Source organism: Corallococcus sp. CA054B, from assembly GCF_003611625.1.
GTDB lineage: Bacteria > Myxococcota > Myxococcia > Myxococcales > Myxococcaceae > Corallococcus > Corallococcus coralloides.
Window position 1 is genome coordinate 1 of sequence record NZ_RAVY01000052.1, and the last position, 50,085, is coordinate 50,085.

At 71.5% G+C, this 50,085-nt stretch carries 22 protein-coding genes; 15 read left to right on the forward strand and 7 right to left on the reverse strand.

What is annotated here, in order from left to right; all coding sequences use genetic code 11:
- The 6 genes from xdhB to D7V80_RS15355 form a co-directional block, all read left to right on the forward strand.
- Positions 1-3,274: xanthine dehydrogenase molybdopterin binding subunit (xdhB, locus tag D7V80_RS15330; RefSeq protein WP_120588867.1), on the forward strand; the 3,274-nt coding region annotated here is incomplete at its 5' end.
- Between the two features lie 84 nt (positions 3,275-3,358).
- Complete coding sequence (locus D7V80_RS15335; RefSeq protein WP_120588868.1) at positions 3,359-4,216, forward strand: MbnP family copper-binding protein; 858 nt, start codon at positions 3,359-3,361, stop codon at positions 4,214-4,216.
- Positions 4,217-4,228: 12 nt separating this feature from the next.
- Positions 4,229-5,377 (forward strand): methanobactin export MATE transporter MbnM, encoded by a 1,149-nt coding sequence (locus D7V80_RS15340; RefSeq protein ID WP_120588869.1) that lies wholly within the window; start codon positions 4,229-4,231, stop codon positions 5,375-5,377.
- Between the two features lie 141 nt (positions 5,378-5,518).
- Positions 5,519-5,956, forward strand: coding sequence for a hypothetical protein (locus D7V80_RS15345; RefSeq protein WP_120588870.1), 438 nt, complete (start codon positions 5,519-5,521; stop codon positions 5,954-5,956).
- Positions 5,957-6,307: 351 nt separating this feature from the next.
- Positions 6,308-8,014: a hypothetical protein gene (locus D7V80_RS15350; RefSeq protein ID WP_120588886.1), complete on the forward strand. Its 1,707-nt coding sequence runs from the start codon at positions 6,308-6,310 to the stop codon at positions 8,012-8,014.
- Positions 8,015-8,340: 326 nt separating this feature from the next.
- Positions 8,341-9,354: a hypothetical protein gene (locus tag D7V80_RS15355; protein ID WP_370452495.1), complete on the forward strand. Its 1,014-nt coding sequence runs from the start codon at positions 8,341-8,343 to the stop codon at positions 9,352-9,354.
- Between the two features lie 6 nt (positions 9,355-9,360).
- On the opposite strand, the gene D7V80_RS15360 is transcribed toward D7V80_RS15355, so the two are convergent.
- The 3 genes from D7V80_RS15360 to D7V80_RS15370 all read right to left on the reverse strand — a co-directional run bounded on the left by D7V80_RS15360 (position 9,361) and on the right by D7V80_RS15370 (position 10,932).
- Positions 9,361-9,540, reverse strand: a complete 180-nt coding sequence (locus D7V80_RS15360; protein WP_120588872.1) for a hypothetical protein — start codon at positions 9,538-9,540, stop codon at positions 9,361-9,363.
- Positions 9,541-9,548: 8 nt separating this feature from the next.
- Positions 9,549-10,268, reverse strand: a complete 720-nt coding sequence (locus tag D7V80_RS15365) for a YcnI family protein (RefSeq protein ID WP_120588873.1) — start codon at positions 10,266-10,268, stop codon at positions 9,549-9,551.
- Positions 10,269-10,362: 94 nt separating this feature from the next.
- Entirely contained in the window at positions 10,363-10,932 is a 570-nt protein-coding gene (locus D7V80_RS15370; protein ID WP_147447112.1) for a hypothetical protein, read from the reverse strand.
- Between the two features lie 653 nt (positions 10,933-11,585).
- Here D7V80_RS15370 and D7V80_RS15375 point away from each other — a divergent pair.
- The 8 genes from D7V80_RS15375 (at position 11,586) to D7V80_RS15410 (ending at position 40,642) form a co-directional block, all read left to right on the forward strand.
- A complete protein-coding gene (locus tag D7V80_RS15375; RefSeq protein WP_120588875.1) occupies positions 11,586-17,033 on the forward strand; it encodes a non-ribosomal peptide synthetase in 5,448 nt (1,815 codons plus the stop codon).
- 45 nt (positions 17,034-17,078) lie between these two features.
- The gene (locus D7V80_RS15380; RefSeq protein WP_120588876.1) at positions 17,079-21,737 is read left to right on the forward strand and encodes a type I polyketide synthase; all 4,659 of its coding nucleotides are present in this window, start codon (positions 17,079-17,081) and stop codon (positions 21,735-21,737) included.
- 39 nt (positions 21,738-21,776) lie between these two features.
- Positions 21,777-27,746, forward strand: coding sequence for a type I polyketide synthase (locus D7V80_RS15385; RefSeq protein ID WP_120588877.1), 5,970 nt, complete (start codon positions 21,777-21,779; stop codon positions 27,744-27,746).
- Between the two features lie 2 nt (positions 27,747-27,748).
- Positions 27,749-31,072, forward strand: a complete 3,324-nt coding sequence (locus D7V80_RS15390) for a non-ribosomal peptide synthetase (protein WP_120588887.1) — start codon at positions 27,749-27,751, stop codon at positions 31,070-31,072.
- A complete protein-coding gene (locus D7V80_RS15395) occupies positions 31,065-35,612 on the forward strand; it encodes a type I polyketide synthase (RefSeq protein WP_158616635.1) in 4,548 nt (1,515 codons plus the stop codon). Before D7V80_RS15390 ends, D7V80_RS15395 begins: the two co-directional genes overlap by 8 nt.
- 92 nt (positions 35,613-35,704) lie before the next feature.
- Positions 35,705-37,108 (forward strand): MFS transporter, encoded by a 1,404-nt coding sequence (locus tag D7V80_RS15400; protein WP_120588879.1) that lies wholly within the window; start codon positions 35,705-35,707, stop codon positions 37,106-37,108.
- Positions 37,105-39,543, forward strand: a complete 2,439-nt coding sequence (locus D7V80_RS15405; protein ID WP_120588880.1) for a penicillin acylase family protein — start codon at positions 37,105-37,107, stop codon at positions 39,541-39,543. The genes D7V80_RS15400 and D7V80_RS15405 overlap by 4 nt, the downstream gene beginning before the upstream one ends.
- 418 nt (positions 39,544-39,961) lie before the next feature.
- Positions 39,962-40,642: a Crp/Fnr family transcriptional regulator gene (locus D7V80_RS15410; protein WP_120588881.1), complete on the forward strand. Its 681-nt coding sequence runs from the start codon at positions 39,962-39,964 to the stop codon at positions 40,640-40,642.
- 3 nt (positions 40,643-40,645) lie between these two features.
- Here D7V80_RS15410 and D7V80_RS15415 read toward each other — a convergent pair whose 3' ends face one another.
- The 4 genes from D7V80_RS15415 to D7V80_RS15430 form a co-directional block, all read right to left on the reverse strand.
- On the reverse strand, positions 40,646-42,187 hold the full coding sequence (locus D7V80_RS15415) for an adenylate/guanylate cyclase domain-containing protein (protein WP_120588882.1): 1,542 nt from the start codon (positions 42,185-42,187) through the stop codon (positions 40,646-40,648).
- 14 nt (positions 42,188-42,201) lie between these two features.
- Entirely contained in the window at positions 42,202-44,220 is a 2,019-nt protein-coding gene (locus tag D7V80_RS15420) for a protein kinase (protein ID WP_120588883.1), read from the reverse strand.
- Between the two features lie 157 nt (positions 44,221-44,377).
- A complete protein-coding gene (locus tag D7V80_RS15425) occupies positions 44,378-45,244 on the reverse strand; it encodes an NAD-dependent protein deacetylase (RefSeq protein WP_120588884.1) in 867 nt (288 codons plus the stop codon).
- Positions 45,245-45,310: 66 nt separating this feature from the next.
- A complete protein-coding gene (locus D7V80_RS15430) occupies positions 45,311-48,439 on the reverse strand; it encodes a tetratricopeptide repeat protein (protein WP_120588885.1) in 3,129 nt (1,042 codons plus the stop codon).
- 180 nt (positions 48,440-48,619) lie between these two features.
- Between D7V80_RS15430 and D7V80_RS42760 the strand changes: the two genes are divergently transcribed.
- A complete protein-coding gene (locus D7V80_RS42760) occupies positions 48,620-49,996 on the forward strand; it encodes a TonB C-terminal domain-containing protein (protein ID WP_370452496.1) in 1,377 nt (458 codons plus the stop codon).
- Positions 49,997-50,085 lie beyond the last annotated feature (89 nt).

Here is a 50,085-nt window from a genome sequence, read left to right on the forward strand (position 1 = left end):
GCGCTACGAGGCGCGTGACGGCCTGTTCCTGCGCCCCACCACCTGGGAGGACCTGCTCGCGCTGCGCGCCCTGCACCCGGAGGCGATGCTCGTGGCCGGCGCCACCGAGCTGGGCGTGGACATCACCAAGAAGTCCCGCCGCTACCCGTTCCTCATCTCCACGGAAGGCGTGGAGGCCCTGCGCGCCATCCGCCGCGAGGAGGACGGCTGGTACGTGGGCGGCGCCGCGTCGCTGGTGGACGTGGAGGACGCGCTGGGCCACGAGGTGCCGGAGCTGGCGAAGATGCTCAACGTCTTCGCCTCGCGGCAGATCCGCCACCGCGCCACGCTCGCGGGCAACCTGGTGACGGCCTCGCCGATTGGCGACACGGCGCCGGTGCTGCTCGCGCTGGACGCCCGGCTGGTGCTCGCGTCCGTGCGCGGCGAGCGGACGGTGGCGCTGTCGGACTTCTTCCTCGCCTACCGCAAGACGGCGCTCCAGCCGGATGAAGTGGTCCGCTTCGTCGTCATCCCGCATGCCCCGGCGAAGGACAGCGGGCTCACGCGCCACTCGGACAGCTTCAAGGTGTCCAAGCGCCGCGAGCTGGACATCAGCATCGTCGCGGCGGGCTTCTGCATCGAGACGGACGCGCTGGGCCTCGTGCGCACCGCGCGGCTGGGCTACGGCGGCGTCGCGGCCACTCCGGCGCGGGCGAAGCAGACGGAGGCCCAGCTCGTGGGGCACCCGTGGAACGCGGAGGCCGTGGCCCGCGTGCGCGCCACGCTGGAGCGCGAGTTCACGCCCCTCACGGACCTGCGCGGCAGCGCGGAGTACCGGCGCGGGCTGGTGGTGTCGCTCCTGGAGAAGTTCGCGTCCGGCGAGCGCAGCCCCGCGCTGGACGGACGCCCCCGCTTCGCCCCGGGCGCTCCCTCCGCCACGGCGGACGCGGGCCGCGAGCTGCGCCATGAGAGCGCGCTGGGCCACGTGACGGGCAGCGCGCAGTACGTGGACGACCTCGCGCAGCGCCGGCCCATGCTGACGGTGTGGCCGGTGCTGTCACCGCACGCGCACGCGCGCATCCTCCGCCGCGACGCCAGCGCCGCGCTGAAGGTGCCCGGCGTGGTGAAGGTGCTGCTCGCGGAGGACATCCCGGGCATGAACGACACGGGCCCCATCCGCCACGACGAGCCGCTGCTCGCGAAGAACGAGGTGCTCTTCCACGCGCAGGTGGTGGCGCTCGTCGTCGGCGAGACGCCCGAGGCCTGCCGCGAGGGCGCCCGCCAGGTGGTGGTGGACTACGAGCCCCTGCCCGCGGTGCTCACGCTGGCCGAGGCCCTGAAGCAGGAGAGCTTCCACACCGACCCGCACATCATCCGCCGGGGCGACGTGGACAGCGCGCTCGCCTCCAGCCCGAACCGGCTGGCCGGAGAGCTGACGATGGGCGGCCAGGAGCACTTCTACCTGGAGACGCACGCGGCCTTCGCGGAGGTGGGCGATGAAGGCGACGTCACGGTGACGTCCTCCACGCAGCACCCGTCGGAGGTGCAGGCCATCATCTCGCACGTGCTGCACGTGCCCCGCAGCCGCGTGGTGGTGAAGGCGCCGCGCATGGGCGGCGGCTTCGGCGGCAAGGAGACGCAAGGCAACGCGCCCGCGGCGCTGGTGGCGCTGGCGGCGGTGCACACGGGCCGGCCGGTGAAGTGGATGCTGGACCGCGACGTGGACATGGTCGTCACCGGCAAGCGCCATCCGTTCCACGCGGCCTGGGAGGTGGGCTTCGACGCCACGGGGCGGCTGCTCGCGCTCAAGGCGGACCTCACGTCCAACGGCGGCTGGTCCCTGGACCTGTCCGAGTCCATCACCGACCGCGCCCTCTTCCACCTGGACAACGGCTACTACGTGCCGTCGGTGCGCTACACCGGCCGCGTGGCGAAGACGCACCTGGTCTCCAACACGGCCTTCCGTGGCTTCGGCGGACCGCAGGGCATGCTGGTGATGGAGGACATCCTGGCGCGCATCGCGAGCACCCTGGGCCTGGCCCCGGAGGCCGTGCGCCAGCGCAACCTCTACGACGGCGTGGGCGAGACCAACACCACGCACTACGGCCAGGAGCTGGAGGACAACCGGCTGCCGAAGCTGTGGGACGACCTGATGGAGTCGTCCGACTTCGTGAAGCGCCGCGCGGAGGTGGAGGCCTTCAACGCGTCCAGCCCCCGCATCAAGCGCGGGCTGGCCATCACGCCGATGAAGTTCGGCATCTCCTTCACCGCCACCTTCCTCAACCAGGCGGGCGCGCTGGTGCACGTGTACCGCGACGGCTCCGTGCTGCTGTCGCACGGCGGCACGGAGATGGGCCAGGGGTTGCACACCAAGATTCAGGGCGTGGCCATGCGCGAGCTGGGCCTGCCCGCGGAGCTGGTGCGCGTGGCGCACACGGCCACGGACAAGGTGCCCAACACGTCCGCGACGGCGGCCTCCAGCGGTTCGGACCTCAACGGCGCGGCGGTGCGCGAGGCCTGCATCCAGGTGCGCGAGCGGCTGGCCCCGGTGGCCGCGCGCATGCTGGTGCAGCTGCACGGCCAGGCGGTGTCTCCGGACGCGCTGGTGTTCGAGGACGGGCGCATCGCCGCGGCGTCGCGGCCGGACCAGGGGCTGTCCTTCGCGGCCGTGGTGGAGGAGGCCTACCGCGACCGCGTGGGCCTGTCCGTCACGGGCTACTACCGCACGCCGGGCATCGGCTACGACCGGACCCTGGGCCGCGGCAAGCCGTTCCTCTACTTCGCCTACGGCGCGGCGGTGAGCGAGGTGGAGGTGGACGGCGACACGGGCATGAAGCGCGTGCTGCGCTCGGACCTGCTGGAGGACGTGGGGGATTCGCTCAACCCCGGCGTGGACCGGGGCCAGGTGGAGGGCGGCTTCGTGCAGGGCATGGGGTGGCTCACCGGCGAGGAGCTGAAGTGGGACGCGAACGGGCGGCTGCTCACGCACTCCGCCAGCACCTACGCGGTGCCCGCCTTCAGCGACGCGCCCATCGACCTGCGCGTGGCCTTGATGGAGCGGGCCGGGCAGAAGGGCACCATCCACGGCAGCAAGGCCGTGGGCGAGCCGCCGCTGATGCTGGCCCTGTCCGTGCGGGAGGCGCTGCGCGACGCGGTGGCGGCCTTCGGAGCGCCGGGCGGCGACGTGGACCTGCCCTCGCCCGCCACGCACGAGGCCCTCTTCCTGGCCATCCAGCGGCGCAAGGCGCGGGGCGCGGGACTTCCGGTTCCGGACGAAACGCGCGAGGTGGCCTGAGCCGGGCGGCGGGTGCGGCAACATGCCACGCCATGGCGGCGAGGCCGGTGCGTTAGACGGGAGCACCTTTCAAGGATGATCCCCATGCGCTCCATGCTCCGCTCCCGCCTCCTCCTGCCGCTGGCCCTCGTGGGCGCGCTCGGCTGTGGAGCGGATGAACCCGAAGCCCTGACGGTGGAGCTCCCCGTCGTCGCCCGCGTGGGCACGGAGGCGTTCGCGTGCGGCAAGACGTACACGAACGTCGGGACGACGGGGACGACGTACGAGCCCATGGACTTCCGCGTGTACGTCCACGCCGTGCGGCTGGTGACGCGGGACGGGCAGGAGGTGCCCGTGACGCTGACCGAGGACAAGACGTGGCAGCACTCGGGCGTGGTGCTGCTGGACTTCGCGAACAAGGACGGGCTGTGCACGCAGGGCACGGAGGGCATGAACGCGTCCATCAAGGGCACGGTGCCCCAGGGTGACTACACGGGCCTGCGCTTCACGCTGGGCATCCCGGAGGAGCTGAACCACGGCGACCCCACGACGCTCGGCAAGCCCATGGATGACACGGGCCTGCACTGGAACTGGCAGAGCGGCTTCCTCTTCACGCGCATCGAGGGCCGCACGCAGGGACTTCCCCAGCACGTCATGCACCTGGGCAGCACGGCCTGCGCGCCGCCGCCCGAGGGCCAGACGCAGGGCACCGCCGGGTGCGCGAACAACAACCGTCCGGAGTTCCAACTGGACGGCTTCGACGTGGCGAAGAACAAGGTGGTGATGGACCTGGGCACGCTCTTCGCGGGCTCCAACCTGGACGTGAACACGCCTGGCACGGCCGCGGGCTGCATGTCGTCCCCCGCCGACGCGGACTGCGGGCCCTTCTTCGAGCGCCTGGGACTGGCCTTCGGCGGCCAGGCGGCGAACCCGGCCGCGCAGACCTTCATCCGGGCCGAGTAGCAGGAGTCCGACGTGGCACGACGACAAGCACAGGCGTGGAAGGCCCTGGCGACGGTGGCGTTGCTGGCCGCGGGCTGCGCGGATCCCTCGGGGCCGACCGAGGAGCCCGCCCCCTACGACTGGAAGCTGCCCGCGGGCTTCCCCAAGCCGCGCGTGCCGGAGGACAACCCCATGTCGGAGGCGAAGGTCCAGCTGGGCCGGCGCCTCTTCTACGACAAGCGCCTGTCGTTGAACGGCACGCAGTCCTGCGGCTCCTGTCATGAGCAGGCGCGGGCCTTCACGGACGGGCGCGTGCACTCGGTGGGCAGCACGGGAGAGGCGCACCGCCGCAACGGGCAGGGGCTGGCGAACGTGGCGTACGCGACCAGCCTGACCTGGGCCAACTCCGCGCTCACCACGCTGGAGGCCCAGTCGCTGGTGCCGCTGTTCGGGCGGGATCCGGTGGAGCTGGGGTTCGCGGATCAGCAGGAGGTGTTGCTGGAGCGGCTGCGCGCGGATCCGGACCTGACGGCCCGTTTCGCGGAGGCATTCCCGAACGAGGCCACGCCGGTGTCGCTGGCCACGCTCACGCGGGCGCTGTCCGCGTTCGAGCGGTCACTCATCTCCGGCACGTCGCCGTATGACCGCTATCTGTACGGCAAGGAGGTGGACGCGCTGAGTCCCGCGGCGAAGCGGGGCCTGCAGTTGTTCCTGTCCGAGCGCCTGGAGTGCGACCACTGCCACAACGGCTTCAACTTCCAGGACGCGACCGTGCACGAGGCCACGGCGGAGCCGGTGCTGCCGTACCACAACACGGGGCTCTACAACGAGGACGGCCAGGGCGCGTATCCCGCCGGGGACACAGGCCTCTTCGAAATCACGTTCCGTCCAGGGGACATGGGGCGCTTCCGCGCGCCGTCGCTGCGCAACGTGGCCGTCACCGGGCCGTACATGCACGACGGCAGCCTGGAGACGCTCTCCGACGTGTTGGACCACTACGCCGCGGGAGGCCGGGCCAGGGCGGCGAACGGCGGACAGCCGAGCCCCCTTCAGAGCGCCTTCGTGCGCGGCTTCGAGCTGACGCCCGAGGAGAAGGCGGACGTCATCGCGTTCCTGGAGTCGCTCACGGACACGGCGTTCCTGACCGACCCGCGCTTCGCGGACCCCGCCACCGTGCCGTGACAGGGCGCCAGGCAAGAACAGACAGACAGCGCGTCCAGCAGGCCGCGAAATTTAAACCACGGCACCGCAAATCCATTGGCCTCGCATTGATTGCCATTGGACCCGTCGCTAGCCTTTGCCTCCCTTCCCAGGAGAGGTGCCATGCGCCGTCTGCTTGCTGGAGTCTCCGCCGTCGCCGCGATGTCGTTGTCCTCCGTTGCATGGGCCGAGGAGTCCCGGCCGTCCGCGCCTGAAGGCCTCCAGTCGTTGGGAGCGAGCGATGCGGTCGCGGCCTGCTACGTGGACACGTTCGCATGGGATGTCTTGTCGGGCGGCTCCTGCTTCGCCATGGGCAGCCCGTTCGCGACGACGGTTGTCTTTGGAGTCCTGGGGATTGATCAATCCGGAGGACGCTATGTCGTGCAGTTCCTGGATGGGACCTGCGAGTCGAACGGGTACACGCTGGATGAGGGTAACATCTGCCTTCGCACCATCGGCCGCAACCAGACGGTGAGCCAGCGGGTGCAGGTCTACGACACGTGGACGGCGGAGTGGTCGGGCATCCTCACCGCGTATGCCTCCTACGAAGGGCTCCACTGAGCCGCGCTCCATGGGGGTGCGTCATCGGTGCTGAATGAGCCCTGCCGCTCCCCCGTGGGGCAGTGGGCCGTGCTGGCCTGCATGGCCCTGCTCCTCGCGGGCTGTGCGTCGTCGCCATCGCACGGGGGGACCTGGAGCTACGGCACTCCGGCGGCGCGCTCCGCCTGGCGTCCGTGGGCGGGAGCGCCTCGAAAGCCTCCCGCGGAAGGCCGCGTGGACGAGGCGAGGGCCTGCGGCGGTCGAGCCGTGCCGAAGGGCTGGCCCGACCTGGAGCGCGGTGAGCAGCGCCTCGCGCCCTTCCTGGCCTGTGCCTCGCCCGCGGCCTTCGTGGCCATGCAGCGAGGGGTGGATATGCCCCGGCTGGTGGAGTCCCTCGATGATTGGGATGCCATCCGGCTGGGTTCGTTGGGGCCGTTGGATGCAAAGGCCTCCGGCATCCTTCAGCGCAAACGCGCGGCCTTTCTCCTCAGCGCGGTCGAGAAGTACGGCCTGCAACGCGCGGAGGTGTTCGCCCTCTTCATCCTCCACGCCACCTTCGATGACGAGCTGCGCGAACTGGTCCAGCACCTGGCCCGCGACAAGCAGCTCGGGGAGACGCTGGGTGGCATGCCGACCGTGCGCGAGGAACTGCTGCGCCGGGGACTGAAGGTCACGGCATATCCGGAGCGGGAAGAGCGAGCTGGTGACGTCCTGCGGGGCCTGGGGCGCGCGGGGCGGGACGCGCTGTCCAGCACCGACGTGAGCGCGGGGGCCCGCTACGTGGAGTTCTCCGCGAAGCGTGCGCAGCTGCCTCCGCCGTACCAGGAAGCGCTCGACGCGGTGGAGCGGGCCCTGATGGCAGGGCACTTCTCCCCGGGCAACGTGGTGCGAGGTGGATTCGATCACCTGACGTTCGGTGTCCCGATGGGCTTCTTCCATCTGCTCGCGGGAACGGCCCAGGGTGCAACGTCCCTGGCGAAGGGCCGGTACGAACAGGCCACGCGAGAGCTGGCCCCCGCCGCGCTCATGGTGGCGCTGTACGCGGGAGGCAAGGGCGCACGGGCCATGCGAGGAGAACGGCCCGCCTTCGACATGGCGGCGCTCAAGGCGGCGGTGGAGCGACTGGAGGACCAGCTCGGAGTGAACGCCACCCGGGAGCTGCTACGTCAGCTCCGAGCGAGCCGGGAAGGCGCCCTCCTCGCCGCCGAGTGGGGAGAAGCCGGAGCGCTGGCGCTGTACGAGGCCCGAGGCAACCCGGCGAAGGCCCAGGCCCTGCTGGCGGAGGCAAGCCGCGAACGCCCGGGCGCCGCGCAGAAGAGCACCGGCAGTGGAGTGCAGTCGAAGGACTTCGCGGGGGTACCACCGGAGGTCCTGGAGGCCCGGCTCGCCCAGGTGGAGTGGGAGGCCACGGGACCCCGGCTGTCCCGCGATGTGTCCTTCCTGAAGGAACATCCACCCGAGCGCAATGCGCCGCCGGGAGCCGAAGGTCACCCACTCTGGACGGAGTACGTGAGTTATCGCGAGGCGAGGCTCGCGGAACTGGAACAGGGCATACCCGCGAAGGGGCCTTTGAAATGGGAAGGCTACCTGGACCTGCGCGGGCAGTTCATCCGCGGGCTGATGTTCGAACGCGACATGGTCGCCCGACTCCGGGCAGACGCGGCTCTGCCCCGAGCGCAGCGTCGGTGGCTCAAGGACTTCGATCAGCCCCGCATCGAAACGCACGTGGGCATGACGAAGGCGGACCTGCGCTTCGCTGACGCGCTGGTCATCGAAACGAAGCCGACATCCGGGCAAACACCACGCATGGAGACCATCAGCTTCAAGAGCCGCGACCTGCGTCACCGCGACGGAGATGCATTGAAGTCCCAAATGAGAACGGACGCGCGTGCGGCTCTTCGGTATTACGGCGAAACCGTGAACGTCCGCAGACCAGGGCTCGAAGGGCCGGTACGAATCCGCCGGGTGCGCCTCATCTACGAGGGAGACGCCCTCAAGTACTGGAACACGACCATGCTGGAGGAAATCCTGGCGGACCTCCAAGACGCGGTCCCCGGTGTGGAGATCCAAATTCAATGACCGCGCAGGAAACCGCCGGGTTCATGGCGAACGACTACCTGTACCTCTCGTTTGATGGAGCCTGCAACACCCCGGGCGACCTCGAAATGGAACTCGCGCCGTTGCTTGAAGCACTTGAATCAGGCGCTGGCGAGTGGATGCCAGACATCGTCAAGGGCGTGCGGCGCCGAAAGTACACACGCCAGGCCGTCACCAAGGGGTTGACTGAGTCACGCCAGGAAAGAACGACATCCGTGGCGCTCTACCGCACGACAACCCCCGATCTGGAAATGTCGCTCCATCTCAGGCTTCCACCACTACGACCCAGCCTGCGACTTTCTCTCACCATGAGGCTGCTCGGCCTCTTCGCGCGGGAGTCGAGTTGCAAGGAACTCGTGGAGATGGTCCGAACCTGGGCCATCCACTACCCCGTCACCCACGCAACGGCCCACAGTCTCGCGGACAAGGATCTGGCGAACTTCCCTCTCTTTGGCCGCGACCGGGAAACGGCCTATCAGGACGGCTTCGACAAGATCTACGAGGTCTGCTGGCTCAACGTCTTCGGCACGAAGCTGGTGGAGAGCGTAGGCCGCGAGCGCATGCGCTCCACTCCCGCCCACCGCGTCGAAGAGCTCCCCGACGGCTCCGTCCTCCTCGTCACCTGGCCCACCGCCGCGGACTTCGCCAGCGAGGCCGCCCGTGTCGCCCAGGCTCGCGCGTGGGTCCACCTCCGGCCGGACCTCGACTTCGACACGGTGATGGCCACCCTCCGCGAACGAAGCGCGACCCTCGCCCCTGTCGAACCCCGCTTCGCTCCGGACGTCGCCGCGCTGCTCTCACGTCTCCCCGAATACGCATCCCTGGCCCAGCGCCAGCGACGCATCGCCGAGCTCAACGCCTACGTCCCGCCAGAGCCGGACGAGTGGCTCCCCCTGGACGCCGCCCTGCCTTCAGACGTGGCCGACCCGAAAGCCGCCCTCGATCAGTACGCATACTTCGCGGAACGCCTCGTGGCGCTGCTCCACACGCCAGTGCCCTCCGTCTTCAAGGGGTCCCCCGAGTCCCTGACGGACATCGACCTCCACTTCTGGAAGGAGACCTTCCCGGACACCTTCGAGCGGCACAACATCGATGCCATCGCGGTCCCCGCCGTCGGGGCCTACCTGGGCGAAGTGCTGGTCAAACACCTGGGCGGCCAATGGCTCCCACGCAAGCAGTGGATGGAAGCCCAGGTCCGAGTCGGTGACCGCGTGTGGCTGCCCTTTGCTCGCGCACACCGCTACATGCGGTCCACCCAGTCCCTGCTGGACCACTCCCTCACCCAGCTCTACCGCGTCGCGGAGCGCCACCGGTCCCGCTGAGCCCCACTACCGGGCCGGCGGCTTGAGGTCCTCCGGCAACCGCTCCAGCGGCGGACGCTCCAACGCCCCCGGCCGCTCCACACCGGAGGCCGTGCCCGCGTCACCCTGCCCCGTGGGCGAGGGCGAGGGCTTGTCCGAACAGCCAGCAAGAACACCGACACACAACACGAAGAGCCAGTGGCGCATGGTCGCTCCTAGTACTTCACCCAGATGACCGTGCCGGGGTGGATCTGCGTGAGCGCGGTGACGCCGGGCTCCTTCTCGATGAGCGCCTGCGTGACGGGATTGAAGCTGTACGCCTGCGTCCCGGACCACACGATGAGCGCGTCCTTGAACACGGTCAGGTCATGCACGTGCTCCTCCACCGTGTACGAGTTCCAACCCGGCAGCCGAGAGGGCAGCAGGTAGAGCGACGGCGCCGGGTTCTCCGAAGGCCCCGTGCCCGCGTCCCCGTCATGGTTGTGCTCGCCGCCTGCCGTGCTCGTCCACTCCACCACCGTCAGCGCGCCGCCTTGCGTGCTGCACGTCTGCGTCGTGGGGAAGAACAGCGTGGTGAACGGCTTCGAGGGCAGCTTCATGCGCAGCCCCAGGTGGAAGAAGTGCGTGTCCGCCGCCTTCACGTTGCCCGGGGGCCGGGTCCACGTCACCGCCGTCACGTTGCCGGAGGCGTCCTTCTCCACCTCGGCCGAGCCGAACACGGAGTCCACCGGGCGCACGTTCGTCACGCCCTCCGGAATCTGGACCCGCATCTTGGACGTGTCCGCGCCGTCACAGCCGTGGCTCACCGTGATGTCCGCCTCGAAGGTCGCCCCGGCATACGGAGGCGTGGCGCCCGCCACCGCCGCGTGCGCGAAGGCGGACGAGGACAGCAGCGAACCCGCGACGACACACAGCGGCCCCAGGACAGACTTCATCGGGTGACTCCGGGAAGAAGAGAGCATCCCGGATAGCAGCCCCCCGTGGCGCGGCCGCTGCGGTCATTTGTCGCAGCGTCCGCACCGGACATCCTCACGGCAGCGCGATGCGCCCCGGAGCGTTCTGCGTGCCCTGCTCGGTGTGACAGCTGTTGCAGTCCCCGTTGCTCTGCGGCGTGGCCATCCTGCGCGACGTGCCATCCGGCCCCACCAGCCGCGCCCGGTACGGCATCGGGAAGGACGGCTGGAGCGCCTTGGACATGAAGTTGCCCGCGGAGTTCGGCACCAGCGTGAGCCGCACCTGATCCTCCATGTCCAGGATCTCCACCTTCACGTTCGACGGCTCCACCAGCCGGGCATCACACCCGTCCGCCTCGTGGAGCGTCGGAAACACCGTGCCCATGAAGAAGTACGCCACGGAGGGCGCCTGCCGCAGGTGACAGTTCCGGCAGGCGTAGCCCGGCGCCATGGCGGCCCCGGTGCCGCCCGTCGCCTCGGTCCAGATGCTTCCGCTCGCGCACGTCGTCGGCGCGGGCCCCGGCTCCACGCCCGCGTCCACGTCCAACACCACCGCCAGGCCCGGCTCCGCGGAACACCCCAACGCGCCGCACAGGAGCAGCGACTTCCACGTCCACCGCGTCACGTCGCGACTCCATCCCGGCATGGCTCTCATGCTCCCGGGCGGCGTCTACCACGCACGCCATGTGCCCCCCGTGCGGCAAGAGCGCGCAGGGACATGTCGGACCCACCCCGTATCGTCCTCAAACACTCCACAGACGAATTCATGGAATCCAATTTTCACTGGCAATTCAAAGACACGGTCAGATCCGACCAATCTCGCCGTGACAAGACGCTCACGGGGAGGCGGACCCATACACTCCGCGTGTTCCCGTCGCATGAACCGATGTGTCACGTTTACACGGACACCCCGCGCATTATCCCGTGAACAGGGGAGGTCCCCGGGTTTCCGACCTTGGGGGTCATTTGAATGTTCCTCCGTTCGCGCGATGAAGTGGCTCACGGCTCAGACGCTCTCCGAATTCCGTTCCCATGAAATTCGCCCCCTGCCTCGCCCCTGATTCACGCACTCCCCGCCGGGCCCGGGGGCCGGAATGGCTCCAATGTGGGTGGGGGGGATTGCTCGCGCGCGCGTCAGGCGATACATGCGCGAAACAACGCCCCTTCACGGCGGGTGCTGATTGCGACTGACCTCTTGAATCCCTGTCTTGCCGGGAGACAGCAGCCCCCCGGCCCCTGAATCCGCGTCTCCGTGCTCCCCCCGTGCACGGAACACCCCCGCATCCCAGGAGTCGCGTCATGCCTACTGGAACCACGTCCGGTTCTTCCCCGGTCTCTGACCTTGCGTTTTCCACCCTGGTTGAATTGCTGCGCGTCCGCGCGAGCACCCAGGGAGACCGTCGGGGCTTTACGTTCCTGCTGGACGGGGAAACGGACGAAGCGCACCTGACGTACGCGGAGCTGGATCAGAAGGCTCGCGCCATCGCGGCGGCGCTCCAGGCGCGCGGGGCCCGGGGCCAGCGGGCGCTGCTGCTGTATCCGCCCGGGCTGGACTACATCGCCGGGTTCTTCGGCTGCCTGTACGCGGGCGTGATCGCGGTCCCCATCTATCCGCCGGACCCCATGCGCCTGGCGCGCACGCTGCCGCGCCTGCTGGCCATCAGCCAGGACGCGCAGGCCACCATCGCCCTCACCACCGACTTCATCTATGGCATGGGGGAGATGCTCTTCGAGCAGGCGCCGGAGCTGCGGGAGCTGCACTGGATCGCCACGGACACGCTGGACGCGGAGGTCGCCGAAGGCTGGAAGGACCCCGGCGTGGCCACGGACACGCGGGTGTTCCTCCAGTACACGTCCGGCTCCACGTCGTCGCCCAAGGGCGTGGTGCTGACGCACGGCAACCTGCTGCACAACTCGAAGCTGATCCACTCGTGCTTCGGTCACTCGACCGAAAGCCAGGGCGTCATCTGGCTGCCGCCGTACCACGACATGGGCCTCATTGGCGGCATCCTGCAGCCTTTGTATGGCGGCTTCCCGGTGACGCTGTTCTCGCCGGTGGACTTCCTCAAGCGGCCCATGCGCTGGCTGGAGGCCATCTCCCGCTACAAGGCCACCACGAGCGGCGGTCCCAACTTCGCGTTCGACCTGTGCGTGCGCAAGAGCACGCCGGAGGAGCGCGCGAAGCTGGACCTGAGCCACTGGGACCTGGCCTTCAACGGCGCGGAGCCCATCATGCCGGACACGCTCCGGCGCTTCGCGGAGGCGTTCGGTCCGCAGGGCTTCCGCTCGGAGGCCATCTATCCCTGCTACGGGCTCGCGGAGGGCACGCTCATCGCCTCCGGCGGTGACAAGCGCGAGCTGCCGGTGCAGCGCACCGTGGACGGGGGCGCGCTGAAGGACAACCGCGTGGTGGCGAAGGAGGCGGCGAGCCCCGGCGCCCAGACGCTGGTGGGCTCCGGCCGCAACCTCACGGATCAACGCCTGGTCATCGCGCATCCGGAGACGGGCGCGCCGCTGCCGGCGGGCCAGGTGGGCGAGATCCGCGTCGCCGGGCCCAGCATCGCGCAGGGCTACTGGGGCCGTGAGGAGCAGACGCGGACCACCTTCCAGCAGCCGCTGGCCGGCACGGGGGACCCGACGCCGTTCCTGCGCACGGGCGACCTGGGCTTCCTCGCGGACGGCGAGCTGTTCGTCACCGGCCGGCTGAAGGACCTGATCATCATCCGCGGGCGCAACCACTACCCGCAGGACATCGAGCGCACGGTGGAGTCCGCCCACCCCGCCATCCGCCCCGGCTGCACGGCGGCGTTCTCCATCGAGCAGGATGACGAGGAGCGCCTGATCGTCGTGACGGAGGTGGACCGCCGCGCGGTGGAGCGCGACGGCGTGGACCTGGACGCGCTGGCGCAGGGCATCCGGCAGGCCGTCGCGGCCGGGCACGACCTGCAGGCCCAGGGCGTGGTGCTGCTGGGGCCGGGCGCCATCCCGAAGACGTCCAGCGGCAAGATCCAGCGCTTCGCCACCCGCGCGGAGTACGTCGCGGACACGCTGGAGGCGCTGCACAAGAGCGTCCTCGCCGCCGCGCCCGCCCCCGCGCCCGAGGCCGTGAAGACCGCCGCCCCGGAAGCCGCCGCCGCGCCCGCGCCGGTGGGCCCGGACACCAGCATGCTGCGGAAGATGCTGGCGGTGGTGACGGACGCCACCGCGCGCCGGGCCATGGTGGCGGTGTTCCTCCAGGAGCAGGCCGCGCAGGTGCTGCGGCTGCCCACCGCGCAGGTGGACGTGCAGAAGCCGCTGCATGCCTACGGCGTGGACTCGCTGATGGCGGTGGACTTCAAGAGCGCGGTGGACGCGGGGCTGGGCATCGACCTGCCGCTGTCGGACGTGCTCCAGGGCGTGTCGCTGTCGAAGCTGGCGGAGGTCGTGGTGACGCTGATGTCGGCGCCTCCGTCCCAGCAGGCATCGAACGCGGTGGCCGCCTCGTCCGCCACGGGTGACGCGCCCCTGTCCGGTGGACAGCAGGCGCTGTGGTTCATGCACCAGCTCGCGCCGGAGAGCGCCGCCTACCACGTGCCCGTCGCGGTGCGCGTGCGCGCGGGGCTGGACGCGAACGCGCTGAAAGGCGCCTTCGAGGCGCTGGTGGCCCGCCACCCTGCCCTGCGCACCACGTTCGTCATGGCGGCCACCGGCCCCGTGCAGCGCGTGCACGCGGAGCTGCCGCTGGACTTCACCACCACGGACGCGAAGGGCTGGAGCGACGCGCAGGTGGCGGAGCACCTGTCCGCCGAGGCCCGCCGCCCGTTCGACCTGGAGAAGGGTCCGCTCCTGCGCGTGCGGCTGGTGTCGCGGTCCGCGGAGGACCACGCGCTGCTCATCGCGATGCACCACATCGTCACCGACTTCTGGTCGCTGGCGGTGATGGCGGAGGAACTGGACGCGCTCTATCCGGCGCTCAAGCTGGGCAAGCGGCCCACGCTGGCGCAGCCCGCGCGCACCTACGCGGACTACGCGCGCTGGCAGTCGGAGATGCTCACCGGGGCTCGCGGACAGGCGCTGGAGAAGTACTGGCGCGAGCAGCTGTCCGGCACGCTGCCGGTGCTGGACCTGCCCACGGATCACCCGCGTCCCCCGACGCAGACCTTCAACGGCCGCGTCCACACCACCCGGCTGGACGCGAGCGTCGCGAGCGCGGTGAAGACGCTGGCGCGCGACCACGGCGCCACGCCGAACATGGTGCTCCAGACGGCGTTCCAGGTGCTCCTGCACCGCTACACCGGCCAGCAGGACTTCACGCTGGGCGTGGTGAGCGCGGGCCGCGGACGCGCGGAGCTGGCGGGCATCACGGGCTACTTCGTCAACCCGCTGGTGGTGCGCACGCGGCCGTCCCCCACGCTGACCTTCACGGACTACCTGGCCCAGACGCGCCAGACGATGCTGGGCGCGCTGGAGCACCAGGACTACCCCTTCAGCTCGCTGGTGGACCGGCTGCAGCCGGTGCGTGACCAGAGCCGCTCGCCGCTGTTCCAGGTGATGTTCGTCTACCAGCGCGCCTCCAAGCTGGACGAGCGCGGCCTCACGCCCTTCGCCCTGGACATCCCGGGCGCGAAGTCCACCGTGGCGGGCCTGCCCATCGAATCGCTGGTGCTGTCGCACGGCGGCGCGCAGTTCGACCTCACGCTCACCATGGGCGAGGCGGACGGCGAGCTGGTGGCCTCCTTCGAGTACAACACCGACCTCTTCGAGGCCGGCACCATCGAGCGCATGGCCGGGCACCTGGCCACGCTCCTCTCCGGCATCGCCGCCCAGCCGGGCCGCGCGCTCGCTGGGCTGCCGCTGCTCACGCAGGCCGAACAGCAGCTGCTGCTGGAGACCTGGAAGGGTCCGCGCGTGCCTCTCACGCAGGCGGACATGCTCCCTGCCCTCTTCGCGGCGCAGGTGGCGCGCACGCCGGACAACGTCGCGGTCCTCTTCAAGGACGCGCAGCTCACCTACCGTGAGCTGGATGCGCGCGCGGGGCAGCTGGCCGCGTGGCTGCGCGGCGCGGGCGTGAAGCCGGGCGACATCGTCGGCATCTGTCTGGAGCGCTCCGTGGAGACGCTGGTGTCCGTGCTGGCGGTGATGGCCGCGGGCGCGGCGTACGTGCCCATCGACCCGGCCTACCCCTCCGAGCGCGTGGCCTTCATCCTCGGCGACACGCAGGCGCCGGTCCTCATCACCCAGTCCTGGCTCCAGCGCACGCTGCCCTCCGGCACGTCCGCGCGCACGCTGTTCGTGGACCAGCCGCTGGACGGCGCGCTGTCCACCGCGCCCGCCGCGACGGTGGCCTCCGGGGACCTGGCGTGCCTCGTCTACACCTCCGGATCCACCGGCCAGCCCAAGGGCGTGATGCTGGAGCACGGGGGCCTCGCGAACCTGGTGCGCTCGTTCGTGGAGTCCTACGCGCCTGGCGCGACGGACCGGATGCTGCCGCTCACGTCGGTGGCCTCCGCCAGCTTCGTGGGCGAGATCCTCCCGCTCCTGTGCACGGGCGGCGCGCTGGTGCTGCCCACCGAGGATGAGATCCTCGACCAGGAGAAGCTGTTCCAGCTGATCACCCGCCACACCGTCACCATCGTGAGCACGGTGCCCGCGGTCATCGCCGGGCTCAACGCACGCCTGGAGCAGCTGCCGCCGCTCAAGCTGGTGCTCTCCGGCGGCGAGGCGCTGGTGGCCAGCGACGTGGAGAAGCTGCTCGCCACGGTGCCGGTGGTGAACGGCTACGGCCTCACGGAGACCACCGTGTGCTCCACCTACCACCGCATGGCGGTGGAGGACCTGCAGGGCCACGCGTGGGTGCCCATCGGCCGGCCCGTCATCAACACGGACGTGTACGTGCTGGACGCGGAGCGCAACCTGCTGCCCGTGGGCGTCGCCGGTGAGCTGTACGTGGGCGGCCTGGGCGTGGCGCGCGGCTACTGGAAGCGGCCGGAGCTGACCACGGAGCGCTTCATCGCGAACCCGTTCGCCTCCGACAAGGGCGAGCGCCTGTACCGCACGGGCGACCGCGCGCGGTGGCTGCCAGACGGCGTGCTCACGTTCCTGTCCCGCGCGGATGATCAGGTGAAGATCCGCGGCTTCCGCATCGAGCTGGGTGAGGTGGAGGCCGCCGTGCGCCGCCACCCGGCCGTGAAGGACGCGTTCCTGATGGCGCGCGAGGACTCGCCCGGCGACAAGCGCCTGGTGGCCTACGTGGTGCTGGGGGAGCCCGCGCCCACGCACTCGGACCTGAACACCTTCCTCGCGGAAGGGCTGCCGCCGTACATGCTGCCGTCCGCGTACGTGCCGCTGTCCTCGCTGCCCCTGTCGCCCAACGGCAAGGTGGACGCGAAGGCGCTGCCCGCGCCGGAGGGGGCGCGCCTCGCGTTCGGCGTCGCCTACGCCCAGCCGCAGAGCGCGGTGGAGCGCAGCGTGGCCGCCATCTGGGCGGCGGTGCTGAAGGTGGAGCGCGTCGGCCTCAACGACAACTTCTTCGAGCTGGGTGGCAACTCGCTGCTCATCGCGCAGGCCCACCGGCGGCTGAAAGAAGAGCTGGGCGCGGACCTGGCGCTGGTGGACATGTTCAAGTTCACCACGGTGAGCGCGCTGGCCCAGCACCTGGCGAACAAGGGCGAGGACTCGGGCGCGGCCTCCCAGAAGATCAAGGACGAGGCGGAGCGCCGCCGGGCCGCCCAGGCGCGGCGTCAGCAGGCGCGCGGCCGTGGCAAGTAACCAAAGACTTTCAGGCACACCCCCCAGATTTCGAAGGACGGCTTCATGAGCACTGACACTCCCGAAGTGGACGGCATCGCGGTCATCGGCCTGGGCGGCCGCCTGCCCGGTGCGAAGACCATCGCCGAGTTCTGGAAGAACCTCACCGGCGGCGTGGAGAGCATCACCTTCTTCACCGACGAGGAACTCATCGCCGAGGGCGCCGACCCCGCGATGGTCCGCGCGCCCAACTACGTGAAGGCCCGCGGCACGCTGGGCGACACGGATCAGTTCGACGCGGCCTTCTTCGGGATGAACCCCCGCGAGGCCGCGCTGATGGACCCGCAGCACCGCGTCTTCCTGGAGTGCGCGTGGGAGGCCATGGAGAGCGCCGGCTACAGCCCGGAGCGCCAGCCCGGCCGCGTGGGCGTGTTCGGCGGCATGAGCATGAACACGTACCTGCTCTCCAACCTGTACTCGCACCTGGCGCACGTCGCGTCGGTGGAGAGCCTCCAGGCGTCCATCGGCAACGACAAGGACAGCCTCACGACCGAAGTGGCGTACCGCATGGACCTGAAGGGGCCGGCCGTCACGGTCCAGTCCTCGTCCTCCACGTCGCTCACGTGCATCCACTACGCCTGCCAGAGCCTGCTGTCGTTCGAGTGCGACATGGCGCTGGCCGGTGGCGTGTCCATCCACTTCCCGGAGAAGGCGGGCTACCTGTACCACGAGGGTGGCACCACGGCGCCGGACGGCCACTGCCACACCTTCGACGCGGAGGCCGCGGGCTTCGTCGCCGGCCACGGCGCGGCGGTGGTCGCGCTCAAGCGCCTGTCGGACGCGCTCAAGGACGGAGACACCGTCTACGCGGTGGTGCGCGGCTCGGCGGTGAACAACGACGGCTCGCAGAAGGTCAGCTACATGGCCCCGGCCGTCGCGGGTCAGGCGGAGGTCATCGCGCTGGCGCAGGCCGTCGCGGGCGTGGATCCGGACACCATCGGCTACGTGGAGGCGCACGGCACGGCGACCAAGGTCGGGGATCCGATTGAAGTCGCGGCGCTCACGCAGGCCTTCCGCCAGGGCACGGACAAGAAGAACTTCTGCGCGCTGGGCTCGGTGAAGAGCAACATCGGCCACCTGGACTCGGCGGCGGGCGCGGTGGGCTTCATCAAGGCGGCCCTCACGCTGCACCACAAGGTGATTCCGCCCAGCCTCAACTTCAAGACGCCCAACCCCGCGTGCGACTTCCCCAACAGCCCGTTCTACGTGAACACGGAGCTGCGCGACTTCCCTCGCGGGGAGACGCCGCGCCGCGCGGGCGTCACGTCGCTGGGCATGGGCGGCACCAACGCGCACGCCATCCTGGAGGAGGCGCCGGAGCTGCCCGCCACCGACAAGGCCCGCCTGCCCGCGCAGGTGGTGCTGCTGTCCGCGCGCACGGAGAACTCGCTGGAGGTCGCCACGGACCGGCTGGCCGCGCACCTGCGCGAGAACCCGGACGTGGACCTGGCGGACGTGGCGTACACGCTCCAGGTGGGCCGCAAGCGCTTCGGCAAGCGGCGCGCGGTGGTGGCTCGCACCACGGCGGAGCTGGCCTCCGCGCTGGCGGAGCGCACCCCGGGCCGCGTCTTCTCCGGCAGCGCGGAGAACAGCGGCCGTCCGGTGATGTTCATGTTCTCCGGGCAGGGCTCGCAGTACGTGGACATGGGCCGCGAGCTGTACGAGACGGAAGTGCTCTTCCGCGCCCAGGTGGACACCTGCGCGGAGAAGCTCAAGCCGCACCTGGGCCTGGACCTGCGCACGGTGCTGTACCCGTCCGCGGAGTCTCGCGAGCTGGCGTCGGAGCGCCTCAAGCAGACGGGCCTCACGCAGCCCGCGCTGTTCGTCATCGAGTACGCGCTCGCGAAGCTCTGGGAGTCGTGGGGCGTGACCCCGCACGCGATGGTGGGCCACAGCATCGGTGAGTACGTGGCCGCGTGCCTCGCGGGCGTGTTCACCCTGGACGACGCGCTGGCGCTGGTGGCCGCGCGTGGCCGGCTGATGCAGTCCTTGCCCGCGGGCTCCATGCTCGCGGTGTCCCTGCCGGAAGAGCACGTCACGCCCATGCTGCCGGAGGGCTTGTCCGTGGCGGCGGTGAACAGCCCGGCCACGTGCGTGGTCGCCGGCCCCACGCCGCTCATCGACGCGTTCGTGGAGACGCTGAAGCTCCAGGGCCTGGCGTCCTCGCGGCTGCACACGTCGCACGCGTTCCACTCGGCGATGATGGACCCCATCCTGGACGCCTTCCGCGAGGCGGTGCGCAAGGTGGCCCGGAAGGCGCCGACGAAGCCCTACCTGTCCAACGTCACCGGCACCTGGGTGACGGCCGAGCAGGCCACGAGCCCCGACTACTGGGCGAAGCACCTGCGCGGCGCGGTGCGCTTCGCGGACGGCGTGGGCGAACTGCTCAAGGAGTCCGACGCCATCCTGCTGGAGGTCGGCCCGGGCAACACGCTCGTCACGCTGGCCCGGCAGCACCCGGACAAGGGCGCGAAGCACGCGCTGATCAACTCGCTGCGCCACCCCAAGGAGCAGGTCGCGGACCTGGACCACGTGCTGGCCACGCTGGGCCGGCTGTGGCTGGAGGGCGTGGAGGCGGACTGGGACGCGTTCCGTGGCGGTGAGAAGCGCCGCCGCATCGCGCTGCCCACGTCCCCCTTCGAGCGTCAGCGCCACTGGGTGGACCCGCGCAAGGAGACCGCCGCCGACGGCGAGCGCGCCGAGTGGGCGTCCGCGGATCAGAAGCAGCCCGTGGCCCGCTGGTTCTACCTGCCGTCGTGGCAGCGCGCGCTGCCGTCGCCCCAGGGCACCTGGAGCGAGCAGAAGGCCACCTGGTGGCTGCTGCTCCCGGACGACGCCAATGAAGGCCTGGGCGCGCGGCTCGCGCTCAAGCTGGGCGAGGCCGGCCAGGACGTGGTGCGCATCACCCCGGCCGCCGTCACCGCGAAGCACGACGAGCACCACTGGTCGCTCGCGCTGGGCGGCGAGGCCACGGTGCTGGAGGCGCTCACCGCGCAGGGCCGCGCCCCGGACCACGTGCTGCACCTGGGCACGCTGGGCCTGGGCGACGCGCACGGCGAGGCGGACTTCGAGTCCGCGCTGGGCAAGGGCTTCCTGGGGCTGCTGTCCCTGGCGCAGGCCCTGGGCCGTCAGCCCGGCACGCGTCCCGTGTCGCTGGTGGCGGTGACGAACCGCATGCAGGCACTGGGCGACGAGGCGCCGAACCCGGAGCTGGCCACGGTGCTGGGCCCGGTGCGCGTCATTCCGCAGGAGTACAGCCACCTGTCCGCGAAAGCCGTGGACGTGCGCCTGCCCGCGTCCGGCAGCTGGCAGGAGACGGCGCTGGTGGAGTCCCTGCTGTCCGAGGCCGCCACGCCGTCCAAGCTGGAGACCGTCATCGCGTACCGGGGCGGCGCCCGCTGGGTGCAGCACTTCGAGCACGTGCCGGCGGACGCGCCGCGCAGTGCCCAGCTGCCGCTGCGCGACGGGGGCGTGTACCTGCTCATCGGCGGCTTCGGCACGCTGGGCTTCTCCCACGCGAAGTCGCTGGCGAAGCGCGCGAAGGCGAAGCTGGTGCTCGCGGGCCGCACGCCGCTGCCGGAGCGCTCGCAGTGGGACGCGCACCTGGCCGCGCATGGCGAGGACGACGCTGTCTCCCGCCGCATCCGTCAGGTGCGCGAGCTGGAGGCGCTGGGCGCGCAGGTGCACACCGTGTCCGTGGACGCGGGCAACAAGGTCCAGGTGAAGGAGGCCGTGGACGCGGCGCTGACGCACTTCGGCGCGCTGCACGGCGTGGTGTTCGCGGCGGGTGACGTGGGGCAGGCGCTCTTCCGCGCCATCCCGGACACCCGGCCCGAGGACGTGCGCGACACCTTCCACGGCCGCGTGCGCGGGCTGTACGCGCTGGAGGAGGCGGTGCGCGGGCGCTCGCTGGACTTCTGCGTGCTGTCGTCGTCGCTGGCGGCGGTGCTGGGCGGTCTGGGGCTCGCGTCGTACTCGGCGGCCACGTCCTTCATGGACGCGTTCGCCACGAAGCAGGCGCAGACGTCACCGGTGCCGTGGATGAGCGTGGGCTGGGACGCGTGGCAGTACGAGTCCCGCGCGGGCGGCGCGCAGAGCCCGTTCGGCGCGCTGGCCATCACGGCTTCCGAAGGCGAGGATGCCTTCGAGCAGCTCTTCCAGCTGGGCGCCGTGTCGCACGTGGCCGTGTCCACGAGCAACCTGCGCGCCCGTGCGCGCAAGTGGGCCCAGCCGGCCGCCGCGCAGGAGAAGGCGGAGGCGAAGCAGGAGGCGGGCTCTTCCCTGGGCACCACGCCCCGGCCCGCGCTCCAGAACGCCTACGTGCCGCCGCGTGACGAGCTGGAGGAGAAGATTGCCCGCCTCTGGCAGACGACGCTGGGCATCGACCAGGTCGGCGTGCACGACAACTTCTTCGAGCTGGGTGGCAACTCGCTCGTCGGCGTGAAGCTGATTGCCCGCGTGCGCGAGCAGTTCGGCGTCGCGCTGCCGGCCGTCACCCTCTACGAAGGACCCACCGTGGGGGCGCTGGCGAAGCTGCTCAAGGCCGCCAGCGGCAGCGAGGACACGGAAGCCGCGCCCGAGGAGACCGAGGCGCTCAGCCGCGGGGAGCGCCGCCGTGCGCGCCGCGCGAACCGCCGGGGCGACAGCGCCTCCGACGAGGAGTAGCCGTCCCCTCCCCCCACCTTTCGAAGCCGAGCACACCCCATGTCCGCTGAATCGAACATCGACGCGCAGGCCATCGCCATCGTCGGCATGGCCGGACGTTTCCCCGGCGCTCCCGACCTGGACTCCTTCTGGAAGAACCTGCGCGAAGGCGTGGAGTCCATCCAGCCCGTCCCCGACGCGGAGCTGGAGAAGCTGGGCGTGGACCCCGTCCTGCGCAAGGACCCGCGCCACGTGAAGGCCAGCGCCGCGCTGGCCGGCATGGAGCTGTTCGACGCGGGCTTCTTCGGCTTCACGCCCCGCGAGGCGGAGCTGATGGACCCGCAGCACCGCGTCTTCCTGGAGTGCGCGTGGGAGGCGCTGGAGAAGGCGGGCCACACGCCGGAGGGCTTCGACGGCTCCATCGGCGTGTTCGCGGGCGCGGCCACCAACACGTACCTGGTGTTCCACCTGGTCCCCAACTTCGACCAGCTGAGCGGAATGGATCAGGTGCAGGTGGACGTGAACAACGGCGGCGACTTCCTGGCCACCCGCGTCGCGTACAAGCTCAACCTGCGCGGCCCCAGCTACTCCATCACCAGCGCGTGCTCCACGTCGCTCGTGGCCACGCACGCGGCCTGCCAGAGCCTCCTGAATGAGGAGTGCGACCTGGCCCTGGCCGGCGGCGTGTCCGTGCACGTGAAGCACCCGGAGGGCTACCCCTTCGTGCCCGGCGGCATCGTGTCCCCGGACGGCCACTGCCGCGCGTTCGACGCGAAGGCGGAGGGCACGGTGTTCGGCAGCGGCGTGGGCGTGGTGGTGCTCAAGCGGCTGGCGGACGCCATTGAAGACGGCGACCACATCCACGCCATCATCAAGGGCAGCGCCATCAACAACGACGGCGCGCTGAAGGTGGGCTTCACCGCCCCCAGCGTGGAGGGCCAGGCCACCGTCATCACCGAGGCCCTGGGCGCGGCCGGCGTGGCGCCGGAGACCATCGGCTACCTGGAGGCGCACGGCACCGGCACGAAGATGGGTGACCCCATCGAGGTGCGCGCGCTCAACAAGGCGTTCAAGTTCCGCTCGGCGGCGGCGAAGGCGAACCCTCCGAAGATTCCGGTGGGCTCGCTCAAGAGCAACATCGGCCACCTGGCCAACGCGGCCGGCGTCTCCAGCCTCATCAAGGCGGTGCTGACGCTGGAGAACCGGCAGATTCCGCCCAGCCTCCACGTGACGGAGGTGAACCCGGAGATTCCGTTCTCGGGCGGCCCGTTCTTCGTCAACACGAAGCTCGCCGACTGGCAGGCGAACCCCAAGCACCCGCGCCGCGCGGGCGTGAGTTCCTTCGGCGTGGGCGGCACCAACGCGCACATCGTGCTGGAGGAGGCCCCGGCCCTTCCGGCGTCCGGCGCGTCCCGCCCGGCGCAGCTGCTGGTGCTGTCCGCGAAGAGCGACGCGGCGCTGGACGCGGCGACGAAGAACCTGGCCGCGCACCTGAAGGCGCACCCCGCGCAGGCGCTGGCGGACGTGGCCTTCACGCTCCAGACGGGCCGTCAGGCCATGGCGAAGCGGCGCGTGCTGGTGTGCCGCGACCGGGATGACGCGATGGCCGCGCTGGAGGTGGAGAACGGCCCACGCCTGTGGACGAACACGCCGGACGTGCATGAGCGGCCGGTGGCCTTCCTGTTCCCCGGCCAGGGCTCGCAGTACGCGGGCATGGCGCGCGACCTGTACGCGTCCGAGCCGACCTTCAAGCGGCACCTGGACGCGTGCGCGGACAAGCTGACGTCGCACCTGGGCCTGGACCTGCGCACGGTCCTCTTCCCGGAGGCCTCCAAGGCGGAAGCGGCGACGCAGGCGCTGACGCGCACGGAGCTGACGCAGCCCGCGCTCTTCGCCGTGGAGTACGCGCTGGCGAAGCTGTGGATGGCATGGGGCGTGAAGCCCTCCGCGATGCTGGGGCACAGCATCGGTGAGTACGTGGCCGCGTGCCTCGCGGGCGTGTTCACCCTGGACGACGCGCTGGCGCTGGTGGCCGCGCGCGGCAAGCTGATGCAGGGGCTGCCCTCGGGCGCGATGCTGTCCGCGAAGCTGGAGGAGTCCGCGCTCAAGCCGCTGCTCCCCGCGAACATCAGCGTGGCGGCGGTGAACGCACCGGGCTTCACCGTGGTCGCGGGCCCCACCGACGCGGTGGACGCGCTCCAGGCGAAGCTGGAGGCGCAGGGCGTGGAGGTGTCGCGGCTGCACACGTCGCACGCGTTCCACTCCGCGATGATGGACCCCATCCTCGCGACCTTCACCGCGCGCGTGCGTCAGGTGAAGCTCAACGCGCCCACGCTGCCCTTCCTGTCCAACGTGACGGGCACCTGGATTGAAGCGGCGCAGGCGACGGACCCGGGCTACTGGGCCACGCACCTGCGTCAGGCCGTGCGCTTCTCCGCGGGCCTCCAGGAGCTGTCTCGCAAGTGGCCGCAGGCGGCGCTGCTGGAGGTGGGCCCCGGCACGGTGCTCACCACGCTGGCGAAGCAGCAGCCGGGCGCGGAAGCGCGCGTGCTCATCTCCTCCACGCGCCACCCGCGCGAGCAGGCGCCGGATCTCCAGGTGCTGCTGAGCGCGCTGGGCCGGCTGTGGCTCAACGGCGTGACGGTGGACTGGAAGGGCTTCGCGGGCAACGAGCAGCGCCGCCGCGTGCCGCTGCCCACCTACCCCTTCCAGCGTGAGCGCTACTGGATCGACGCGAAGCCGCTGGGCGGCGGGGCCCGCACGGATGCGCCCGCGTCGCTGGAGAAGCGCCCGGACGTGGCGGACTGGTTCTACGCGCCGTCGTGGAAGCTGTCCCCGCTGCCCAAGGCGAAGGACGCGGCGGGCAAGGGCTGGCTGGTGCTCGCGGACGACACCGGCGTGGCGGAGGCCCTGGCGCCGAAGCTGGGCGGAGACGTCTTCCGCGTCGTCCCCGGTGCGCGCTTCGAGCAGCGTCCGGACGGCACGTTCACGGTGGATCCGGCGCGCCGCGAGGACTTCTGCGCGGTGCTGGAGGCGCTGAAGAAGCAGGGCCGCGCGTTCTCCAACGTGCTGCACCTGTGGAGCCTGTCGCACGAGCCGGCCTCCCAGGAGAAGGCGCTGGACCTGGGCTTCCACAGCCAGCTGTTCCTCGCTCGCGCCCTGAGCGAGACGGGCCACCTGGAGCCGCTCACCTGGTCCGTGGTGACCAGCCGCTCCGCCCGCGTGGAGCAGGCGGACGCGCAGGTGCCGGAGCAGGCCCTGCTGGTGGGCCCCTCGCGCGTGCTGCCGCAGGAGTACCCGAACCTCTCCTGCCGCTTCGTGGACGTGGTGCCCGGCGACGCGGGCGCGGTCGTGGACCGGCTGGCGGCGGAGCTGGGCGCCGAACCGCGTGACGCGGTGGTGGCCCTGCGTGGCCGCCAGCGCTGGGTGCAGACCTTCGAGCCCGTGCGCCTGGAGGCGGCCGGCGCGGAGGTGCTGCGCGACGGCGGCGCGTACCTCATCACCGACGGCCTCACCGGCATCGGCCATGCGCTGGCGTCCGAGCTGGCCACGGTGCACCAGGCGAAGCTGACGCTGGTGGAGACGCCGGACTTCCCCAGCCGCGGCCAGTGGACGGCGTGGGTGGAGAAGCACGGCGTGCAGGACGCGGTGTCCCGCCGCATCCAGCGCGCGCTGGCCCTGGAGCGCACCGGCGTGGAGATGCTGGTGCTGCCGGCGTCCCTCACCGACGTGGAGTCCATGCGCGGCGTGGTGGACGCGGCGGTGGCGCGCTTCGGCCGCATTGATGGCGTCATCCACGCGGCGGGCGGCATGCAGGGCGCCACGCTGGGCACCATCGCGGAGACGGGCCCGGACGAGTGCGCCTGGCACTTCCGCCCGCAGGTGCACGGCGTGCGCGTGCTGGAAGAGGTGCTCCCGAAGGAAGGCCCCGCGTTCTGCCTCCTCGTGTCGTCGCTGTCGTCCGTGCTGGGCGGCCTGGGCCAGGTGGCGCAGGCCTCCGCCAGCGCCTTCATGGACGCGTTCGCCGAAGCGCGCACGGAGGGCTTCGCCTACCCGTGGCTGAGCGTGGACTGGGACGCGTGGCAGTTCGCGGACGCGCAGGCCATGGCGGAGCTGTCCCCCACGCTGGCCCGGTTCGCCATCCAGCCCGCAGAGGGCCTGGAGGCGCTGCGCCGCGCGCTGTCACATGGCGAGAGCGGCCGGCTCGCGGTCTCCACGGGTGACCTGGCCGCGCGCCGCCGTCAGGGGCCTCGTGCAGTAAAGGCGGAGAAGGGCAAGAAGGACGCGGCGAAGGGCAACAAGCACGCGCGCCCCTCCATCCTCACGCCCTACGCCGCGCCTCGCACGGAGCTGGAGAAGACCGTCGCGGGCATCTGGGAGCAGGTGCTGGGCATTGACGGCATCGGCATCAACGACAACTTCTTCGAGCTGGGCGGCCACTCGCTGCTGGCCACGCAGCTGCGCAACCACATCCACGCGGTGCTGAAGGTGGACCTGTCGCTGCGCGGCCTCTTCGAGACGCCCACGGTGGCCGGCGTCGCCGGGCGCGTGGAGCAGGAGCTGGGCAAGCGCGCGGCCTCCACGGAGAAGCCCATCGCGGAGCGCCTGCGCACCGCGTTCCCCACCGAGCGCCCCGCCCTGCTCACCGAGTACCTGCGCCACCACATCTCCGAAGGCCTGCGCATCCCGTTGGACAAGCTGCCCGCCGACGGCAGCCTCAAGGGCTACGACCTGCACGCGCTGGGCGCGGAGCTGGAGTACGACCTGCGGCAGGACTTCAAGTTCCAGCTCTACCCGCATGAGGTGCAGGCGCACCCGTCCATCCCGGAGCTGTCCAAGTACCTGCTGGTGGAGATGGACCGGCTCCAGGACCCGCAGCGCTTCGCGGAGAACAAGCCGCTGTCCGCGTACCCGCTGAAGCCCTACCGCGCCCAGACGTCCGGCGCGCAGCGCACCAACACGGCGAAGAAGAACCCGCCCATGGTGTTCGTGCACTCCAGCCCGCGCGCGGGCTCCACGCTGTTCCGCGTGATGCTCGCGGGACACCCCCGGCTGTTCTGCCCGCCGGAAGTGAACCTGCTCTTCTTCGAGGGCATGCGCGAGTGGCGCGAGAACATCGGCTTCGGCTCCGAGATGGAGTGGACCACGGGCGGCCTGCAGTGGGCGCTCATGGAGCTGGAGAAGCTGGACTCGCCCGCCGGCGCCGCGCTGGTGGACCGGCTGGTCGCGGACGACGTGTCCGCGCAGGACGTCTACCGCCGCCTCCAGGAGAAGTCCTCGCCACGGCTGCTCGTGGACAAGACGCCCACGTACGCCATGGACGTGGAGACGCTGGAGCGCGCGGAGCGGATGTTCGAGGGCAACAAGTACATCTACCTCTACCGCCACCCGCTCCCGGTGATGGAGTCCATCCTCCGGATGCGCTTCGACCGCCTCTTCGCCGCCGGCCTCTTCGGCGACGCGGACGTGGATCCCTACGTGGTGGCGGAGACGGTGTGGGCGCTGTCCAACCGGAACCTGCTCAACTTCTTCGACGGCATCGGCCGCGAGCGCTGCCACTGGGTGCGCTACGAGGACCTGGTCGCGGACCCCACGAAGGTGATGACGGGCGTGGCCCAGTTCCTGGGGCTCGAGTTCGACGAGCGCATGGTCCAGCCGTACGACGGCAAGAAGGACCGCATGATGGGCGGCCTGGGTGACCCGAACATCCTCCAGCACCAGGGCATCGAGAAGAAGATGGGCGAGTCCTGGAAGCGCATCAAGTGGCCCCGCCCCTTCGACGCCTCCACCCACGCGGTGATTGAGCGGCTGGGCTACTCCGTGGAGGGCGCCACGCCCACGCAGCCCCTGGTGGCCGCGCAGCCGGTGGCCACGCCCGCCGCGAAGCAGAAGGTGACCGCGGCGGAGGCGGAGAAGTTGCTGGAGAACATGGACCAGCTGTCGGACGAACAGGTGGCGGAGCTGCTCGCGGTCATGGAAGACGCAGGCGGCGGTGACGGTGGTGACAGCAGCAGCGAGGACGCAGCCTGAACATGACGCCCGAAGAGAAGCGAGCACGCCTGGCCCAGCTCCTGAAGGACAAGTCGCGCCCTGCCTCGAAGCAGGCGCCCCTGTCCTTCGCGCAGGAGCGGATGTGGTTCCTGGACAAGTGGAGCCCCGGCAGCGCGGCCTTCCACATGCCCACCGCGGTGCGACTGACGGGCACCGTGGACACGGACGCGCTGCGCCGCGCCCTGGCCCTGCTGGTGGAGCGGCACGACACGCTGCGCACCACCTTCCAGGAGCGCGAAGGCGGCGGCGTGCAGGTCATCGCCTCCACGGGTGAGGTGCCGCTGGAGGTGATGGACCTCCAGGGGCTGCCGGTGACGGAGCGCGAGGCCGAAGCCCAGCGGCGCGTCGTCACGCTCGCGCAGCAGCCGTTCAGCCTGGAGCAGGGGCCGCTGTTGCGCGCGGTGCTGATGCTCCTGGGCAACGGTGAGCAGGTGCTGCTGGTGGATCAGCACCACATCGTCTCCGACGGCTGGTCCATGGGCGTGCTCGTGCACGAGCTGGCGGTGCTGTACCGCGCGTGCCTGGAAGGTCAGCCCTCGCCGCTCAAGCCCCTGCCCTTGCAGTACGCGGACTGGGCGGCGTGGCAGAAGGAATGGCTCCAGGGCGCGGAGCTGGAGCGCCAGCTCACCTACTGGAAGAACCGCCTCAACCCGAACGCGCTCCTGGAGCTGCCCCAGGACAAGCCGCGTCCGGCGCTGATGAGCTCCAAGGGCGAGCGGCAGGTAATGCACCTGTCCCCCGCCCTCACCCAGGCGCTCAAGGCGCTGGGCCAACGCGAGGGCCGCACGCTCTTCGTCACGCTGCTGTCCGCGTTCAACGTGCTCCTGTCCCGCTACACCGGGCAGGACGACATCGTGGTGGGCACGCCCATCGCGGGACGTCCGCGCGCGGAGGTGGAGGGGCTCATCGGCCTGTTCGTGAACATGCTGGCGCTGCGCTCGGACCTGTCCGGCAGGCCCACGTTCAAGGAGCTGCTGAACCGCGTGCACGAGTCCACGCTGGACGCGTACGCGCACCAGGACATCCCCTTCGAGCGGCTGGTGGATGCGCTCAAGCCGGAGCGGCACCTCAGCCACTCGCCCATCTTCCAGGTGATGTTCGTCCTGCAGAACGCGCCCATGCCGGCCCTGGAGGCCCCGGGCGTGGTGATGGAGGCGAAGCCGGTGGACACCGGCACGACGAAGTACGACCTGTCGCTCCTGCTGGTGGACCTGCCGCAGGGCCTGCGCGTCATCGCCGAGTACAGCACCGACCTCTTCGAGCGCTCCACCGCGGAGCGCCTGCTGGGCCACTACCTGACGCTGCTCGAAGGCATCGTCGCTCGGCCGGACGTGCCCATCTCCCGCCTGCCGCTCTTGCCCGATGCCGAGCGCCAGCGCGTGCTGAAGGACTGGAACGACACCTCCGTCACGCACCCGAAGGACGCGACGCTCACGTCGCTCATCGAGGCGCAGGTGGCGCGCACGCCGGACGCCGTCGCCCTGGAGTTCGAGGGCAGCCGCCTCACCTACCGCGAGCTGGACGCCCGCGCGAACCAGCTGGCGCACGCGCTGCGCAAGCACGGCGTGGGACCGGAAGTCCGCGTGGGCCTGTGCGTGGAGCGCTCGCTGGAGATGGTGGTGGGCCTCCTGGGCACGCTGAAGGCGGGCGGAGCCTACGTGCCGCTGGATCCGGGCTACCCGCAGGAGCGCCTGGGCTGGATGCTGGAGGACGCGCGTCCGCCGGTGCTGCTGGTGCAGGAGCGGCTGCTGGCGCGGCTGCCGGCGTCGGACGCGAAGGTGGTGAAGCTGGACACGGGCTGGGAGGAGATTGCCCGCGAGCCCACCACCGCGCCCGCGCCCACGGCGACGCCGGACTCGCTGGCGTACATCATCTTCACTTCCGGCAGCACGGGCCGCCCCAAGGGCGCGATGAACGCGCATGGCCCGGTGGTGAACCGCCTGCTGTGGATGCAGTCCGCCTACCGGCTCACGCCGCGGGACGTGGTGCTCCAGAAGACGCCGTTCAGCTTCGACGTGTCTGTCTGGGAGTTCTTCTGGCCGCTGATGACGGGCGCGAAGCTCGTGGTCGCGAAGCCCGGCGGGCACCAGGACCCGGGTTACCTCAAGTCGCTGATTGCCTCCGCGTCCGTCACCACGCTGCACTTCGTGCCCTCCATGCTCCAGGCCTTCCTGGACGAGCCGGGCGTGGCGGAGTGCACGTCGCTCCAGCGCGTGGTGTGCAGCGGTGAAGCGCTGCCGCTGGAGCTGAAGGAGCTGTGCCTGCGCACGCTGCCCGGCGCGGGGCTGCACAACCTCTACGGCCCCACCGAGGCCGCGGTGGACGTGACGTTCCACGCGTGCAAGGCCAACGACGGCCGCCGCTCCGTGCCCATTGGCCGGCCGGTGGACAACACGCGGATTTGCATCCTGGACGCGGAGCTCCAGCCGGTGCCCCAGGGCGCCGCGGGCGAGCTGTACATCGGCGGCGTACAGGTGGGACGCGGCTACCTGGCGCGGCCCTCGCTGACGGCCGAGCGCTTCATCCCGGATCCGTACGCGACGGTGCCGGGCGCGCGCATGTACCGCACGGGCGACGTGGCGCGGTGGCTGCCGGACGGCGAAATCGAGTACCTGGGCCGCGCGGACTTCCAGGTGAAGATCCGCGGCCTGCGCATCGAGCTGGGCGAGATCGAGTCCTCGTTGGAGAAGCACCCCACGGTGCGCCAGGCGGTGGTGCTCGCGCGCGAGGACCGGCCGGGCCAGAAGCGGCTGGTGGCCTACGTCACCGGCAAGGACGCGAAGCCGGAGGGCGCGGCGCTGCGCACGTACCTGCTGGAGCGCCTGCCCGAGTACATGGTGCCGTCCAACATCGTGGTGCTGGAGCGCATGCCGCTCAGCCCCAACGGCAAGGCGGACCGCAAGGCGCTGCCCGCGCCGGAGGCCGGTGGCGCGGATCCGTCGCGGCCCTTCGTGGCGCCGGGGACGGCCATCGAGCAGCAGATCGCCCAGGCGTGGAAGGACCTGCTCCACGTGGAGCGGGTGGGCCTGGACGACCCCTTCTTCGAATTGGGTGGCAACTCGCTGCTCGCGCTCCAGTTGCACCGCCGGTTGACGGCGGAGCTCGGCGTGACGCTGGCGCTCACGGACCTCTTCCAGTACCCCACCGTGCGGGCACTGGCGGCGCGGCTGTCGCGCCGGGAGGACACGCCCTCGGAGGACGCGGCGCAGGCGGGCCGCTCCCGTGCCGAGGCGCGACGCACGGTCAACCGCCGCGCGGGAGCCTCGCGCGGTCGGGTGGAAACGGATGGAGACGCGGATGAGTGACGCAGTGGGTGGTGGCGAGGAGCGCATCGCGATCGTCGGCCTGTCGGGCCGCTTCCCGGGTGCGCAGACGCTGGAGGGCTTCTGGGAGATGCTCCGGCGCGGCGGCGACGCGCGTCGCGTGCCCACGGACGCGGAGCTGGACGACGCGGGCGTTCCCCAGGCCCTGCGCGCCCATCCACAGTGGGTGCGCTCCAGCTACGTGCTGGAGGGCGCCACGGAGTTCGACGCGGGCCTCTTCGGCTACAGCCCGCGCGAGGCGGAGCTGATGGACCCCCAGCAGCGCATCTTCATGGAGTGCGCGTGGGAGTCGCTGGACAACGCCGGCTATGACCCGGGCCGCTTCAAGGGCGCGGTGGCCGTCTACGCGAGCGTGAGCCTGAGCTCGTACCTGCTGCGCGCGCTGATGCGGCAGCCGGACCTGATGGACGCGGCCGGTTCGTTCGGCGTGATGCTGGCCAACGACAAGGACTACGTGGCCACGCGCGTGTCCCACCGGCTGGGCCTGCGCGGGCCCGCGGCGACGGTGCAGACGGCGTGCTCCAGCTCCCTGGTGGCGCTCCACCTGGCGTGCCAGAGCCTGCTGTCCGGCGAGAGCGACATGGCGCTCGCGGGCGGCTCGTCCGTGTCCTTCCCGCAGACGGCGGGCTACCTCTACCAGGAGGGGATGATCTTCTCGCCGGACGGCTACTGCCGCGCGTTCGACGCGAAGGCCAACGGCACCGTGCGCGGCGCGGGCGCGGCGGTGGTGGTGCTCAAGCGCCTGTCGGATGCGCTCAAGGACGGCGACACCATCCACGGCGTGCTCTTGGGCACGGCGGTGAACAACGACGGCGCGGGCAAGGTGGGCTTCACCGCGCCCAGCGTGGAGGGCCAGGCCGCGGTCATCGCGGAGGCGCTCGCCATCTCCGGCGTCACGCCCGACGACATCCAGTACGTGGAGGCCCACGCGACGGGCACCCCGCTGGGCGACCCGATAGAGGTGGCCGCGCTCAACCAGGCCTTCGGTGGCAAGGAGACGGGCCAGAAGCGCGTGGCGCTGGGCTCGCTCAAGGCGGCCATTGGCCACCTGGACGCGGCGGCCGGCATCGCGGGCGTGGTGAAGACGGTGCTCGCCATGGAGCACGGTGAGATTCCCGCGAGCCCCCACTTCGAAAAGCCCAACCCCGTCATCGACTTCGACGCGGGCCCCTTCTTCGTGCCCTCGCAGCCCCGGCCGTGGACGTCCCCGAACGGGCCGCGCCGCGCGGGCGTGAGCGCCTTCGGCATCGGCGGCACCAACACGCACGTCATCCTGGAGGAGGCCCCGAAGACAGCCGCCCCCGCGCCGTCCAAGCGCGCATGGCACGTGCTGCCCCTGTCCGCCCGCACGCCCGCGGCGCTGGACGCGGCGACGGAGCGGCTGGCCGCGCACCTGGACGCGAACCCGAACGTGTCCCTGGCGGACGTGGCGTACACGCTCCAGGTGGGCCGCCACGCGCACGAGCACCGGCGCGCCGTGGTGGTGAAGGACGTCGCGGACGCGAAGGCGGCGCTGCGGGATGCGCGGCGGCTGTTGGGTGGCTCTGGAACCAACACGCGCCGGCCGGTGGTGTTCCTCTTCTCCGGCCAGGGTTCGCAGTACGTGGACATGGGCCGTGGCCTCTACGAGCAGGAGCCCATCTTCCGCACGGAGGTGGACGCCTGCGCGGAGAAGCTCAAGCCGCACCTGGGCCTGGACCTGCGCACCGTGCTGTATCCGCCCGCGGACGGGCGCGAGAAGGCGACGGAGCAGCTCAAGCAGACGTCGCTCACGCAGCCCGCGCTGTTCGTCATCGAATACGCGCTCGCGAAGCTGTGGGCGTCGTGGGGCGTGACGCCGCAGGCGATGGTCGGCCACAGCATCGGTGAGTACGTGGCCGCGTGCCTGTCGGGCGTGTTCAGCCTGGACGACGCGCTGGCGCTGGTGGCCACGCGCGGCCGGCTGATGCAGTCGCTGCCTTCGGGTTCCATGTTGTCCGTGCGGATGACGCCGGAGGCGCTGGCGCCGCTGATGGACGCGCGCATCTCCGTGGCGGCCGTGAACGCGCCGGGCTTCACGGTCGTGGCGGGCCCCAGCGACGCGGTGGACGCGCTCCAGGCGAAGCTGGAGGCGCAGAAGGTGGAGGTGTCGCGGCTGCACACGTCGCACGCGTTCCACTCCCACATGATGGACCCCATCGTGGAGGAGTTCCGTCAGGCGGTGGCGAAGGTCGCTCGCAAGGAGCCGAAGGAGCTCTACCTGTCCAACGTCACCGGCACCTGGGTGACGCGCGAGGACGCGGTGAGCCCTGCGTACTGGGCGCGGCATCTGCGCGACGCCGTGCGCTTCCAGGACTCGGCGACGCTGCTGTTGAACGACCCCGAGCATGTCTTCCTGGAGGTCGGTCCGGGCAACGCACTGGCCACGCTGGTGCGCCGCAACGCGCAGGAAGGCACGTTCCCGGCCATCCTCACCACGCTGCCCGCGCCGCGCGACGCCCAGCAGGACGCGCTCACGCACGCCGCGGACGCGTTCGCGAAGCTGTGGCTCGCGGGCGCGAAGACGACCGCGGGCCGCGTCTACAAGGGCGAGGCCCGCCGCCGCATCCCCCTGCCCGCCTACCCCTTCCAGCGCGAGCGCTACGACCTGCTCAAGGGTCCGCCGCCCGCGCTGCCTCGCGCCGCCGCCGCGCGGACCGTGACGACGCAGGGCGTGGAGTTGACCGTCCCCTCGTGGCCGCGCACGCGTGCCTCACCGCAAGTTCCGTCGCTGTCCGGCCAGCGTTGGCTGGTGCTGGAGGCGGACACGCCGGTGGCCGCGCGCGTGTCGGAGCGGCTGCGCCAGGCGGGCGCGGACGTGGTGTCGCTCGTCGCGGGACAGGGCGCGTCGGATCCGGTGACGAAGCGCTTCGCCGTGGATCCGTCAGCTCCGGATGCCCTGGGGGACGCGCTGGGCGAGCACCTGGACCGCCTGCGCGGTGAGGACTGGACGCCCGCGCACGTCGCGTACCTGTGGCCGCTGGTGAAGGAGCCGCGCGACCTGGAGTCGGGGCTCGCGACGTCGTTCCACGGGCTGCTCGCGCTGGCGAAGGCCGTGGGCCCGGGCGCGGCGAAGACGCCGGTGACGCTGGACGTGGTGACCATTGGCGCCCAGGACGTCACGGGCGAGGAGCCGCTGCTGCCCTGGCAGGCGGCCGCTGTCGGTGCCAGCCGGGTGCTGCCGCAGGAGTACCCCGGCCTCACCGTGCGCGCCGTCGACGTCACCTGGCCCGCGCCGGAAGAGTCCGCGTCCGGCCCGTGGCTGGAGCGGCTGGTGACGGAGCTGGCCGCCGGCAAGGACCCGGTGGTCGCGCTGCGCGGTCCCTACCGCCACGTCGAAGCGTTCGAGACCATCGACGTCCCTGCCACCACGGAACAGGTTGGCCTCAAGGACGGCGGGGTCTACGTCATCGTCGGTGGCTTGGGCCGCGTGGGGCTCGCGCTCGCGGAGCAGCTCACGCAGGCGGTGAAGCCGAAGCTCGTGCTGCTGTCTCGCCGCACGCTCCCCGCCCCCGGCGAATGGGACGCGTGGCGCGCGGGCCATGACGCGCAGGACGCGACGTCCAAGGCCATTGACCGCATGCGCGCGTTGGAGCGTTCGGGCGCACAAGTCCTGGCGCTGCGCGCGGACGCGGGCGTGCAGGGCCAGCTCGACAAGGCGCTCCAGGTCGCGGAGGCGAAGTTCGGCCGCATCGACGGCGTCTTCTACGCGGCCGGTGACGGCGGCATGGCCACCCGCATCTCCGTGGCCGAGGCCACGCCGGAGGCCACCGCCCCGCTGCTGTCCGGCCGCTTCGGAGGCCTCATGCGGCTGGCGGAGGCCCTGGCATCGCGGCAGCCGGACTTCGTCGTGGTGCAGTCCTCCCTCACCGTGGTGCTGGGCGGCATGGCGGTCAGCGCGGTGGCGGCGGCGCACGCCGGCATGGACGCGGTGGCGGCACGGCAGGCCCGGCTGGGCGGCGCCCGCTGGTACACCGTGGACTGGGACGTGTGGGGCGTGGGCGAGGGCTTCCGGCCCGACGCCGTCATCCCCCCCGCTGAGGGCTTCCGCCTCCTGCGCGCGCTGCTCACCCAGCCCACCGGTGGACGCTTCCTCGCGTCACTCGGGTCGCTGGAGGCTCGGCGTCAGGTGGCGCGCGACGGCGCCTCCACCTCCCGCGCGGGCGGAAGCGGCAGCGGCAAGCACCCGCGTCCCCCGCTGGCCAACGCCTTCGTCGCCCCGCGCGACGAGACCGAGGAGAAGGTCGCCGCGCTCTGGCAGGACCTGCTGGGCGTGGAGTCGGTGGGCATCACCGACAACTTCTTCGAGCTGGGCGGCCACTCGCTCCTGGGCGTGCAGCTGCTGTCGCGCATCCGCGAGGCCTTCCAGGTCGAGCTGTCCATGCGCGCCCTCTTCGAATCCCCCACCGTGGAGGTGATGACGGTGGCCATCGTGGAGGCGAGCGCCAGTCAGCTCGACCCCGAAGCCCTGGAAGCCATGCTCGCGGAGCTGGAGCAGAGCTGAAATCCCCCTAGCAACGCCGGGCCCGCGCGCACTCCCGTAGTACGGTGCGCGGGCCCTTGACCCTCCTGCCCCCCAGGAGAAAGAGACGTGGAATGAGCCTCGCGCAACGCCTGACCATCACCCAGCCCATGCGGGTCTTCTGGATCACCTGGTTCGGCCAGCTCATCTCGATCCTCGGCTCCGGCCTCACGTCCTTCGGCGTGGGCGCGAAGGTCTTCCTGGACACGCGCTCCACCACGCAGTTCGCGCTGCTGTCCTTCTTCGCGCTGGCGCCCATGGTGGTGCTGTCCCCCATCGCGGGGACGCTCATCGACCGGTGGGACCGCCGCCGCGCCATGCTGCTGGCGGACATGGGCAACGGCTTCACCACCATGCTCATCTTCGGCATGTTGCTGGCCAGCGAACGGGGGCTGTTCAAGCTGGAGCCCTGGCACTTCTACCTGCCCGTCGCCCTGGGCGCGTGCTTCGGCGCCTTCCGCTGGCCGGCCTTCTTCGCCACGGTGACGCTCATCGTGCCCAAGCAGCACCTGGGCCGCGCCAACGCCATGGCGGAGGTGGCCAGCGGCGCCAGCCAGATCCTCTCCCCCATCATCGCGGGAGCGCTCATCGACAGCGTGGGCCTGAAGGGCGTGCTGACGGTGGACGTCTGCAGCTTCTTCATCGCCGTCACCACGCTGCTGATGGTCCGCTTCCCGCGGCCCGCCGCCTCCGCGGAGGGCCAGCAGGGCAAGGGGTCGCTGCTCGCGGAGATGAAGCAGGGCTGGGCCTTCATCAGCGCGCGCAAGGGGCTCTTGTCCCTGATGGCCTTCACCGGCGTGGCCGTGCTGTGCATGGACCTGGTGGTGCTGCTGATCACCCCGCTGGTGCTCGCCTTCACGGACATCTCCACGCTGGGCAGGATCGCGTCCATCGCGGGCGTGGGCGCGCTGCTGGGCGGCATCGGCATGGGCGTGTGGGGCGGCCCCAAGAACCCGCTGTACGGCATCCTCGGCTTCCATGCGTTTTCGGGCGTGGTGCTCTTCCTGGCCGCGCCGTCGCCCAGCGTGCCGCTCGTCGCCACCGCCGCCGCGCTCTACCTGTTCACCATGCCGCCCGTGATGGCGGGCATCCAGTCCATCTGGCAGCGCAAGATTCCCGCGGACCTCCAGGGCCGCGCCGCCGCCGTGAAGCGGATGATCATCCTCTGCGTGTCGCCGCTCGCGGCCCTCATCGCGGGGCCTCTCGCGGATGACATCTTCGAGCCGGCCATGCGCGAGGGGGGCGCGCTCGCTAGCAGCATGGGCCGCCTCTTGGGCGTGGGTCCGGGGCGCGGCATCGCCGTCATCTTCATCGTCCTGGGCCTGCTGACGCTCACCAACGTCGCGGCCGGGTGGCTCAACCCGCGCCTGCGCAACCTGGACAAGGAGCTGCCGGACGCGCTCCCGGACACGCCGTCCGCTGCCCCTGACGACACCGCCGCCCCCAACGCCCCGACTGCTGGAGCCTCCGCGTCATGAGCGCCTTCACCCAGGTCCTGCGCATGCTGCGCATGTTGCCGTCCGCCATGGCCGTGGCCACCCCGGGCGTGGGCCCCTGGCTCGCCCGCCGCCGCTGGACGCGCGAGGAGGGCACGCTCACCCTGCCCGGCCTGCACGGCAAGGTGGAGGTGCTGCGCGACACGTGGGGCGTGCCGCACATCTTCGCCAACGACGAGCACGACCTCTTCTTCGCCCAGGGCTACGTGCACGGGCAGGACCGGCTGTGGCAGCTGGAGATGAGCCGCCGGCTGGTGGACGGCCGGCTCGCGACCCTGCTGGGCCCCATGGGCGTGTCCGCGGATCAGTTCTTCCGCACCATGGGCCTGCGCCACATGGCCGAGAAGTCCTGGGAGCAGGTGGATCCGGAGGCGCGCGCCATCCTGGAGGCCTACAGCACGGGCATCAACGCGCGCATCGCCGCGGAGCCGCTGCCCTACGAGTTCACCGTGATGGCCACGACGCCCACGCCCTGGACGCCCGTGGACTCGCTCGCGCGCGGCAACCTGCTGGCGATGATGCTGGGCGGCAACCACCGCCTGGAGCTCTTCCGCGCGCGGCTGGTGGCGGCGGTGGGTGAGGACGTGGCCAACGCGCTCCTGCCGCAGAACGCGCCAGAGACGCCCCTCATCGTCCCCAAGGAGGCGCGCCTGCCGGGCCTCAAGGACGTGAAGGCGATGTCCGGCCTGGACAGCGTGGACGCGGTGATGGGCGACCCCAACATCGTCTCCGGCAGCAACAACTGGGTGGTGCACGGCCAGCGCACGAAGAGCGGCCAGCCGCTGCTCGCCAACGACGTGCACATCCCGCTGAGCATGCCGTCCACCTGGTACGAGAACGGCCTGCATGCCGGCCGCTTCCAGCACGTGGGCTTCTCCCTGCCCGGCGTGCCCATGCTGATTGTCGGCCACAACGGGAAGGTGGCCTGGGGCATGTCCAACCTGGGGCCGGACACCCAGGACTTCTACATCGAGAAGCTGGACGACCCGAAGGCGCCCACGAAGTACCTCTACCAGGACGTCTGGCACGACCTGGAGGTGCGCCGCGAGGAGATCCCCGTCAAGGGCGGCGCGCCCGTGGTGCTGGAGGTGAAGAGCACCCGGCACGGACCGCTGATGAACGCCGTCATGGCGGAGGAGCTGAAGAACAGCGAGCCCCTGGCGCTCAAGTGGGCGCACCGCGAATGCCAGCCGCTCATCAACTCGGTGCTGAAGCTCAACCTGGCGACGGACTGGGAGTCCTTCCGCGCCGCCATGAAGTGCTGGGAGGGGCCGGGCCAGAACTTCGTGTACGCGGACACGGCCGGCAACGTGGGCTACCAGGCCACGGGGAAGATCCCCATCCGCCAGGGCCACCAGGGCCTCATCCCCATGCCGGGCTGGACGGGCGAATCCGAGTGGACGGGCTTCATCCCCTTCGAGGAGCTGCCCGCGTCCTTCAACCCGCCCGCGGGCTACGCGGCCACGGCGAACAACAAGATTACGTCCGACGACTACCCGCACCTCATCGCGCACAACTGGTTCCCGGGCTACCGCGCGAAGCGCATCACCGACCTGATTGAGGCGGGCACGCAGCACACCGTGGAGTCCATGCGGGACATCCAGGCGCAGACGTACTCGCTGCCCGCGGAGGCGCTGCGCCCCTACTTCCTGGCGGCGGCGCTCCCGGCGGACGACACCCAGCGACAGGCGGTGGAGGCGCTGAAGGCGTGGGACCTGCGCTTCGAGCCGGAGGCCGTGGGCGCCACGGTGTTCCAGGCCTGGTACATCGAGGTGCTGCGCAAGCTGCTCCAGCACAAGCTGGAGCCGTCGCTGGTGAATCAATACCTGATGGGCCAGTACGAACGGCACGGCAGCCTGCACATGCCCTTCGTCATCGGCCTGATGTCCCAGCCGGACAGCGCCTGGTGGGACGACCCGAAGACGCCGGAGAAGGAGACGCGCGACGACATCCTCCGCGCGGCCCTGGGCGTGGCCACCGCGTGGCTGACGAAGACGTACGGCCCGAAGCCGGAGGCCTGGGCCTGGGGCCAGGTGCACCAGCTGACCTACGCGCACCAGCTGCTGGGCGGGCCCGCCATCCCCGGCCCCATCCGGCGCGTCTTCAACAGCGGCCCGGTGCCGGCCCGGGGTGACAACTACTCCGTGGACGGCGCCTCGTTCCTCTGGAGCCACCCCTTCAAGGTGGTCCACGGCACCGCGCTGCGGATGATTGTCGACCTGGCGGACCTGTCCCGCTCCGTGTCCATCCACTCGCCGGGGCAGTCGGAACACCTGTTCCACAAGCACCGCGACGACCTGATGGAGCTCAACCGCAAGGTGGAGTTCCACCCCATGCTCCACACGCGCCAGGCCGTGGAGCAGCACCGCGAGGCCACGCTGACGCTCACGCCCGCGGTGGCCCTGGTGGCCAAATAAAACAACCCGGACTTGAAGGCCGTCACTCCCCCCGGAGCGACAGGCCTTCAGGCCCGGGTTCCATTGCTTTCAGGCTCCAGCGGGAGCCGGCACTCGTATTCGCGTCGAGTTCCCCCTCAGAAACTCGACGCTTCCCCCTTCTATGTGCCAGCCCCTGCGGTCCCCCCCATTTCCCGCGCATGCCGCGGTGAGCTAAGAAGTCCCCCGACTCCCTGACTCACCGTGTCGCTGCTGCGCGGGCCCCCCTGCTTCCCGTGCTGCGATGAAGGAACAGTACCGGGAGCCCCTGTTTCGATCTGTGAAGCGGCCCACAGGCCCGGTGTGAAGGCGTTCACACCCGCCGGACTTGTCCGCCAGACCTGGATGGGAGGCTTCCCTACCTGCATCCAGGGATTCCGGGCAGAATGGCGGTCCCCTCATGTCCTACGCGCAGCTGCTGGCCGAAATCCCCATGTTCGAAAGCCTCGGCCGGGAGGACCTGGAGAACATGTCGTCGCTCCTCCAGCCCCGGCGCTTCGCGAGGGGGGAGGTCATCTTCCACCGGGGAGACGTGGGCACCGCGCTGTTCATCATCCGGCGCGGCCAGGTGGCCATCCGGCTCTCCTCCAGCGAGGGGCGCGAAATCACCCTGGCGCTGCTGGACCGGGGGGACGCGTTCGGAGAGCTGTCACTGCTGGACGGCGAGGTGCGCTCCACCGACGCGATGGCGCGCGAGGAGGCGCACCTGCTGACGCTCCAGCGCGACGACTTCCGGCGCTACCTGGAGACGCGGCCGCAGGTGAGCCTGGCGCTGCTGGCGAACATGAGCCGGCTGGTGCGGCGCACGACGCAGCTCGTTTACGACTCGGCGTTCCTGGACGCGCGAAGCCGGCTGGTGCGGGTGCTGCTGGAGCTGGCGAAGACTCAAGGGAAGCAGGGCCCCGAGGGGCTGGTCATCACCCCGAAGCTCACGCAGTCGGAGCTGGCCAACCTGTGCGGCGTCACCCGCGAGAGCGTCAACAAGTGGCTGCGCTACTACGTGCGCGAGGGGATGCTCAGCTTCGAGGGTGGGCAGATCATCCTCCTCCAGCCGGAGCGGCTGGGCCAGGACGCGGAGTAGCCGTCAGCCGAGCACGCGGAAGAGGGACAGCGGCTCGTCGCGGCCCTTCACCCTCACCGGGGCCAGCGGCTCCAGCGCGAAGGCGCCCGCGTCCAGGAGGGCGCGCGTGGCGTCCGTCATCAGCACCTCGCCCGGCCGAGCGACACCGCACACGCGGGCCGCGACGTTGGTGGCGTCTCCCACGGTGGCGTACTGGAGGTAGCGCTCCGAGCCGATGTTGCCCGCGGCCACGGGACCGGAGTTCAGCCCGATGTGGACCTGGATCTCCGGCACGCCCTCCGCCCGCCAGCGGGCGTTGAGGGCCGCCAGGGCCTGCTGCATCTCCACGGCCGCGCGCACGGCCCGGTCCGCGTCATCCGGCCGGGCGAAGGGGGCGCCCCACACGGCCATCAGCGCGTCGCCGATGTACTTCTCCAGCGTGCCCTCGTGGCGGAAGACGACGTCCGCCATCACCGGGAAGTACGCGTTGAGCATGTCCACCACCTGCCGGGGCTTGAGGCGCGAGGACATGGCGGTGAAGCCGGTGATGTCGGAGAAGAGGATGGTGACGTTCGCCTCGCGCACCTCCAGCGGCACGCCCCTGAGCGCCTTCAGCTGGCGCACGACGTCCGGCGGGAAGAAGCGCTGGTAGGCGTTTCGCAGCACCGCCTCCTCCTCCAGGCGCCGCGCCAGGTGCGCGTGGTCCAACGCGATGGCGGCCTGGTTGGCGAAGGCGGTGAGGAACTCCAGGTCCTCGTCGGTGAAGAGGCCTCCCTGCTTGAGGCTGTCCAGGTACAGCACGCCCAGCACCGCGTCCCGCGTGCGCAGGGGCACGCACAGCGAGGCGCGGATGGACTGGCGGAAGACGGAGTCCGCGCCCACGAGCCGCGCGTCGTCCTGAGCGTCGGTGAAGAGGGCCGCCACGCCGCGCGAGTGCACGTAGTCCACGATGTGCTGGCTGTAGAAGCGCTCCGGCAGCGCCCCACCCCTCGCGCCACGGGACACGCGCGGCTCCAGCGTCCCCGTGTCGCGGTCCACCAGCAGCACCGCCGCCCGGTCCACCGCCCAGATTTGAAAGACGAGCTGGACGACGCGCTCCAGGAGCCCGTCCACCGGCCCCGGGGAGGACAGGATCTGGCCCACCTTGAGGAGCACCTGGAGCTTGTCGCGGGTGCGGTCCGGCGAGCGCGTGTCGAGCAGCGCCTCCATGGTGGACCCGCCGGAGAAGCGCGTCTCCAGCGGCTGCGTGCGCAGCGGGCCCCAGCCGTCCGGCAGCGGCGTGTCCAGCGACACCAGCCGGAACCACACCTCCCCGCAGCGGAAGGACTGGCCGTGGCCCAGCTCCTGGCGCGACACGCGGTGCGGCCCCACGAAGCTGCCGTTCTTGCTGTCCAGGTCCACCAGCACCACGCGCCCGCCCGCGCGCTCCAGCCGAGCGTGGCGCCGCGACAGACTGGGGTGCGGCACGCGGATGCCGTTCTCCTCCGTGCGGCCGATGGTGGTGGTGCCCTCTGGCAGCATCACCACCCGTTCATCCACCTGGCCTGGATTGAGGATGACGCGCATGGGCTAGGCGGGCATCAGGTGGGCCCCTTGGCCGTGAAGGCGCCTGGCCGGGGCGGAGAGGCGGGTGCTTCCATGACGGCGGGGGCCACCTGTTCGGAGGTGCGGTCCGCGGAGGACGCGGACTGGCTGCCGTGGCGGGCCACCACCTCGCGCACCGCGAGCGCTTGCCCTCCGGCCCCCGGCAGGTGGCGGTCCCCGGCGAGCCGGCAGTCGAAGGCGTCCTGGAGCCGTGCGGCCAGCGTCTCGCTCACCAGCACCTGGTCGCGCGCGGCCACGGTGGCGAGCCGGGCCGCGGTGTTCACCACGTCGCCCAGCACCGTGTGGTCCAGGCGCCCGCGCCCGGCCGCGCCCACGTTGCCGGACAGCACCGGCCCGGTGTCCACGCCCATGCAGACGCCGTGGGCATACGGAGACGCGTCACCGCCGCTCCACGCCAGGCCCTGCAGCCGCTGCCTCACCGCGAGGCAGGCGTCCAGCGCGCGCGCCACGTGGCCTTCGCCCTGGAAGACGGCCATCACGGCGTCGCCCAGGAACTTGTCCACCACGCCGCCGCGCGACTCCAGCTCCGGGAGGATGACCTCGAAGTTGGCGTTGAGCCGGCGCAGCGCGGACTCCGGCGGGTGCTTGCGGGTGACGGCGGTGAAGTCCGCGACGTCCAGGAAGGCCACCGTGGCGTCCACCTGCTCGCCCGCGAGCCCGCCCGGGCCGCGCACCAGCGGCAGCATCCGGTCCACGATGCCGCCGTGCACGAACATGCGCAGCAGCGCGTTCTCCTCCGTGGAGCGCACCGCGCGGCGCAGCTCCGCCACGTGGCGCACCGTCTTGGCCAGCGTGGACTCCAGGTCGTCCAGGTCCACCGGCTTCACGAGGAAGTCGAACGCGCCCCGGTTCATCGCCGTGCGCAGGTTGGGCAGGTCGCCGTACGCGGAGACCATGACCACCTTCACCAGCGGATCCACCTCGCCCACGCGCGACAGGAAGGTGAGCCCGTCCATGCGCGGCATGTTCAGGTCGCACAGCACCGCGTGCGTGTCCGGGTGCTGGCGCAGGGCCTCCAGCGCCTCCTCTCCGTCGCGCGCGAAGACGAAGCGGTAGACGCCGTCGCGCACGTGCCGGCGGAAGCGCTGGCGCATGAGCAGCTCCACGTCCGGCTCGTCGTCCACCACCAGCACCGTCGCGGCCTGCCCGGCGCGGCCCGCCTCCACCAGCGCGACGAAGGCCGCGGCCAGCTCGCGCGCGGAGGTGAAGCGCTGCGCAAGCGTCGGGTGCAGGGCGCGCTGGAAGAAGGCGTCACCGCTCGCGCCCAGCTCCGGCACCAGCTGCGAGATGGGCACCGCGGGCGGATGGAAGGCGCCGCGCAGGAGCGCGCCCACGGATTCAGCCCCGTAGGGGAACTGGCCGGTGAGGGCGCGGTAGAGCACCACCGCGAGCGACCAGAGGTCCGCTCTCGCGTCCAGGTCCGGATCCGCGCGCAGCTGCTCCGGGCTCATGTAGCGCAGCGTGCCGGTGAGCCCCTCCGCCTGCGCGGGCGCGCCGGTGGGGATGAGCGAGCGCGCGAGCCCGAAGTCGAGCACCTTCACCACCTCCTCCCCGTCCACGTGGGCGAGGAAGAGGTTGGCGGGCTTCAGGTCGCGGTGGACGAGCCCCGCCGCGTGCGCCGCCGCCAGGGCGCGGGCCACCGGCGTGACGAGCGCGGCCACGCGGGCCGGGGACAGGCGCCCCTGCTGGGTGAGGCGCGTCTCCAGGTCCTCGCCCTCCAGCAGCTCCATGACGATGTACGGCACGCCGCCGTCCACGCCGGAGTCGTGCACCTGCACCACGTGCGGGTGGCGCAGCCGGGCCACGGCCTGGGCTTCCTGTTCGAAGTGGCGGTGGGCCTCCGGCGTGCGCGCCACGACGTCGGAGGCGATGAGCTTGAGGGCCACGTGCCGCTGGAGCTGCAGGTCGACCGCGCGCCAGATGGCGCCCATGCCACCGCCGCCAATCCTGCGCTCCAGCGCGTACCTGCCGCCCAGCGGGCGCCCGGTGTCCATCGGCCCTGTGTCTCCGTCCCGGGCACGGCCACAGCGCGCGTGCCTCGCGAAGCCGGGAATGATGGCACACTTGCCCCCTCCCCTGGCGTGCCCATTCGGTGCCGCGCCCGGAGCTCCGGGACCGCCCGGCTGCACGCCCGGTGTGGGAGGAGGAACGTCAGGTGCGGGCCAGCGCCTGGGCGAGCCGGGGCAATACCTCCCCCGCTCGCGCCTCCACGCGCACATCCGCGAGCCCGTCGCCCCGGCTCTCCCCGATGTTGAGGATGCCGATGGGCATGTGCCGCTCCGCCGCGCGGGTGACGAAGCGGTAGCCGGAGTAGACCGTCAGCGACGAGCCCACCACCAAGAGCGCGTCCCCCTCCTCCACGAGCGCGAACGCGTCCTGCACCAGCGGCGCCGCGACGTTGTCGCCGAAGAACACCACGTCCGGCTTCAGCGTCCCGCCACAGCGCGTGCACGCGGGGACGCGGAAGCCCTCCACGGCCTCCTGCGACAGCTCCGCGTCGCCGTCCGGACGCAGCTCCACGACGGTGTGCGCGAAGTCCGGGTTGAGGCCCAGCATCCGCGCCTGGAGCGACGCGCGCGGCTCCTGCGCGCCACACGCCAGGCAGCGCACCCGCGACAGCGCGCCGTGCAGCTCCAGCACGCGCTCACTGCCCGCCGCGTGGTGCAGGCCGTCCACGTTCTGGGTGATGAGCCCGGGCACCACGCCCGCCTTCTCCAGCGCGACGAGCGCGAAGTGCGCGTCGTTGGGCCGGGCGGTGGTGAAGCGCGGCCAGCCCAGCAGGCTGCGCGCCCAGTAGCGCTGACGCACCTCCGGCTGGTGCAGGAACTCGCGGTGCTGGATGGGGTTGCGCACCTTGTGGCGCGTCTCCGGGCCGCGATAGTCGGGGATGCCGGACTCGGTGCTGATTCCGGCGCCGGTGAGCACCACGACGCGGCGTCCGCGCAGCAGCTTGGCCAGGGCGTCCACGCCGGCTTCCGGCGGGAGGGCGGCGACAGGGGAGTCCGTGAGGAGCGTCATTCCACCCTCCGTATAACGTGGCCCGTTCACGCTCGCTCCCGCGCCTTGGCGCTTCTGGCGAGGCGCTTACCGGACGAGCGCGTCCCTGGCGGGGTCCGCGGGCTTCGGCGTGGCCATGGCGGCCTTGATGTCCCTGCGCGCGGCGGGGGGCAGCCTGGCGATCCAACGGTCCATCGCCTGGCGCAGCTCCGGCACGGAGGACTCGTCGTCGGGGAGCGCTCCGGCTTCCTGGCGGGCCTCGGCGGCGAGCCGGACGGCGCGGGCCGGGTCCTTCTTCGCGTCCCACAGCGCGCGAGCCAGCATGTAGCGCGCGGCGGGGCGCTCCGCGGGACGGGGCCGGGCGCGCTCCCACCCGGCGACGGCCTGCTCCAGCGGGGCCAGCGCCTCGCGCGGACGGCCGAGCACCATGTACGTGCGCCCCAGGTCCACCAGGGCCCCCGTCCAGCCGCCGTTCACGTCGTCCGGCAGGGACGTCTGGAGCGCGGCGGCGCGCTGGAAGTACGGCAGGGCCTGGTCCGGCTGATTGCGGTAGCTGAGCGTCTGGCCCATGCCCCGGAGCACCAGCGCCAGCGTGGGGTGGTCCGGGCCCAGGCTCTTCTCCACCTGCTCGAGCGCCGTGGCGAAGCGCTGGGTGGCCTCCTCCAACCGGCCCATGTGCACCAGCAGCGTGCCGATGTTGTTGACGATGATGGCCACCGTGGAGCTGTCGCGCCCCTCCGTCTTCTCCGCGATGCCCAGCGCGCGTTCGTAGAGGGGCAGCGCCTCCTCGCGCTTGCCCTGGTACTGGAGCGCCAGCGCCAGGCTGTTGAGCGCGTCCGCCACCTGCGGGTGGTCCTGGCCCAGCGAGCGCTCCAGCAGCGCCAGCGCGCCCCGGGCCAGCCGCTCCGACTGCACGAAGTCACCCTGCTGCCAGCGCACGCTGGCCTGCTCCAGGCGGATGCGCGCCACGTCCGGGTGCTCGGGCCCCAGCGCTCCGCGCACGGTGCCCAGGGCGCGCTCGTACAGGCCCAGGGCCTCCTCCGCGCGCCCCTGTGAGCGGCGCACCGTGCCCAGCTCCACGCGCACGTCCGCGACCTCCAAGGCCTCCGGACCGAAGCGCTTCTCCAGGAAGGACAGCGCGCGGGTGAGCTGCTCGTGGGCCTCCGGGTAGCGGCCCTGGCGCGACAACAGCCGCCCCAGGTTCATCGCGAGCGCGCCGGCCAGCTCCCTGCTGGCGCCCAGCCGCTCCACCGCGGCGCTGGCGCGCTCCGCGGCCTGCTGCCCCTGGGCGTAGTGGTCCAGCCGTTCGCCCGTCACGCGCACCGCCAGCGTCCACGCGCGAGCGGCGGCGTCGTCGTTGCGGCCGGCCTCCGCGGTCCACGCGGCCTGGAGCACCGTGGCCTCCGCGCCCCGGTAGTCTCCGGCCCCGTCCTTCAACTCCGCGAGCAGCAGCAGCGCGTCCGCGGCACCGGACCAGTCCCCCGCCGCGCGCGCGGCCTGGGCCACCGGCTCCACGCGCGCCACGCCCTGCGAATAGCGGCCGGCGGCGCGCAGCGCCCTCGCGTCCACGAGCGCCTGGAGCAGCGCGACCGTGCGGTCCCTGGCTGCCGGGTCGTCGGGTGAGGAGTGGCCGCGCGACGTCAGCGCCTCCACGTCCGAGCAGCCCGCCAGCGGCGTCAGCCCCTCCACCGCGCGGGGCGCCCGCTCCACCAGGTCCGGATCCGCCTGCGTGAACAACTGCGTGAGCGCGGCCACGTCCGCGAGCCGCGCGTCCAGGCAACGCATGCGCAGCGCCATCACTGCTTCGCTCTGCTCGTGGCGCACGCGGGTGGCTTCGCAGGCCGCCGTGCGCGTCGTCACCCACGCGGCGGTGTACGCGTCCAGTCCCCGGCGCACGTGCCGGAAGGCGTCGTGCGCGAAGCGACGCTGGGTGCCGATGAAGGCCGCCTCCACCGCCTGCTGCCGGGGAGCGTCCCACACGCCGTCCATGGCGCGCGCGGCGCCCTCGCAGCCCGTGGTGTCGCGGCCGTGGAGGACGTGCGTGAGCCCCACCGCGGACAGGAGCAGCAGCGACGCGCCCGCCACGCGCAGCCGCCGCGTCCGGCGCGCCGCCGGGTCCGACTCCAGCGCGGCGATGAGCGCCTCCATGGACGCGTGGCGGTCCTCGGGCTTCACCGACAGGCCCTTCACCACCACCTTGCGCAGCCACTGCGGCACGCCGGAGTGCCGGGGCACGCTCTTCACGCGCCCCGCGTGCACCGCCTGGGACAGCTCCTCCACCGTGGTGCCCGCGAAGGGGCGCTCGCCGTAGAGTCCTTCGTAGAGCGCGGCGCAGAAGCCGAACTGGTCGCTGCGCGCGTCGGTGCGCTCCTCCGGCGGAAACTGCTCCGGAGCCATGTACGCGGGCGTGCCGCCCTCCATGGCGCGCGCGTGCGTGGGGCTTCCCGGCATCAGCGGCGGGGCCACGGCGCCGAACATGATGCGCGACAGGCCGAAGTCGGTGACGCGCACGCGGCCGTCCTGGCCCACGAGGATGTTCTCCGGCTTCACGTCGCCGTGCACGACGCCCACCGCGTGCGCGGCGGCGAGCCCCCGGGCCACGGCCAGGAAGAGTTCCACCACCTGGCGCCACGGGTGCGGACCGTCATGCTCCCACTTGCGCAGCGTGTGCGCGTCCACCAGCTCCATGGCCAGGAAGACCTGCCGGCCGAAGGTGCCCACGTCGAAGACGGAGACGACGTGCGGGTGGGAGACGCGGGCCATGGCCTGCGCCTCGCGCAGCACCTGCGTGCGTCCGGCCTCCGCGCCCAGCCCCAGCGCCTCCACCTGGAGGAGCTTGAGCGCGACGCGGCGGTCCAGCTCCGGGTCATAGGCGGCGTACACGACGCTCATCCCGCCCACGCCCAGCATCTCCAGGATGAGGTAGCGGCCCACCGCCGTGCCGCGCGCGAGCGGCGGCGTGGGCAGCCTCAGGCGCGGCTTCTTTCCGCGCCACGGGTCCACGGCCAGCGTCGCCAGTTGGCTGTCGAGGACCTCCTCCTCCGGAGCGGCAGGCCCGGAGTCCGCGGGCGGCTGCACCTTCAGCGCCTCGGACACCATGCGCCGACAGGAGGGACACGTGTCCAGGTGCTCGTCGACGAGCGCGGCCCTGTCGGAGGGCAGCGTCCCGAGCAGGAGGTCCATGAACGTGGGTTCGTCCAGACAGGCGAGGGGCATGGGAGGCACTTGGAGGGCGGCAGCACATCAGGAGTCACGGCGGGCGTCGAGTCACCCCCGGGACGTTTCATGCGTTGAAGGGTTGCCTGCTCGGCGGGTGGGACGTCGGTTCGCGAACGCACGCGTCCCAATGTGTTGAGACAGGGGGCGCTTTCTGGGAAGTGTCCGAGCATGCGGCGGTTGCGACGTCTCGGATGGGCCGGACTGATATCGCTGGCGCTGCACGCCCTCATCTTCGGGCTGTTGTGGGCGCTGGACCCTCATCCGTCGCCCGCCGGACGCACGGCCCGGCTGCGCGAGAATGCGGTCGAGGTGGAGATCATCACCACCTCCCCTTCCGTCACCCCGCCGGCCCCGGCGCCTCCGGTCCGGGAACCCGCCACGCCGCCGTCCGTCAAACCGCGCGCGCCGGCGAAGGACGTGCCGACGGAGCCTCCTCCAGCGACCGCGACGCGCGCCCCCTCGGAGCCGCCGCCGCCCGTCGCGACGCGCGCCCCCTCGGAGCCGCCTCCGCCTCCCGTCGCGACGCGCGAGCCTGCTCCATCCGAAGACGCTCCGCGCGCGCCCGCGGACGACCTTCCACGCCTGGACATCGCGACCCGCGCGCCCACCGCGGACGGGGACCGGCCCACGGTGGATGCTCCACGCGCGCCGACTCCGGGCTCTCTTCCCCCGAACCTGCTCCCCTCGCCCGGCTCGAGCACGGGGGTCATCATCACGACGCCGGAGAACTCCCGGGGCGAAGGCCGCACGCTGCGCCCCGGCGACCCCAGCCTTTCCGCCGAATCCCTGGCCGCCGAGGAACACGCGCGCGTGTCGGAACGCGTGCAGGGCATCGTCGACGAACGCCGCGCGCGCGACCGCGTGGACACCGGCCGCATCCATCCCTACTTCGGCCAGCTGCGCGCGCAGCTGGAGAAGCAGATGGACGCCCCGCCCCTCTTCGACATGCCCAGCTTCCCCAAGCAGCTGCTGTACTCCTACGCGGAGAAGGCCCGGCAGTTCGGCGCCAGCGGCTCCCCGGGAGCCATGCCCGGGCCTCGCAAGCCCCCCAAGCCGGGCGAGCTCCTCGCGAAGCGCGCCCGCGACGAACCCGGCTACAACCGCCTGCGCGGCCTCTCCCAGGCGGGCGAGGAGCTCCAGGACTTCGCCCACGGCGTCAGCACGATGAAGCTCACCGTCACGCTGGAGCTGCTCCAGGGCCCGGACGGCCTGCTGCGCGAGGTGAAGCTCATCAGCCGCAGCGGCAACCGCGCCTACGACGACTACGTGCTCCAGGCCGTCCCGCCCGCGCTGGGGAAGTCCGCCGCGCCGCCCCCGGACGCGATGGGCGTGCACACGGATGGCATCCGCAGCGTGTGGGCCGTGGAGGGCCGCGTGGTCTACGTGCGCAAGGTCAGCGAAATGAAGAAGGGCACGGACAACATCTACCTCGCCGCCCTCACCGCCGCGGGACTCCTCGCCGGCAACTTCGATGAAACCACCGGCGAGGTCTACGTCATCGACGTGCGCAACCCGCACTTCGAATGCCGCTCGCGCCTGCTGCGCGTCTACTGACTCAGGGCGTGAACGCCGCCGGCCACCGCACGCCTCCGCCCAGGGGCAGCAGCGCCTCCGCCACGTCGAGCAGCGCCCCATCCATCCAC

Coding starts and splice junctions, on each gene's coding strand:
- D7V80_RS15420 (WP_120588883.1), bottom strand. CDS start 44,220: ATGGACACCGGGCGCCCGCTGGGCGGCAGGTACGCGCTGGAGCGCAGG.
- D7V80_RS15345 (WP_120588870.1), top strand. CDS start 5,519: ATGCGCCGTCTGCTTGCTGGAGTCTCCGCCGTCGCCGCGATGTCGTTG.
- D7V80_RS15360 (WP_120588872.1), bottom strand. CDS start 9,540: ATGCGCCACTGGCTCTTCGTGTTGTGTGTCGGTGTTCTTGCTGGCTGT.
- D7V80_RS15405 (WP_120588880.1), top strand. CDS start 37,105: ATGAGCGCCTTCACCCAGGTCCTGCGCATGCTGCGCATGTTGCCGTCC.
- D7V80_RS15365 (WP_120588873.1), bottom strand. CDS start 10,268: ATGAAGTCTGTCCTGGGGCCGCTGTGTGTCGTCGCGGGTTCGCTGCTG.
- D7V80_RS15430 (WP_120588885.1), bottom strand. CDS start 48,439: ATGCCCCTCGCCTGTCTGGACGAACCCACGTTCATGGACCTCCTGCTC.
- D7V80_RS15410 (WP_120588881.1), top strand. CDS start 39,962: ATGTCCTACGCGCAGCTGCTGGCCGAAATCCCCATGTTCGAAAGCCTC.
- D7V80_RS15385 (WP_120588877.1), top strand. CDS start 21,777: ATGTCCGCTGAATCGAACATCGACGCGCAGGCCATCGCCATCGTCGGC.
- D7V80_RS15355 (WP_370452495.1), top strand. CDS start 8,341: ATGAGGCTGCTCGGCCTCTTCGCGCGGGAGTCGAGTTGCAAGGAACTC.
- D7V80_RS15380 (WP_120588876.1), top strand. CDS start 17,079: ATGAGCACTGACACTCCCGAAGTGGACGGCATCGCGGTCATCGGCCTG.
- D7V80_RS15395 (WP_158616635.1), top strand. CDS start 31,065: ATGAGTGACGCAGTGGGTGGTGGCGAGGAGCGCATCGCGATCGTCGGC.
- D7V80_RS15335 (WP_120588868.1), top strand. CDS start 3,359: ATGCGCTCCATGCTCCGCTCCCGCCTCCTCCTGCCGCTGGCCCTCGTG.
- D7V80_RS15375 (WP_120588875.1), top strand. CDS start 11,586: ATGCCTACTGGAACCACGTCCGGTTCTTCCCCGGTCTCTGACCTTGCG.
- D7V80_RS15400 (WP_120588879.1), top strand. CDS start 35,705: ATGAGCCTCGCGCAACGCCTGACCATCACCCAGCCCATGCGGGTCTTC.
- D7V80_RS15350 (WP_120588886.1), top strand. CDS start 6,308: ATGCCCCGGCTGGTGGAGTCCCTCGATGATTGGGATGCCATCCGGCTG.
- D7V80_RS15415 (WP_120588882.1), bottom strand. CDS start 42,187: ATGCGCGTCATCCTCAATCCAGGCCAGGTGGATGAACGGGTGGTGATG.
- D7V80_RS15390 (WP_120588887.1), top strand. CDS start 27,749: ATGACGCCCGAAGAGAAGCGAGCACGCCTGGCCCAGCTCCTGAAGGAC.
- D7V80_RS15425 (WP_120588884.1), bottom strand. CDS start 45,244: ATGACGCTCCTCACGGACTCCCCTGTCGCCGCCCTCCCGCCGGAAGCC.
- D7V80_RS15370 (WP_147447112.1), bottom strand. CDS start 10,932: ATGCCGGGATGGAGTCGCGACGTGACGCGGTGGACGTGGAAGTCGCTG.